The sequence below is a fragment of the Pseudomonas sp. yb_9 genome, from assembly GCF_043103635.1.
In the GTDB taxonomy this organism is placed as follows: domain Bacteria; phylum Pseudomonadota; class Gammaproteobacteria; order Pseudomonadales; family Pseudomonadaceae; genus Aquipseudomonas; species Aquipseudomonas monteilii.
Map to the genome: position 1 here is coordinate 1 of NZ_JBICKA010000084.1, position 55,777 is coordinate 55,777.

General features: G+C 61.5%; 53 protein-coding genes, 1 tRNA gene and 1 pseudogene (1 of these 55 cut by a window edge). 26 read left to right on the top strand and 29 right to left on the bottom strand.

What is annotated here, in order from left to right; genetic code table 11:
- Position 1: 1 nt before the first annotated feature.
- Together ACF8MI_RS21930 and ACF8MI_RS21935 are read right to left on the bottom strand one after the other, a co-directional pair.
- Complete coding sequence (locus tag ACF8MI_RS21930) at positions 2–637, bottom strand: Pr6Pr family membrane protein (RefSeq protein ID WP_200929134.1); 636 nt, start codon at positions 635–637, stop codon at positions 2–4.
- Position 638: 1 nt separating this feature from the next.
- On the bottom strand, positions 639–860 hold the full coding sequence (locus ACF8MI_RS21935; RefSeq protein ID WP_003252112.1) for a VF530 family DNA-binding protein: 222 nt from the start codon (positions 858–860) through the stop codon (positions 639–641).
- Between the two features lie 164 nt (positions 861–1,024).
- Here ACF8MI_RS21935 and ACF8MI_RS21940 point away from each other — a divergent pair, with 164 nt between their 5' ends.
- The 5 genes from ACF8MI_RS21940 (at position 1,025) to ACF8MI_RS21960 (ending at position 10,138) form a co-directional block, all read left to right on the top strand.
- On the top strand, positions 1,025–3,073 hold the full coding sequence (locus tag ACF8MI_RS21940; protein WP_060497911.1) for a TonB-dependent receptor: 2,049 nt from the start codon (positions 1,025–1,027) through the stop codon (positions 3,071–3,073).
- A gap of 219 nt (positions 3,074–3,292) precedes the next feature.
- Positions 3,293–4,627 (top strand): carbohydrate porin, encoded by a 1,335-nt coding sequence (locus ACF8MI_RS21945; RefSeq protein ID WP_060497912.1) that lies wholly within the window; start codon positions 3,293–3,295, stop codon positions 4,625–4,627.
- Positions 4,628–4,656: 29 nt separating this feature from the next.
- The gene (locus ACF8MI_RS21950) at positions 4,657–7,068 is read left to right on the top strand and encodes a glucose/quinate/shikimate family membrane-bound PQQ-dependent dehydrogenase (protein ID WP_060497913.1); all 2,412 of its coding nucleotides are present in this window, start codon (positions 4,657–4,659) and stop codon (positions 7,066–7,068) included.
- A 149-nt stretch (positions 7,069–7,217) separates the two neighbouring features.
- Positions 7,218–9,638 (top strand): endopeptidase La, encoded by a 2,421-nt coding sequence (gene lon, locus ACF8MI_RS21955; RefSeq protein WP_119368939.1) that lies wholly within the window; start codon positions 7,218–7,220, stop codon positions 9,636–9,638.
- Positions 9,639–9,745: 107 nt separating this feature from the next.
- The gene (locus ACF8MI_RS21960; protein ID WP_104833335.1) at positions 9,746–10,138 is read left to right on the top strand and encodes a protease inhibitor I42 family protein; all 393 of its coding nucleotides are present in this window, start codon (positions 9,746–9,748) and stop codon (positions 10,136–10,138) included.
- 6 nt (positions 10,139–10,144) lie between these two features.
- On the opposite strand, the gene ACF8MI_RS21965 is transcribed toward ACF8MI_RS21960, so the two are convergent.
- Both ACF8MI_RS21965 and ACF8MI_RS21970 read right to left on the bottom strand, forming a co-directional pair.
- Entirely contained in the window at positions 10,145–11,080 is a 936-nt protein-coding gene (locus tag ACF8MI_RS21965) for an alpha-xenorhabdolysin family binary toxin subunit B (RefSeq protein WP_200929133.1), read from the bottom strand.
- A gap of 1 nt (position 11,081) precedes the next feature.
- Positions 11,082–12,272, bottom strand: a complete 1,191-nt coding sequence (locus ACF8MI_RS21970; protein WP_060497917.1) for an alpha-xenorhabdolysin family binary toxin subunit A — start codon at positions 12,270–12,272, stop codon at positions 11,082–11,084.
- Positions 12,273–12,482: 210 nt separating this feature from the next.
- On the opposite strand from ACF8MI_RS21970, the gene cmoA reads away from it, so the two are divergent.
- Positions 12,483–13,226, top strand: coding sequence for a carboxy-S-adenosyl-L-methionine synthase CmoA (cmoA, locus tag ACF8MI_RS21975; RefSeq protein WP_016713706.1), 744 nt, complete (start codon positions 12,483–12,485; stop codon positions 13,224–13,226).
- Entirely contained in the window at positions 13,223–14,179 is a 957-nt protein-coding gene (cmoB, locus tag ACF8MI_RS21980) for a tRNA 5-methoxyuridine(34)/uridine 5-oxyacetic acid(34) synthase CmoB (protein ID WP_060497918.1), read from the top strand. Before cmoA ends, cmoB begins: the two co-directional genes overlap by 4 nt.
- Positions 14,180–14,247: 68 nt before the next feature.
- On the opposite strand, the gene ACF8MI_RS21985 is transcribed toward cmoB, so the two are convergent.
- A complete protein-coding gene (locus ACF8MI_RS21985) occupies positions 14,248–14,451 on the bottom strand; it encodes a hypothetical protein (protein ID WP_009684756.1) in 204 nt (67 codons plus the stop codon).
- A 239-nt stretch (positions 14,452–14,690) separates the two neighbouring features.
- On the opposite strand from ACF8MI_RS21985, the gene ACF8MI_RS21990 reads away from it, so the two are divergent.
- Both ACF8MI_RS21990 and ACF8MI_RS21995 read left to right on the top strand, forming a co-directional pair.
- Complete coding sequence (locus ACF8MI_RS21990) at positions 14,691–15,365, top strand: heavy metal response regulator transcription factor (RefSeq protein WP_003258489.1); 675 nt, start codon at positions 14,691–14,693, stop codon at positions 15,363–15,365.
- Entirely contained in the window at positions 15,362–16,744 is a 1,383-nt protein-coding gene (locus ACF8MI_RS21995) for a heavy metal sensor histidine kinase (protein WP_060497919.1), read from the top strand. The genes ACF8MI_RS21990 and ACF8MI_RS21995 overlap by 4 nt, the downstream gene beginning before the upstream one ends.
- A gap of 126 nt (positions 16,745–16,870) precedes the next feature.
- Here the strand turns inward: ACF8MI_RS21995 and pdxJ are convergent, their stop codons facing one another.
- From pdxJ to rpoE, 10 genes are all read right to left on the bottom strand, one after another.
- The gene (gene pdxJ / locus ACF8MI_RS22000; RefSeq protein ID WP_156867696.1) at positions 16,871–17,593 is read right to left on the bottom strand and encodes a pyridoxine 5'-phosphate synthase; all 723 of its coding nucleotides are present in this window, start codon (positions 17,591–17,593) and stop codon (positions 16,871–16,873) included.
- A 61-nt stretch (positions 17,594–17,654) separates the two neighbouring features.
- A complete protein-coding gene (gene recO, locus ACF8MI_RS22005; protein ID WP_060497921.1) occupies positions 17,655–18,338 on the bottom strand; it encodes a DNA repair protein RecO in 684 nt (227 codons plus the stop codon).
- A gap of 72 nt (positions 18,339–18,410) precedes the next feature.
- Positions 18,411–19,313, bottom strand: a complete 903-nt coding sequence (gene era / locus ACF8MI_RS22010) for a GTPase Era (protein ID WP_016498176.1) — start codon at positions 19,311–19,313, stop codon at positions 18,411–18,413.
- The gene (gene rnc / locus ACF8MI_RS22015) at positions 19,306–19,995 is read right to left on the bottom strand and encodes a ribonuclease III (RefSeq protein ID WP_016713699.1); all 690 of its coding nucleotides are present in this window, start codon (positions 19,993–19,995) and stop codon (positions 19,306–19,308) included. The genes era and rnc overlap by 8 nt, the downstream gene beginning before the upstream one ends.
- 163 nt (positions 19,996–20,158) lie before the next feature.
- Positions 20,159–21,013 (bottom strand): signal peptidase I, encoded by an 855-nt coding sequence (gene lepB / locus ACF8MI_RS22020; RefSeq protein WP_060497922.1) that lies wholly within the window; start codon positions 21,011–21,013, stop codon positions 20,159–20,161.
- Positions 21,014–21,018: 5 nt separating this feature from the next.
- Entirely contained in the window at positions 21,019–22,818 is a 1,800-nt protein-coding gene (gene lepA, locus ACF8MI_RS22025) for a translation elongation factor 4 (protein WP_025754588.1), read from the bottom strand.
- Positions 22,819–22,999: 181 nt separating this feature from the next.
- The gene (locus tag ACF8MI_RS22030) at positions 23,000–24,403 is read right to left on the bottom strand and encodes a DegQ family serine endoprotease (protein WP_374754785.1); all 1,404 of its coding nucleotides are present in this window, start codon (positions 24,401–24,403) and stop codon (positions 23,000–23,002) included.
- Between the two features lie 209 nt (positions 24,404–24,612).
- A complete protein-coding gene (locus tag ACF8MI_RS22035) occupies positions 24,613–25,578 on the bottom strand; it encodes a MucB/RseB C-terminal domain-containing protein (protein WP_060497924.1) in 966 nt (321 codons plus the stop codon).
- Between the two features lie 12 nt (positions 25,579–25,590).
- Positions 25,591–26,181 (bottom strand): sigma-E factor negative regulatory protein, encoded by a 591-nt coding sequence (locus tag ACF8MI_RS22040; protein ID WP_003252050.1) that lies wholly within the window; start codon positions 26,179–26,181, stop codon positions 25,591–25,593.
- 31 nt (positions 26,182–26,212) lie between these two features.
- Positions 26,213–26,794, bottom strand: coding sequence for an RNA polymerase sigma factor RpoE (rpoE, locus tag ACF8MI_RS22045; protein ID WP_003252049.1), 582 nt, complete (start codon positions 26,792–26,794; stop codon positions 26,213–26,215).
- A gap of 434 nt (positions 26,795–27,228) precedes the next feature.
- Here rpoE and nadB point away from each other — a divergent pair, with 434 nt between their 5' ends.
- Positions 27,229–28,836 (top strand): L-aspartate oxidase, encoded by a 1,608-nt coding sequence (gene nadB / locus ACF8MI_RS22050; RefSeq protein ID WP_392517814.1) that lies wholly within the window; start codon positions 27,229–27,231, stop codon positions 28,834–28,836.
- Between the two features lie 614 nt (positions 28,837–29,450).
- Here the strand turns inward: nadB and ACF8MI_RS22055 are convergent.
- From ACF8MI_RS22055 to ACF8MI_RS22080, 6 genes are all read right to left on the bottom strand, one after another.
- A complete protein-coding gene (locus ACF8MI_RS22055) occupies positions 29,451–30,506 on the bottom strand; it encodes a hypothetical protein (RefSeq protein ID WP_020301034.1) in 1,056 nt (351 codons plus the stop codon).
- Between the two features lie 105 nt (positions 30,507–30,611).
- A complete protein-coding gene (locus ACF8MI_RS22060) occupies positions 30,612–31,028 on the bottom strand; it encodes a hypothetical protein (RefSeq protein WP_020301033.1) in 417 nt (138 codons plus the stop codon).
- A gap of 187 nt (positions 31,029–31,215) precedes the next feature.
- Positions 31,216–31,515, bottom strand: a complete 300-nt coding sequence (locus tag ACF8MI_RS22065; protein ID WP_120247646.1) for a hypothetical protein — start codon at positions 31,513–31,515, stop codon at positions 31,216–31,218.
- Positions 31,512–32,261, bottom strand: a complete 750-nt coding sequence (locus ACF8MI_RS22070; RefSeq protein ID WP_120247645.1) for a hypothetical protein — start codon at positions 32,259–32,261, stop codon at positions 31,512–31,514. The genes ACF8MI_RS22065 and ACF8MI_RS22070 overlap by 4 nt, the downstream gene beginning before the upstream one ends.
- A 749-nt stretch (positions 32,262–33,010) precedes the next feature.
- Positions 33,011–33,625 (bottom strand): hypothetical protein, encoded by a 615-nt coding sequence (locus ACF8MI_RS22075; protein ID WP_046784947.1) that lies wholly within the window; start codon positions 33,623–33,625, stop codon positions 33,011–33,013.
- 79 nt (positions 33,626–33,704) lie between these two features.
- A complete protein-coding gene (locus ACF8MI_RS22080; RefSeq protein WP_392517818.1) occupies positions 33,705–35,147 on the bottom strand; it encodes a tyrosine-type recombinase/integrase in 1,443 nt (480 codons plus the stop codon).
- Between the two features lie 43 nt (positions 35,148–35,190).
- Between ACF8MI_RS22080 and ACF8MI_RS22085 the strand changes: the two are divergent.
- A pseudogene (locus ACF8MI_RS22085) lies at positions 35,191–35,370 on the top strand (L-aspartate oxidase); the annotation flags it as partial.
- 275 nt (positions 35,371–35,645) lie between these two features.
- Here ACF8MI_RS22085 and ACF8MI_RS22090 read toward each other — a convergent pair.
- Together ACF8MI_RS22090 and ACF8MI_RS22095 are read right to left on the bottom strand one after the other, a co-directional pair.
- Positions 35,646–36,110 (bottom strand): protein YgfX, encoded by a 465-nt coding sequence (locus tag ACF8MI_RS22090; RefSeq protein WP_060497926.1) that lies wholly within the window; start codon positions 36,108–36,110, stop codon positions 35,646–35,648.
- The gene (locus tag ACF8MI_RS22095; protein ID WP_003252043.1) at positions 36,094–36,348 is read right to left on the bottom strand and encodes a succinate dehydrogenase assembly factor 2; all 255 of its coding nucleotides are present in this window, start codon (positions 36,346–36,348) and stop codon (positions 36,094–36,096) included. The genes ACF8MI_RS22090 and ACF8MI_RS22095 overlap by 17 nt, the downstream gene beginning before the upstream one ends.
- Before the next feature lie 133 nt (positions 36,349–36,481).
- On the opposite strand from ACF8MI_RS22095, the gene ACF8MI_RS22100 reads away from it, so the two are divergent.
- Both ACF8MI_RS22100 and ACF8MI_RS22105 read left to right on the top strand, forming a co-directional pair.
- Positions 36,482–37,423, top strand: a complete 942-nt coding sequence (locus ACF8MI_RS22100; RefSeq protein ID WP_060497927.1) for a folate-binding protein YgfZ — start codon at positions 36,482–36,484, stop codon at positions 37,421–37,423.
- Between the two features lie 55 nt (positions 37,424–37,478).
- A complete protein-coding gene (locus tag ACF8MI_RS22105; protein ID WP_060497928.1) occupies positions 37,479–38,285 on the top strand; it encodes an HDOD domain-containing protein in 807 nt (268 codons plus the stop codon).
- A gap of 127 nt (positions 38,286–38,412) precedes the next feature.
- Here ACF8MI_RS22105 and ACF8MI_RS22110 read toward each other — a convergent pair whose 3' ends face one another.
- Together ACF8MI_RS22110 and ACF8MI_RS22115 are read right to left on the bottom strand one after the other, a co-directional pair.
- Entirely contained in the window at positions 38,413–39,792 is a 1,380-nt protein-coding gene (locus ACF8MI_RS22110) for a sensor histidine kinase (RefSeq protein WP_060497929.1), read from the bottom strand.
- Positions 39,785–40,456, bottom strand: coding sequence for a response regulator (locus ACF8MI_RS22115; protein WP_016713688.1), 672 nt, complete (start codon positions 40,454–40,456; stop codon positions 39,785–39,787). The genes ACF8MI_RS22110 and ACF8MI_RS22115 overlap by 8 nt, the downstream gene beginning before the upstream one ends.
- Positions 40,457–40,657: 201 nt before the next feature.
- Here ACF8MI_RS22115 and ACF8MI_RS22120 point away from each other — a divergent pair, with 201 nt between their 5' ends.
- From ACF8MI_RS22120 to ACF8MI_RS22140, 5 genes are all read left to right on the top strand, one after another.
- Positions 40,658–41,947 (top strand): OprD family porin, encoded by a 1,290-nt coding sequence (locus ACF8MI_RS22120; protein ID WP_060497931.1) that lies wholly within the window; start codon positions 40,658–40,660, stop codon positions 41,945–41,947.
- 32 nt (positions 41,948–41,979) lie between these two features.
- Positions 41,980–42,960, top strand: a complete 981-nt coding sequence (locus ACF8MI_RS22125; RefSeq protein WP_021785748.1) for a tripartite tricarboxylate transporter substrate binding protein — start codon at positions 41,980–41,982, stop codon at positions 42,958–42,960.
- A gap of 138 nt (positions 42,961–43,098) precedes the next feature.
- Positions 43,099–43,557: a tripartite tricarboxylate transporter TctB family protein gene (locus ACF8MI_RS22130; RefSeq protein WP_060497932.1), complete on the top strand. Its 459-nt coding sequence runs from the start codon at positions 43,099–43,101 to the stop codon at positions 43,555–43,557.
- Between the two features lie 3 nt (positions 43,558–43,560).
- On the top strand, positions 43,561–45,075 hold the full coding sequence (locus ACF8MI_RS22135; protein WP_060497933.1) for a tripartite tricarboxylate transporter permease: 1,515 nt from the start codon (positions 43,561–43,563) through the stop codon (positions 45,073–45,075).
- Positions 45,068–46,099: an AbrB family transcriptional regulator gene (locus ACF8MI_RS22140; RefSeq protein ID WP_060497934.1), complete on the top strand. Its 1,032-nt coding sequence runs from the start codon at positions 45,068–45,070 to the stop codon at positions 46,097–46,099. Before ACF8MI_RS22135 ends, ACF8MI_RS22140 begins: the two co-directional genes overlap by 8 nt.
- Positions 46,100–46,125: 26 nt before the next feature.
- Here ACF8MI_RS22140 and ung read toward each other — a convergent pair whose 3' ends face one another.
- A complete protein-coding gene (gene ung / locus ACF8MI_RS22145; protein WP_200929132.1) occupies positions 46,126–46,818 on the bottom strand; it encodes a uracil-DNA glycosylase in 693 nt (230 codons plus the stop codon).
- 126 nt (positions 46,819–46,944) lie between these two features.
- Here ung and ACF8MI_RS22150 point away from each other — a divergent pair, with 126 nt between their 5' ends.
- Positions 46,945–48,051 carry an enoyl-CoA hydratase/isomerase family protein gene (locus tag ACF8MI_RS22150; protein ID WP_200929131.1) on the top strand — a complete coding sequence of 369 codons (1,107 nt, stop codon included), beginning with the start codon at positions 46,945–46,947 and terminating at the stop codon, positions 48,049–48,051.
- Between the two features lie 44 nt (positions 48,052–48,095).
- Here the strand turns inward: ACF8MI_RS22150 and ACF8MI_RS22155 are convergent, their stop codons facing one another.
- Complete coding sequence (locus ACF8MI_RS22155) at positions 48,096–48,545, bottom strand: hypothetical protein (protein ID WP_104833344.1); 450 nt, start codon at positions 48,543–48,545, stop codon at positions 48,096–48,098.
- Between the two features lie 212 nt (positions 48,546–48,757).
- Here ACF8MI_RS22155 and ACF8MI_RS22160 point away from each other — a divergent pair, with 212 nt between their 5' ends.
- The 5 genes from ACF8MI_RS22160 (at position 48,758) to ACF8MI_RS22180 (ending at position 52,573) form a co-directional block, all read left to right on the top strand.
- A complete protein-coding gene (locus tag ACF8MI_RS22160) occupies positions 48,758–50,239 on the top strand; it encodes a sensor domain-containing diguanylate cyclase (RefSeq protein WP_104833345.1) in 1,482 nt (493 codons plus the stop codon).
- Positions 50,232–50,444 carry a cysteine-rich CWC family protein gene (locus tag ACF8MI_RS22165; protein ID WP_060497939.1) on the top strand — a complete coding sequence of 71 codons (213 nt, stop codon included), beginning with the start codon at positions 50,232–50,234 and terminating at the stop codon, positions 50,442–50,444. Before ACF8MI_RS22160 ends, ACF8MI_RS22165 begins: the two co-directional genes overlap by 8 nt.
- A 9-nt stretch (positions 50,445–50,453) precedes the next feature.
- Positions 50,454–51,146: a pseudouridine synthase gene (locus tag ACF8MI_RS22170; RefSeq protein ID WP_060497940.1), complete on the top strand. Its 693-nt coding sequence runs from the start codon at positions 50,454–50,456 to the stop codon at positions 51,144–51,146.
- A gap of 345 nt (positions 51,147–51,491) precedes the next feature.
- Complete coding sequence (locus ACF8MI_RS22175; RefSeq protein ID WP_060497941.1) at positions 51,492–52,388, top strand: alpha/beta fold hydrolase; 897 nt, start codon at positions 51,492–51,494, stop codon at positions 52,386–52,388.
- A gap of 111 nt (positions 52,389–52,499) precedes the next feature.
- Positions 52,500–52,573, top strand: a tRNA-Gly gene (locus ACF8MI_RS22180).
- On the opposite strand, the gene ACF8MI_RS22185 is transcribed toward ACF8MI_RS22180, so the two are convergent.
- Complete coding sequence (locus ACF8MI_RS22185; RefSeq protein ID WP_080587352.1) at positions 52,540–52,740, bottom strand: hypothetical protein; 201 nt, start codon at positions 52,738–52,740, stop codon at positions 52,540–52,542. The genes ACF8MI_RS22180 and ACF8MI_RS22185 overlap by 34 nt on opposite strands.
- Between ACF8MI_RS22185 and ACF8MI_RS22190 the strand changes: the two genes are divergently transcribed.
- Positions 52,739–54,445: a SulP family inorganic anion transporter gene (locus tag ACF8MI_RS22190; RefSeq protein WP_104833347.1), complete on the top strand. Its 1,707-nt coding sequence runs from the start codon at positions 52,739–52,741 to the stop codon at positions 54,443–54,445. The genes ACF8MI_RS22185 and ACF8MI_RS22190 overlap by 2 nt on opposite strands.
- Before the next feature lie 88 nt (positions 54,446–54,533).
- Positions 54,534–55,544: a DUF4917 family protein gene (locus tag ACF8MI_RS22195; protein ID WP_104833348.1), complete on the top strand. Its 1,011-nt coding sequence runs from the start codon at positions 54,534–54,536 to the stop codon at positions 55,542–55,544.
- Positions 55,545–55,564: 20 nt separating this feature from the next.
- On the opposite strand, the gene ACF8MI_RS22200 is transcribed toward ACF8MI_RS22195, so the two are convergent.
- Positions 55,565–55,777 carry the final stretch of an AlpA family transcriptional regulator gene (locus tag ACF8MI_RS22200; RefSeq protein WP_104835381.1) on the bottom strand. The gene runs 294 nt beyond the window's last position, so only the last 213 of its 507 coding nucleotides appear in the window; its start codon lies off the right edge, out of view; its stop codon occupies positions 55,565–55,567.

Consider the following 55,777-nt stretch of genomic DNA (forward strand, 5'->3'; position numbering starts at 1 on the left):
GCTAAGCAAACTTGTACCTCCCACGCCACAGATCCAGCCCCAGCAAAACGAGACTAATCCCCCAGAACCCCGCCAACACGCCCAAGGCATTGAGCATCACCTGCCCATACCCCAGGCTCGCCACATCGATGAACGGATAGGCATACACGCCAATCTCGCTCCCCCGCCACAGCGCATAGGCAAAGTACACCGCCGGGTATATCGCCCAGACCGCCAGGTGCCATAGCCGCAACGTGCCCTTGCGCACCTCGCACCACCAATACAAGGCATACAGCACCGGCATCACGTCGTGCAGCAGTTCATCCGCCAGCCACTGCCAGCCTTGCGGCTGCCACAAATGGCGCAACAACAGGCTATAGGCCAACGCAACCAGCAGGATGCTGGCAGCAATGGCTGAACTCACCGAAGGAGACAGGAAAAAACGCTTGGCACGCCCTTCCCGCCCAAACGCTGCATAACTGAGCACCGTCGCCACCAAGGTATTGCTCAGCACGGTGAAGTACCCGAACACGTTGATCAGGCCGCCAATCAGGCTGGCCTGCTCCTGCCAGCGCGCCACCAGCACCAGGTACACCTGCACAGTCAGACCGAACCAGCCCAGTACAGCCATACCGCTCAGCCATGGACGCTGTGCCATGTCAGGCCTGGCGCTGCAGCTTCACATACAACTGCTCGACCTTTTCCCGCGCCCACGGTGTTTTGCGCAAGAAGGTCAGGCTCGACTTGATGGTCGGGTTGCTCTTGAAGCAGCGCACATCGATGCGTTCGGCCAGGCCCTGCCATTGGTAGTGCGCCACCAGCTCGGTAAGGATCTGCTCAAGGGTCTTGCCGTGTAGCGCGTTATGTTGGGCCGTGCTCATGCTGTGCTCCGTAGGAAAGATGCGCACCTTACACGAGTGTAGTGGTGGGTGGGATCAGTCGACTCGACAGAAAAACCGCTGGCCATGGGCAAAACCTCTGTGCTGAAATGCATATGTTATGTTGTAACATTACAGAAGCCTCTGCCAAGGAACGCCCCATCCCCATGCTGTACTCACCGCTTCGCCTCTCCCCACTTGCCGTCGCGCTCTGGCTGGCTGCATCGCCCAGCCAGGCCGTGGAACTCGAACCCCAGGTCATCACCGCCAACCCGCTGGGCAATCGCCAGCTGGCCGCTCCCAGCACCGTGCTTGAAGGCGACAACCTGTTGCAGCAACAGCACGGCAGCCTCGGTGAAACCCTGAACAAACAGCCCGGTGTCGCCTCCACCTGGTTCGGGCCGGGCGCCAGCCGCCCGGTGATTCGTGGCCTGGACGGCGACCGCATTCGTATCCTGCGCAATGGCGTCGGCGCGCTGGATGCCTCGTCGCTGTCCTACGACCATGCCGTGCCGCTGGACCCGGTCACCGTCGACCGTGTCGAGATCGTCCGTGGCCCTGCCGCCCTGCTGTACGGCGGTAACGCCATCGGCGGTGTGGTCAACACCTTCGACAACCGCATCCCGGATACGCCCATCGAGGGCATTCACGGTGCCGGTGAGCTGCGCTACGGCGGCGCCGACACCACCCGCAGCAGCGCTGGCAAGCTGGAGGCCGGCAACGGTGCCTTTGCCCTGCACCTGGATGCCAACAGTCGCCAGTTCAACGACCTGCGCATCCCCGGCTATGCCCGCAGTTCCAAGGTACGTGACGCTGACGAGCCCGGCAGCAAGCACCGCCTGGAAAACAGCGACGGTCGCCAGGATGGCGGTGCGGTCGGTGGCGCGTACCATTGGGATCACGGCTACGCTGGCCTGTCCTACAGCGGCTATGACAGCAACTACGGCTCGGTGGCCGAATCCGGCGTGCGCCTGGACATGAAGCAGGACCACTACGCCTTCGCCTCCGAACTGCGCGACCTCGACGGCCCGTTCAGCTCGGTCAAGGTCGATGCCGGCTACACCGACTACGAACACAGGGAGATTGAAGAAGGCGAGGTGCACACCACCTTCAAGAACAAAGGCTACGAAGCACGCATCGAAGCCCGCCACCAACCGCTCGGGCCGGTGGAAGGGGTGATTGGCGCCCAGGTCAGCCGCAACGCGTTCTCTGCCCTGGGCGAAGAAGCCTTTGTCCCGCACACCGATACCGACAGCCTGGCGCTGTTCATGCTAGAACAGTGGCAGGCCACAGAGCGCCTGAACCTGAGCCTGGGTGCACGCATGGAGCACACCCGGGTAGACCCAGACGCCAAAGGCAACGAAAACTTCGTCGATGCCGACAGCGCCAGCAGCTTCAACGCCTTCAGCCTGTCGTCAGGTGCGGTGTACCAGCTTGACCCGATCTGGTCGCTGGCCGCCAACCTCGGCTACACCGAACGCGCCCCGACCTTCTACGAGCTGTATGCCAATGGCGCACACGTGGCCACTGGCGCCTTTGAAGTTGGCGATGCCAGCCTGAACAAGGAAAAGGCCATTTCCACCGACCTGGCACTACGCTTCGATAATGGCACGCACAAAGGCAGTGTCGGGGTGTTCTACAGCCACTTCCGCAACTACATCGGATTGATCGGCACTGGCAACACCCGCGAAGGTGGGCATGACCACGACCATGGCGAGGATGACCATGACCACGATCATGACCACGACGGCTTCCCGGAGTACCAGTACCAGGGCGTGCGTGCGCGCTTCTATGGCATCGAAGCCCAGGACCGCTGGCAACTGGCCGAGAACCGTTACGGCAGCTTCGCGCTGGAACTCTCCGGCGACTACACCCGGGCCAAGAACCTCGACAGTGGCGAGCCGCTGCCACGCATCGCCCCGCTGCGCCTGAACAGCGGGCTGGTCTGGGAACTGGACCGCTGGCAGGCACGGGTCGATGTGCACCATGCGGCATCGCAACACCGCAAGCCGGCCAACGAAACCAGCACCGATGGCTACACCACACTGGGGGCGAGCGTTGGCTACCGCTTCGAGGTTGGCCAGAGCCAGTGGCTGGCGTTTGTGCGCGGTGAAAACCTGACCGACCAGACCGTGCGTTATGCCAGCTCTATTCTGCGCGACATTGCCCCGGCGCCAGGACGCAGTGTGGAAGTCGGCCTGCGTACTACCTTCTGAAATCGCGGGGGCGCTTTGCGCCCCCTACAGATCATTGTTACCAGAAAAACAATAATGCCCTGCGACATTTTGTCTTTTTTTCTTACAACTTCCCCTATATCCTCCTCGCCGCAAGCTGAAACGCTTCATCGCAACCCTCTTGTCGCCATATCCATTGAAGGCCCCGCCCTTCGATGCGCTTGCCGTTTTTTTTCAATAATCAAAAGATAGCGCTATCTCATGTTTCAACTGCCCAAACCCTGTTACATCGGCCTTGCCCTCAGTGCCTTGGCGACACCCGCCAGTGCCAGCGAAATGTTCGCCAACGACTCCCCCTGGATGCTCGGCGACTGGGGCGGCAAACGCAGCGAATTGCTGGAAAAAGGCTACGACTTCACCCTCGGCTACACCGGCGAGATGGGCAGCAACCTGCACGGGGGCTACGACCACGACCGCACGGCGCGCTACAGCGACCAGTTCACCTTTGGCAGCCACCTCGACCTGGAAAAGATCCTGGGCTGGCATGACACCGAGTTCCAGCTGACCATCACCGAACGCCACGGCGACAACATCAGCAACGACCGCATCAACGACCCTCGCGTCGGCGGCTTCACCTCGGCCCAGGAAGTCTGGGGCCGTGGCGAAACCTGGCGGCTGACGCAGATGTGGATCAAGCAGAAGTACTTCGACGGCGCACTGGATGTGAAATTCGGCCGCTTCGGCGAAGGCGAGGACTTCAACAGCTTCCCCTGCGACTTCCAGAACCTGGCCTTCTGCGGCTCGCAGGTGGGCAACTGGGTGGGCGGTATCTGGTACAACTGGCCGGTCAGCCAGTGGGCCCTGCGCGTGCGCTACAACCTGAACCCGGAGCTGTACGCGCAGGTCGGCGTGTTCGAGCAGAACCCTTCCAACCTCGAATCCGGCAACGGCTTCAAGCTCAGCGGCAGCGGCACCCAGGGCGCGGTAATGCCAGTCGAACTGGTATGGACCCCACGTATCCAAGGCCTGAAAGGGGAATATCGCGCCGGCTACTACTACAGTAATGCCAAGGCACAGGATGTTCTGAAGGACAGTAACGGCCAGCCGGCAGCCCTGAGCGGCGCCGCCTACCGCAGCAGTTCCAGCAAACACGGCATGTGGCTCGGCGCCCAGCAGCAGGTGACTTCGCTGGCCTCCGACCAGTCGCGTGGCCTGAGCCTGTTCGCCAACGCCACGGTGCATGACAAGAAGACCAATGCCATCGACAACTATGTGCAGGCAGGACTGGTATACAAAGGGCCTTTCGACGCCCGCGCCAAGGACGACATCGGCTTCGCCCTGGCCCGCGTGCACGTCAACCCTGCCTACCGCAAGAACGCCCGCCTGGCCAACCAGGCCGCCGGCCTCGATGACTACGACAACCCCGGTTTCCTGCCCGTGCAGGACACCGAATACAGCGCCGAGCTGTACTACGGCATTCATTTGGCCGACTGGCTCACGGTTCGCCCCAACCTGCAGTACATCCGCCACCCGGGCGGGGTGTCGCAGGTCGATGGCGCCCTGGTCGGCGGCCTGAAGATCCAGAGCAGTTTCTAACCCCTTTTTGACCTGACGGAGAACCTACGATGAGCACTGAAAGTGCCAACAATGGAAGCCGCTGGCTACCGCGCCTGATGGGCGCGCTGCTGTTGCTGATGGGCCTGGCCCTGCTGGCCGGCGGCATCAAGCTGAGCCAGCTGGGTGGATCGCTGTACTACCTGATCGCCGGTATCGGCTTTGCCCTGTCGGGCATCCTGCTGCTGGCTCAGCGCCGTATCGCCCTGGGCCTGTATGGCGTGGTGCTGCTGGCCAGCACCGTCTGGGCCCTGCTCGAAGTGGGCCTGGACTGGTGGCAACTGGTGCCACGCCTGGCCATCTGGTTCGCCATCGGCGTGGTGCTGCTGCTGCCATGGGCACGTCGCCCGCTGATCGGCCCGGCCAGCAAAGCCAACACTGCGCTGCTGAGCGTTGCCGTGGTCGCATCCGGCGCTTGCGCGATCGCCAGCCAGTTCACCCACCCCGGTGAAGTGTTCGGCGAACTGGGCCGCGAAAGCAGCGAAATGGCCAGTGCCGCCCCGGCCATGCCCGACGGCGAATGGCAGGCCTACGGCCGTACCGAACATGGCGACCGCTACTCGCCACTGCGCCAGATCACCCCGCAGAACGCCTACCGCCTGGAAGAAGCCTGGCGTATTCGTACCGGTGACCTGCCGACCGAGAACGACCCGGTGGAGTTGACCAACCAGAACACCCCGCTGAAGGTCAACGGCATGCTCTATGCCTGCACCGCGCACAGCCGCCTGCTGGCCCTGGACCCGGACACCGGCGCCGAAATCTGGCGCTACGACCCTCAGGTCAAAAGCCCGGTCGGCACCTTCAAGGGCTTTGCCCACATGACCTGCCGTGGCGTTTCGTACTATGACGAAAACCGCTACGTCAGCCGCGACGGCAGCCCGGCACCGAAAATCACCGATGCAGGCCAGGCCGTGGCCCAGGCCTGCCCGCGCCGCCTCTACCTGCCTACCGCGGATGCCCGCCTGATCGCCATCAACGCCGACAACGGCAAGGTGTGCGAAGGCTTCGCCAACCAGGGCGTGATCGACCTCACCACCGGCATCGGCCCGTTCACCGCCGGCGGCTACTACTCCACCTCGCCTGCTGCAGTCACCCGTGACCTGGTGATCATCGGCGGCCACGTGACCGACAACGAGTCGACCAACGAGCCGTCCGGCGTGATCCGCGCCTACGACGTGCACGACGGCCACCTGGTATGGAACTGGGACAGCAACAACCCGGACGACACCAAGCCATTGGCCCCCGGCAAGCAGTACAGCCGCAACTCGGCCAACATGTGGTCGATCGCCAGCGTCGATGAAGACCTTGGCATGATCTACCTGCCGCTGGGCAACCAGACCCCGGACCAGTGGGGTGCCGACCGCACACCGGGCGCCGAGAAGTACAGCGCCGGCGTGGTCGCGCTTGACCTGGCCACCGGCAAAGCCCGCTGGAACTACCAGTTCACCCACCACGACCTGTGGGACATGGACGTTGGCAGCCAGCCGACCCTGGTGCACCTGAAGACCGACGATGGGGTGAAACCGGCAATCATCGTACCGACCAAGCAAGGCAGCCTGTATGTGCTCGACCGCCGAGACGGCACGCCGATCGTACCGATTCGCGAAATCCCTACCCCGCAAGGCGCGGTGAAGGGCGACCACACCTCGCCGACCCAGGCGCGCTCCGACCTCAACCTGCTTGGCCCTGAGCTGACCGAACAGGCCATGTGGGGCGCCACGCCGTTCGACCAGATGCTGTGCCGCATCCAGTTCCGCGAGCTGCGCTACGAAGGCCAGTACACCCCGCCGTCCGAGCAGGGCTCGCTGATCTACCCAGGCAACGTCGGCGTGTTCAACTGGGGCAGCGTGTCGGTTGACCCAGTGCGCCAGCTGCTGTTCACCTCGCCCAACTACATGGCCTTCGTGTCGAAGATGGTCCCGCGTGAGCAAGTTGCCGAAGGCAGCAAACGCGAAAGCGAGACCAGCGGTGTGCAGCCGAACACCGGCGCACCGTACGCCGTGACCATGCACCCGTTCATGTCGCCACTGGGCGTACCGTGCCAGGCCCCGGCCTGGGGCTACGTTGCCGCTATCGACCTGTTCACCAACAAGGTGGTGTGGAAGCACAAAAACGGTACCACCCGCGACAGCACCCCGGTCCCGATCGGCCTGCCGGTTGGCGTGCCGAGCATGGGCGGCTCGATCGTGACCGCGGGTGGCGTCGGCTTCCTCAGCGGCACCCTCGACCAGTACCTGCGCGCCTATGACGTGAACAACGGCAAGGAACTGTGGAGCGCGCGCCTGCCAGCAGGTGGCCAGGCCACGCCGATGACCTACACCGGCAAGGATGGCAAGCAGTACGTGCTGGTGACTGCCGGCGGCCATGGTTCGCTGGGCACCAAAATGGGCGATTACATCATCGCTTACAAATTGGCTGAATAAGCTGCAAGTCATAAGCTTCAAGCTGCAAGAAAAAAGCGGGGCCAATGCGGTCCCGCTTTTTTCTTGCAGCTTGAAGCTTGAAACTTGAAGCTTGAAACCCATCCCCCTCTGCCCCATCTAAGCACCATAGTCATTCACGCAGGTGCCCCATGAGCGACCAGCAGGATTTCCCGGAACACCCCGACGAACACAGCGAAGTCGAACACACCACCACGCAGGCCGAAACTGGCCATGCCCTCGCCCTGCCCGGCCAGCAGCTGCCGGACAAGGTCTATGTGATCCCGATCCACAACCGCCCGTTCTTCCCGGCCCAGGTACTGCCGGTCATCGTCAACGAAGAACCTTGGGCCGAAACCCTCGACCTGGTGGCCAAGTCGCCCGACCACTGCCTGGCACTGTTCTTCATGGACACCCCGCCAGAAGACCACCGCCACTTCGACACCGCCGCGCTGCCGCAGTACGGCACGCTGGTCAAGGTGCACCATGCCAGCCGTGAGAACGGCAAGCTGCAGTTCGTTGCCCAGGGCCTGACCCGGGTACGCATCCGCACCTGGCTCAAGCACCACCGCCCGCCCTACCTGGTTGAAGTCGAATACCCGCGCCAGCCCGCCGAGCCCACCGACGAGGTCAAGGCCTACGGCATGGCGTTGATCAACGCGATCAAAGAGCTGCTGCCGCTCAACCCGCTGTACAGCGAAGAGCTGAAGAACTACCTCAATCGCTTCAGCCCCAACGACCCGTCGCCGCTCACCGATTTCGCCGCCGCGCTCACCTCGGCTACCGGCAACCAGTTGCAGGAAGTGCTCGACTGCGTACCCATGCTCAAACGCATGGAAAAGGTGCTGCCGATGCTGCGCAAAGAGGTGGAAGTCGCGCGCCTACAGAACGAGATCTCGGCCGAGGTCAACCGGCAGATCGGCGAACACCAGCGCGAGTTCTTCCTCAAGGAACAGCTCAAGGTCATCCAGCAAGAGCTGGGTTTGACGAAGGACGACCGCAGTGCCGACCTCGAACAGTTCGAGCAGCGCCTGGAAGGCAAGACCTTGCCACCCCAGGCACGCAAGCGCATCGACGAAGAGATGGGCAAGCTGGCCATTCTTGAAACCGGCTCGCCCGAGTACGCTGTTACACGCAACTACCTCGAATGGGCCACCGCCCTGCCGTGGGGTGTTTACGGCAAGGACAAGCTCGACCTCAAGCATGCGCGCAAGGTCCTCGACCAGTACCATGCCGGCCTCGACGACATCAAGGAACGCATCCTCGAGTTCCTCGCCGTGGGGGCCTGGAAAGGCGAGATCAGCGGCTCGATCGTGCTGCTGGTCGGCCCGCCCGGGGTGGGCAAGACCAGCATCGGCAAGTCCATCGCCGAGTCGCTTGGCCGGCCGTTCTACCGTTTCAGCGTTGGCGGCATGCGTGACGAGGCCGAGATCAAGGGCCATCGCCGCACCTACATCGGCGCCCAGCCCGGCAAGCTGGTGCAAGCCCTGAAAGACGTCGAAGTGATGAACCCGGTGATCATGCTCGACGAAATCGACAAGATGGGCCAGAGCTACCAGGGCGACCCGGCTTCAGCGCTGCTGGAAACCCTCGACCCGGAGCAGAACGTCGATTTCCTCGACCACTACCTCGACCTGCGCCTGGACCTGTCCAAGGTGCTGTTCGTGTGCACTGCCAACACCCTCGACTCGATCCCCGGCCCACTGCTCGACCGCATGGAAGTGATCCGCCTGTCCGGCTATATCACCGAGGAAAAACTGGCCATTGCCAAACGCCACCTGTGGCCCAAGCAGCTGGAAAAGGCCGGCGTGGCCAAGACCAGCCTCAGCATCAGCGACAGCGCCCTGCGTATGGTGATCGAAGGCTACGCCCGCGAAGCCGGCGTGCGCCAGCTGGAGAAGCAACTGGGCAAGCTGGTGCGCAAGGCCGTGGTCAAATTGCTGGAAGACCCTGAAGCCAAACTGAAGATCGGCACCAAGGACCTGGAGGCCGCGCTCGGCACGCCGGTGTTCCGTAGCGAGCAGGTACTGGCTGGCAAAGGCGTGATCACGGGCCTGGCCTGGACCAGCATGGGCGGCGCCACGCTGCCAATCGAGGCGACCCGCATTCACACCCTCAACCGTGGCTTCAAGCTGACGGGCAAGCTGGGTGACGTGATGAAGGAGTCGGCCGAAATTGCCTACAGCTATGTCAGCTCCAACCTCAAGCAATTTGGCGGTGACCCAGGCTTCTTCAACGAAGCGTTCATCCACCTGCATGTACCTGAAGGGGCTACGCCCAAAGATGGCCCGAGCGCTGGCATCACCATGGCAAGTGCCCTGCTGTCGCTGGCCCGCGACCAGGCGCCGAAAAAAGGCGTGGCCATGACCGGCGAGCTGACCCTCACCGGCCAGGTGCTACCGATTGGTGGTGTGCGCGAGAAGGTGATTGCGGCGCGGCGGCAGAAAATCTTCGAGCTGATCTTGCCAGAGCCTAACCGAGGGGACTTCGAAGAACTGCCGGACTATTTGCGCGAAGGCCTGACGGTTCACTTCGCCAAGCGCTTTGCCGATGTGGCCAAGGTCCTGTTCTAACCTGCACTGGCCTCTTCGCGGCTTCAGCCGCGAAGAGGCCGGCACTGACAACACAAAACCCAGCAGCATCGGTTATCCTCGGGCCATCGCCAGCCCCCGGAGCCAACATGACCGCCCCTCGTCTGCTCGTTCCCCTGAGCTTCGCCCTGCTTTGTGCCTGCGCCCAGCACCCCGCACAGCCCGTCGAACTGGATGCCGAGAGTGAATGCCCAACCCGGCTGCGGGTAGGCCAGGCACTCACCCTGAGCTTACCCAGCAACCCGTCCACCGGCTATCGCTGGCGTGTCGAAAACCCAGCCTCAAGCATCCTGCGCAGCCTCGGCCCGGAGGTGTACAGCGCCCCCGAAGAAGAAGACGTGGTCGGCAGCGCCGGTGTTTCCACCTGGCGCTTCCAGGCCAGCAACACCGGAGACGCCCAACTGGTGCTGGTCTACCAGCAGCCGTGGGCCACAGACGTCGCCCCGGTGCAAACCTTCGACTGCAAGATTATCGTCCGCTGAGCACGATCAGCTGCGGTCATACGCCATCTGCACGACCTTCAGGTAGTCACAGAGGTCTTTCAGCGCGACCGTGGCAGCATCCAGCCCCATCGTCGCGCTGAGCTTCGCAGCCTGCGCCTGCCACTCCAGTTCGACCTTGCGCAGTTCGTGCAACCACTCGTTCTTGAGCGGCTCAAGGCCGGACAAGGCCTTGAGTGCCTCCTGCTCATCCTGAGCAGTTTGCAGCGCTCGCTGTAGGTGCCGCTGGTCGCCCAGCGCTTCCTCTATTTTTGCATCAAGCCGGGTGCGAACCTTGCTCAAGTCACTGAACGTCTTGGCCCCCTCCAGTGCATCAGCATGCTTGGCTAACTTGCCAGTCACAGCCTTCAACAGGCTGGCATCGACCTTCGGGTCCGCGATCAACCCGATGAGCTGGTCAATTTCATCATCGCTCGGGATCAAGCCCTCCAGTGCGCTGGCAACGGACGGTCTTTCGAACAATTCGATAGCCTGGCCAATATCTGCCCGCTGCTGGCGCAACTGGGCCAATCGTTGATCGAAGGCTGACGCCTGGCTCTGGAGGCTGACGATTCGTTTGTCCAGTTCCGATAACGGCTCTACCAAAGCAGACAGGGTGAAAAGTTCCAACCGCAGATTCTGCCTGGATAACAGTGAATGAAGCTGGCTCAAACGGCTTAGCACACTGGCAAGCCGGTAATGGGTATCGGCCCCCAGTTTGCTCGGGATGAAATCGCGGTCTTCCAGTAAAACGATAGCGCCTATCAGGCTCTCCTTGAAGGCGCGTTCGACACCCAGCAACAATGTACGCAGCTCACCCAGTTGCTCACGCGCCCCGGGTAACACGTTCATGTCCCAGCTTTGTATCAGGTGGAATACCTGATCTTGCACGGTTTGCATTTGCACGAAATCCGGCAGGGCCGCATTAACGTTGGTCACGTCCATGTCAAACGTCCTCATATTCTTCAATCAATTCATTAAATAACTCAGACAATGTGTGGCAAATATTGCCTATCTTTCTCCACGGCTTGATAACCTCAGAGAAATCGTGCACAAACGATTCAAGTTGAGTGAGGGTGCTCAACTCTTTGGCTTCGTTCACGGAGTTATTGGCGTACGAGGCCAGAAACAGCCATACATCTGCCAGGCGCCGGGTCGCTGCCGACAGGTCCTTGCACCTGAACTGCAGGTCCCTGACCAATGTCGAGATACGCTCGAAGTCGTTCAGCGCGGGGGCCATCCTGCCCAGTGCATCCGCCAATTCTTCGCGCTTTTGGATCAACACGTTTTTTCTGGCCCGGATTTTTTCTGCCTTGTCACCGAATACACCGCCGGTGATGATCAGGCCAATCGGCCCCAGTAAGATGCCTGTGAACGCGTAGCCCACGTTGGCATCGTACTCGGACTTCAACTGGTCAATCTGTTCGTCCCATTGATCCAGCTGCCGCCGTTTCATCAGGATGTCTTCATGGGAAACCTTCTCGTCGAAGTGTTTCAACAACCGTACCATTCGCGGCTTCAGCTCGCGTTTGATCTCACTGTTGAACCAATTGGCACGTGCGTCGACATCATCAATTCGCCGGCGAGTGCCTTCAATTTCCTTGACCAGTTCGTTGATGCCAAGTGTCAGCACACTGGCGATCTGCGCTTGATCTTCTTCACTCAGTTCCGACGTATAAACATCATCGCCCTGCTCGGCCTGTCGCTGCTTGATTGCCACAAAGACATCACTGTTCTCAAGATGCGCAAGCAGGCTGCCGCCACGCTGTACCAGGCTTTCAGCGAACAGTTCAATTTCAGGGCCCAGTTGCTTGATGCTACGCTCCAGTATGTCCCATTCGTACACATGCCTATGCAGTGCCTTATACAGGTCATGAACCATCGAGGCGTCAAGGCCGAGTGCCGCATAATCGACTTCGCGTTCGATTTCAGCTCGCGTGCGTGGCAACTGGTTTACAGTATTGGCGTATCGTTTGATGACCTTCAGATTATCAGCCGTCAATAAGCTGCCAACATGCTGGCCACCCTCAAGCCGGTTCTCGATGAACGTAAAATAACGTTCCGGCAACATCTTGACCTTGGACACCGGGTCCAGTTCATCTACGGTAACTTCTTCCCGCCGAGCATTGGCATTCATCACTTAACCCAATATCCTTTTTCAAATCCAGTAATCCTGCACTCGAAGTGTCCTTCTTCAACCGGCTTAATTCATTCATCTTGATAACTTAACGCTGTGGGAAAGTTCACTGCTCCCGGTCTGAACGCTCCGACCCTGAAGCATTGCCATGGCAAGATGCGCGGCCATTGGATAAAATGCGCCCCCGTTTCACCCTGTATCGAGCCTGCCGTGAGCAAACAACCCGACCGCCTCTTCTCCCAGCCCCTGGAGCAGGTGCCTGATTTCGTCTTCAACGAGGACGTGGTGCGTGTGTTCCCGGACATGATCAAGCGCTCGGTGCCCGGGTACCCGACCATCGTCGAGAACCTCGGCGTACTGGCCGCGCGCTTCGCCCAGCCAAATACCGCGCTGTACGACCTGGGCGCATCGCTGGGGGCAGTCACCCAGTCGCTGCGCCGCCATGTGCGCAGCGACGGCTGCCGGGTGATCGCAGTGGACAATTCCGCCGCCATGGTCGAGCGTTGCCGCCAGTACCTCACCGCCCAGGACTCGATGTTCCAAGAGCTGCTGCCGGTGCACGTGCTGGAGGCCGATATCCTTACCCTGCCTTTCGAGCCTGCCTCGGTAGTGGCGATGAACTTCACCCTGCAGTTCATCGCCCCCGACCAGCGTCTGGAACTGCTCGGCCGCATCCGCCAGGCACTGCTGCCCGGTGGCGCGCTGATCCTCTCGGAAAAGCTGCGGTTCGCCGATGAGCAAGAGCAGGACCTGCTCAATGAACTGCACCTGGACTTCAAGCGGGCCAATGGCTACAGCGAACTGGAAATCGCCCAGAAGCGCAGCGCCATTGAAAACGTGATGCGCCCCGATACCCTCGAAGCTCACCAGCAGCGCCTGCGCGCCGCCGGTTTCTCGAAAGTGGTGCCCTGGTTCCAATGCCTTAACTTCGCCTCGTTGATAGCCCTGCCATGATCGATCTGTCCCCCCTCGTCCGCCGCCTGGCGGGCACGCCCCTGGCTTCCTGGTCGCAAGGCCTGCAAGCGCAACTGGAAGCCAAGCTGGAGAAAGGCCACGGTGACCTCGATCGCTGGCGTGGTGCGCTCGATGCCCTGCCCGCCCTGCAACCCAGCGATATCGACCTGGTCAACGGGCTGCGTCTGGACTGCGACTGCGACGACGCCACCCGTGCGCAAATGCGCCAGGCACTGATGGGCCTGTCGCCTTGGCGCAAAGGTCCGTTCGACCTGTTTGGCGTGCATGTGGACACCGAGTGGCATTCGGACTGGAAATGGTCACGCGTTGCGCCGCACCTGGACCTCAAAGGCAAGCGCGTGCTCGACGTGGGCTGCGGCAACGGCTACTACCAGTGGCGCATGCTCGGTGCCGGGGCCGACATGGTGATTGGCGTCGACCCCAACTGGCTGTTCTTCTGCCAGTTCCAGGCCGTGCAGCAATACCTGCCGGAGCTGCCGGCGTGGCATTTGCCGTTCGCCCTGGAGGACCTTCCCGCTAACCTGGAAGGTTTCGACACGGTGTTTTCCATGGGCGTGTTCTACCACCGCCGCTCCCCCATCGAACACTTGCTGGCGCTGAAAGACTGCCTGGTCAAAGGTGGCGAGCTAGTGCTGGAAACCCTGGTGATCGAAGGCGACGAAAACCAGGTACTGGTACCTGAAGACCGTTACGCGCAGATGCGCAACGTCTGGTACTTGCCATCGGTTCCGGCCCTGGAGCGCTGGTTGCGCCGTGCCGGTTTCAGCGATGTGCGTTGCGTCGATGTAAGCGTGACCAGCGTCGAGGAACAGCGCAGTACCGAGTGGATGCGCTACCAGTCGCTGGGTGACTTCCTCGACCCGAACGACCACAGCAAGACCATCGAAGGGCTGCCGGCCCCACGCCGCGCCACCCTGCTGGCGCGCAAATAAAAAAGGCGCCCGGTTGGGCGCCTGAATACACCTGCGCCGAGGAGCTGTCGCGCGCAGGTGCTGTTACCTCAGTCCTTGGCCACCTCACGGGCCTTCTCTTGTGCCTTGCGCTCGCGTTCGGCAACGGCTTGTTGCTTGTCGCCGTGCAGGCGCTGCTGGTCTTCGCGGAACGCTTGCCAGAATTGCCTGGAACGCTCCGCACCGCCCTCGGCGTAAACACTGGCGCTGCCCAGGGCAAGGGTGGCCAACAGCAGGTATTTGGTCAGGTTCATCGTGGTTGCCTCGTGATAACCGATCAGACACGGCCATCCTAGTGAGAGGTAGCTAACAGCAAGGTGAGGCGGGGATTACAGTCCTGCAATCTGCGCAGAACAGACAGCCAGATAACCGCAGCATTACAAATCCGTTATCTGCGCCGCGATTGCTTTCTCATGTCGTAACATCCCGCCACTTGACCCTGATGCCACTACAGGGTCGAGAATCGCCCCCTTTCATCACACCGAGCCCCTTCATGCGCCTACTGATCATCGAGGACGAACTGCGTACCGCCGACTACCTGCAACAGGGCCTGCGCGAAAACGGCTATGTGGTCGACTGCGCCCACACGGGCACCGACGGCCTGCACCTGGCCCGCCAGCAGCCGTACGACCTGGTCATCCTCGACGTCAACCTGCCAGAACTCGATGGCTGGACCGTGCTGCAGCGGCTGCGTGCCGAGTCGGCCACGCGCATCATGATGCTCACCGCTCACGGCCGCCTCGCCGACCGGGTCAAAGGCCTGGACCTGGGCGCCGATGACTACCTGCTCAAGCCCTTCGAGTTCCCCGAGTTGCTGGCCCGCATCCGCAGCCTGCTGCGGCGCAACGACCAGCAACTGCAGCCCAGCACCCTGCGCGTCGCCGACCTGGAGCTGGACCCTGGCCGCCACCGCGCCTACCGCGCCGGGCAACGCATCGACCTGACCGCCAAGGAGTTCGCGCTGCTCCACCTGCTGATGCGTCAGACCGGCGAAGTGTTGTCGCGCACACAGATCATCTCATTGGTCTGGGACATGAATTTCGACTGCGACACCAACGTGGTCGAGGTCTCGATCCGGCGCCTGCGGGCGAAGATAGACGACCCGTTCGACAACAAGCTCATCCACACCCTACGTGGCGTAGGCTATGTACTTGAGGCGCGCTTTTGAAAAACCCCAGCCTGTCGATGCGCCTGGGCCTGGGCGTCACACTGATGGGCGCCGCACTCGTGCTGCTGCTTGCCTGCCTGGCGGTGTTCGCGCTGGATCACGAACTGGACAACCGCGCACGCAAAGACCTGGCGCGCAAGATGCTGCAGGTCGAGCACAACCTGCGCGTTGACCTGCGCAGCGAGGACCTGGGCAGCCGCGCCCACCCCCTGCTCGACCTGGTAATGGGGCATGACAACCTCAGCCTCAGCGTAATGGCCCTAGAGGGCCGCCACCCGCACCTGCTCAGCCTCGGCCCGGCTTTGGAGTCGCAGGTGGGCGAATTGCACACCGATGCCCGTCTGAGCTTTCACGCCTGGCGCGACAGCAGCGGCAATCAGATCCTCACCGTGACCCGGCTGATGCGCCTGCGCGACAACACGCCGGTGAAGGTGATGATGTCGCTCAACCGCGCCGACGACAACGCCCTGCTGCAGGCTTACCTGCATTCCACTTTGCTCGCTCTGCCACTGCTGCTGGTCTTGATTGGTGCGGGCGCCTGGTGGCTGATGCAGCGCGGCCTGAAACCCCTGCGGCACTTCCGGCGCATTGCCGGGCAGGTATCGGCCCAGGACCTGCAGCATCGTTTGCCCGCCACTGGGTTGCCACAGGAGCTGGCAGAACTGGCCAGCAGTATCAACGTCATGCTCGATCGCCTCGATCAGGGCGTGAGCCAGTTGTCGCAGTTCTCCGACGATCTGGCCCATGAACTGCGCACCCCATTGAGCAACCTGATGGGCAAGGCGCAGGTGACCCTGGCCCGTGAGCGGGACAACGCCAACTACCGGGAAGTGCTGGAAGACAGCATCGAGGAACTGACGCGGCTCAACCGCATCATCAACGACATGCTGTTTCTCGCCCAGGTCAGCCAGCCTCAAGTGCAGATCACGCTCAAGCCGATGGCAATGGCCGACGAGGCTGCAAGGGTGGTCGAGCTGTTTGCCTTCAGCGCCGAAGTGAAAGCCGTTGAGTTGCGGGTTCAGGGCTGGGGCACAGCGCTGGGTGACCGGTTGATGTTGCAGCGGGCGTTGTCGAACCTGCTGAGCAATGCGATACGGCATGGCCCTGAGGGTGAGCCCATCGAACTGCGTATCGAACGCTCTGGCAGCGAAGTACGGCTATCTGTGGAGAACCAGGGGCCTGGCATTGCTGCCGAGCACCACGCGCGGTTGTTCGAGCGGTTTTACCGGGTAGGATCGGGGCGCTCGCGGCTGGAGGGCGGGACCGGGTTGGGGTTGGCGATCGTAAAGTCGATCATGCAATTACATGGTGGGCGTGTTGAATTGATTAGCAGCCCCCCAGGGCCTACCCGCTTTACCCTGGTGTTTCCTGCCGAGTAATCAGCTGTCTGTACTGGCCTCTTCGCGGGCAAGCCCGCCCACAGGGACTCCACAGGCCTTGAGATTTGTGCAATACCTGTGGGAGCGGGCGTGCCCGCGAAGAGGCCGGTACAGGCGATCATCAAATCAGCGCGAAGCCGCCACGATCAGCGCCTTCATCTCGGCCACTGCGGCCTTGAAACCAACGAACAAGGCGTGCGCCACCAGCGCATGGCCAATGTTCAGCTCATTGATACCCTTGATCGCCGCCACCGCCTCAACGTTGTGGTAATGCAGCCCGTGACCGGCATTGACGATCAGTCCCTGCCCCACGCCAAAGGCCACGCCATCGACGATACGCTTGAGTTCCTCAGCCACTTCAGTCGGGGTTTCGGCATCGGCATAACGCCCGGTGTGCAGTTCGATGGCCGGTGCCCCCACGCGGCGTGAAGCCTCGATCTGCCGCTCGTCGGCATCGATGAACAGCGACACTTCGGCACCGGCGCGCGACAGGCGCTCCACGGCGGCCTTGATCCGCGCCTCTTGCCCGGCAACGTCCAGGCCCCCTTCGGTGGTCAGCTCCTGACGGGTTTCGGGGACCAGGCAAATGTGCGCCGGGCGGATCTTCTCGGCAAAGGCCATCATCTCTTCGGTGACGCCCATCTCGAAGTTCATGCGCGTCTGCAGCACATCCTTGAGCAGCACCACGTCACGCTCCTGGATGTGCCGGCGGTCTTCGCGCAGGTGCACGGTGATGCCATCGGCGCCCGCCTCTTCGGCGTCCAGGGCAGCCTTGACCGGATCAGGGTAACGCGTGCCCCGGGCCTGGCGCAGGGTCGCCACGTGGTCGATGTTTACGCCAAGAAGCATGCGGTTGCTGTGAGTCACGAAAGGCTCTCCTGAAAATTGAGCCCCACAGCATACGTCGTGATCAGCGCTTGCGAAACAGTTCCCGGCTGACCAGCGGTTTTGCGCCCAGGTGAACGGCCAATGCCTGGCGCATCAGGCGTTTGGCGGCGAGCAAGGCGCCTGGGGCGTTCCAGTCAGCTTCTGCCAGGGCCATGAGCTCGGTGCCGCGAAACAGGCCGGGTTGCACCAGCTCGACCCGCTCCAGACCGGCATCCACGCGCAAGCGGTAAAGGCCGTCAGCCACGATGGGGTGGTCGTTGACGTCATGGTTCAAGGAAAACGCATAACCAAGCTCGTCCAGCAGCCGCCATTCGAACGAACGCAGCAGCGGCTCCAGCGGGCGCCCGGCGGCCAAGGCTTGCAGGGTCAATGTGTAATGCTCGAACAGGGCCGGGAACGGCGCTTCAGCCGGCAGCAGGCGCATGAGCAGCTCGTTGAGGTACAAGCCGCTGAACAGGGCATCACCGTGTAGCCAGGCCGCAATCCCGGCGCTGTCCATGCGACCGACATTCTTCAGCTCGCCACGCCCGCGCAGCTCCACCTCAAGCGGCACGAACGGCCGCACCAGGCTGCCGCCCTTGCCGCGCGCACGGCGCAGTACAGCGCGCATGCGGCCCTGCGGGGTGAAGAAGTCTACCAGCGCGCTGGTTTCCTTGTAGGCACGGCTGTGCAGCACATAGGCTGGCTGGCCGACAGGTTGTTCCATGGGAGATCACTCGTTCCCTGTAGCCAGGAATAACCGCATAGTGGGGCTGCTGTGCAGCCCCAACAATATTGCTTACAGGTCGCCGTAACCCAGCGAACGCAGGGCGCGCTCGTCGTCGGACCAGCCGCCTTTCACCTTGACCCACAGGTTGAGCATGACCTTGGAGTCGAACAGCACTTCCATGTCCTTGCGCGCCTCAGAGCCGATGCGCTTGATGCGCTCGCCCTTGTCGCCAATGATGATCTTCTTCTGGCCATCACGTTCAACCAGGATCAGCGCGTGAATGTGCAGCACATGGCCCTGCTGCTTGAATTCTTCAATTTCCACGGTGATCTGGTACGGCAGCTCCGCACCCAGCTGGCGCATGATCTTCTCGCGCACCAGCTCGGCGGCCAGGAAACGGCTGCTGCGGTCAGTGATCTGGTCTTCCGGGAAGAAGTGATCGTTTTCAGGCAAGTGCTTGGCGATCTGTGCTTCCAGCGCCTCGAGGTTGTGCCCCTGCTGCGCAGAGATCGGCATCACCTCGGCGTTCGGCAGTTGCTCCTGCAGCCACTGCAGGTGCGGAATCAACTCGGCTTTCTCTTCCATGCGGTCGGTCTTGTTGACCGCGATGATCAGCGGGCCAGTCACGTACTGCACACGCTCCAGCACCAGTTGGTCCTCGTCGGTCCACTTGGTGCGGTCAACTACGAAAATCACCACGTCGACGTCCTTCAGGGCCGCCGAGGCGTTACGGTTCATGTAGCGGTTCAGGGCCTTGTCGTTGGCCTTGTGCATACCCGGGGTATCGACGTAGATCGCCTGCACGTCACCCTCGGTCTTGATGCCAAGCATGTTGTGGCGGGTGGTCTGCGGCTTGCGCGAGGTAATCGCCAGCTTCTGGCCGAGGATGTGGTTAAGCAGGGTCGACTTGCCGACGTTGGGGCGGCCGACAATGGCGACGTAGCCGCAGCGAGTCGGGTTGTTATCAGTCATTGCCATTCTCCACGCCCAGGGCGATCAGTGCAGACGCGGCAGCTACTTGCTCGGCAATACGCCGGCTAACGCCCTGACCACGGCTTTTGTTGTTCAGCAGCACCACTTCGCATTCGACGAAGAACGTGCGGCAGTGCGGTTCACCCTGGATATCCACCACTTCGTAGCGCGGCAGCTCACAGCTGCGCGATTGCAGAAACTCTTGCAGGCGGGTTTTCGGGTCCTTGTTGGTATCGACCAGGGTCAAGCCTTCGAACTCATCGGCAAGCCAGGCCAGGACGCGCTCCCGTGCGGTTTCCATATCGGCGTCCAGGTAGATGGCACCGATCAGTGCCTCCAGGGCGTCGGCCAGGATCGACTCGCGGCGAAAACCGCCGCTCTTGAGCTCACCCGAACCCAGGCGCAAGTATTCGCCCAGGTCGAAGCCACGGGCCAGCCGGGCCAGGGTTTCGCCCTTGACCAGCCGCGCACGCAGGCGCGACAGCTGGCCTTCACGGGCCTGCGGAAAACGCTCGAAAAGCGCTTCGCCGGCGACGAAGTTGAGAATGGCGTCACCGAGAAACTCCAGGCGCTCGTTGTTGCGCCCGGCATAGCTGCGATGGGTCAGCGCCAGGAGCATCTGGTCCTGGTTCTTGAAGGTATAACCGAGCTTTCGCTCCAGACGGGCAAGGGAAGCACTCATGCGGCCACCCGTTCGTTGTTCAACGCGTTGTTCAAATCAACATCCTGAAAGACTGTTTGGCTGTGGTTCGCCACGCGATGTGCGGCGAATCTCCCGATCCCTGAGAACACAGCCTATGTCAGAAATGCATTCGGCGCTGTCTGCTGGACAGCGCCGATGGGTATCAATGGATCAGGCCAACCCGCGACAGGTTGGGCAGGTGGCTGAGCTTGGGTTCTGGCCAGCTCATCCACACTGCAAAGGCCTTGCCGACGATGTTCTGGTCCGGAACCATGCCGTGCAGCTCCTTGGGAATGTTCGGGTCATCCCAGAAACGGCTGTCGTTGGAATTGTCGCGGTTGTCGCCCATCATGAAGTAATGGCCTGCCGGCACGGTCCATTGCTGATCCGGCGGCATGCGATAACGGCTCATTTCCTTGCGGATCAGGTGTTCGGCCTCACCGAGTTTTTCCTTGTACAGCTCGGCGCTGCCCAAGGTACCCGGCTCGGTGCCCACCAGTTGTTCGGCAATCGGCTGGCCGTTGACGAACAGCCGCTTGTCGTTGGTGTAGCGAACCACATCACCCGGCAAGCCAACCACACGCTTGATGTAGTTGACGTTCGGGTCGCTCGGGTAGCGGAACACCATTACATCACCGCGTTGCGGGTCACCGACCTCGATGACCTTCTTGTCGATCACCGGCAAACGAATGCCGTACGAGAACTTGTTCACCAGGATGAAATCGCCCACTTCCAGGGTCGGTTTCATCGACCCCGAAGGGATCTGGAACGGCTCGACCAGGAACGAGCGCAGCACCAGCACGATGAACAGCACCGGAAAGAACGACTTGCCGTACTCGACCAGCAGCGGTTCCTTGTTCAGGCGCTCGACCACCGCCATCTCGGGCTGGCTGACGCTGCCCTGGTAGTTGGCGATTGCTGCGCGCCGGCGCGGGGCCAGGAACAGCAGGTCGATCAAGCCCAGCAGACCGCAGACGAAGACGGCGATGACTAGCAACAGCGGGAAATTTAGCGACATAGGACCTAGCTATCCAACCTGAGCACGGCGAGGAAGGCTTCTTGTGGAATCTCCACGTTGCCCACCTGTTTCATGCGTTTCTTACCGGCCTTCTGCTTTTCCAGCAGTTTCTTCTTACGGCTGACGTCACCGCCATAGCACTTGGCCAGTACGTTCTTTCTGAGCGCCTTGACGGTTGTCCGCGCGATGATCTGGCCGCCGATAGCTGCCTGGATCGCCACGTCGAACATCTGCCGAGGGATCAGTTCCTTCATCTTTTCGGTCAACGCACGGCCTTTGTAGGCCGCGTTGTCGCGGTGCACGATCAATGCCAAAGCATCGACCTTGTCGCCGTTGATCAGTACATCCAGCTTGACCAGGTTGGCCGACTGGTAGCGGTCGAAATGATAGTCCAGCGAAGCATAGCCGCGGCTGGTGGACTTGAGACGGTCGAAGAAGTCCAGTACCACTTCGTTCATCGGCATGTCGTAACGCACCTGAACCTGGCTGCCGAGGAACTGCATGTCGCGCTGCACACCACGCTTCTCGATGCACAGGGTGATGACATTACCGAGGTGCTCTTGCGGGACCAGAATGGTCGCGGTGACGATCGGCTCACGGAAGTCGGCCACAGCCGATACGTCTGGCAGCTTCGACGGGTTGTCGACAACGATGGTTTCGCCGGTTTTCAGTTCCAGCTCGTAGATCACGCTAGGTGCTGTGGTGATCAGGTCCAGGTCGTATTCGCGCTCCAGGCGCTCCTGGATGATCTCCATGTGCAGCATGCCAAGGAAGCCGCAACGGAAGCCGAAGCCCAAAGCGTCAGAGCTTTCCGGCATGTACTGCAGCGACGAGTCGTTCAGGGTCAGCTTCTGCAGGGCATCGCGGAAGTCTTCGAAGTCGTCGGAACTGACCGGGAACAGGCCGGCGTATACCTGCGGCTGGATCTTCTTGAAGCCTGGCAGCACTTCGACCTCAGGGGTCGAGGACAGGGTCAGGGTGTCACCCACAGGGGCACCGTGAATGTCCTTGATGCTGGCGATGATGAAGCCTACTTCGCCAGCTTTCAGGTCTGCGGTCTGGGTGTGTTTCGGCGTGAATACACCGACGCTGTCGACCAGGTGCACCTTGCCGGTGGACTTGACCAGGATCTTGTCACCCTTCTTGACGCGGCCCTGGCGCACGCGCACCAGCGAGACCACGCCCAGGTAGTTGTCGAACCAGGAATCGATGATCAGCGCTTGCAGCGGCGCATCGATCTCGCCCTCGGGTGCAGGAATGGAGTGCACCAGGCGCTCGAGCACCTCGTCCACGCCCATGCCGCTTTTGGCACTGCAGGCCACAGCGTCGGTAGCGTCGATGCCGATGATCTTCTCGATCTCGTCCTTGACGCGGTCCGGGTCGGCCTGGGGCAAGTCCATCTTGTTCAGCACCGGCATGACCTCCAGGCCCTGCTCGATGGCGGTGTAGCAGTTGGCCACGGACTGGGCCTCTACGCCCTGGCCGGCGTCGACGACCAGCAGCGCACCTTCACAGGCCGCCAGCGAGCGCGAGACTTCATAGGTGAAGTCAACGTGGCCGGGGGTGTCGATGAAGTTCAGCTGATAGGTCTTGCCGTCCTGCGCCTTGTAGTGAAGCGTGACGCTGTGGGCCTTGATGGTAATACCGCGTTCACGCTCCAGGTCCATGGAATCAAGCACCTGGGCTTCCATTTCGCGTGCCGACAGGCCACCGCACATCTGGATGAAACGGTCGGCCAGCGTCGACTTGCCATGGTCGATGTGGGCGATGATGGAGAAATTGCGGATATGACTCAAATCACTCACGGGTCAACACTCGAAAAGGCTGCGAGCCGGACGCCCGCCGAAAAATAGCCGGGAATTGTACCTCAAGCTGCCGGGATATGGGAGATTCCTCTGTCCGACTGTACACAGCAATCCACCGTCCAATTGTGAATAATCATGAAAAAGGGCAGCCGTAGCTGCCCTTTCTCCCTTGCCAGGCCGCTTATTCAGCGAGCTTGAAGGTGATGAAGCTGGCACGGCCCTGACGCAGCACGCGCATCGACACCGAACGGTTCTTCGGCAGCTCCTTGGCGATTTCGGTGAACTCTTTGGCCGAACCGATGGCCTGGTTGTTCAGGTGGCTGATGACATCACCCGGACGCAGGCCGATCAGCGCTGCCGGGCCATCCTGCACTTCCTTGATGACCACACCGCCTTTGAGCTCCAGGGATTTCTTCTGCTCGGCGGTCAGGTCGGCGACCGACACACCCAGACGGTTACTGCTGCGCTCTGCACTGCCATCGGCACCGGTGCCGGTGCCGATGTCGGCATCATCGTCCGGCAGCGCGCCGACGCTGATGTCCAGGGTCTGGCGCTTGCCGTTGCGGATGATTTCCAGCTTGGCCTTCTCACCATCCTTGAGGCCGCCGACCAGGTGTGGCAGGTCGGCCGACATGACGATTGGCTGGCCGTTCATGCTCAGGATCACGTCGCCCACCTGCAGGCCGCCCTTGGCTGCCGGGCCGTTTTCCAGCACCTGGGCCACCAGGGCACCGGCCGGTTTGTCCAGGCCGAAGGATTCCGCCAGGTCCTTGTTGACCTCCTGGATGACCACGCCCAGCCAACCGCGGCTGACCTTGCCGTCTTTCTTCAGCTGGTTGGACACATCGATCGCCACATCGATCGGGATGGCGAACGACAGGCCCATGAAGCCACCGGAGCGGGTGAAGATCTGCGAGTTGATACCCACCACTTCGCCCTTCATGTTGAACAGCGGGCCGCCGGAGTTACCCGGGTTGATGGCCACGTCAGTCTGGATGAACGGTACATAGGTGTCGTTTGGCAAGGTACGGCCCTTGGCGCTGACGATACCTTTGGTCACCGAATGGTCGAAGCCGAACGGCGAACCGATGGCCAATACCCATTCGCCCACCTTGAGCTTCTCGGAGTCACCCAACTTGACCGTCGGCAGGTTCTTGCCTTCGACCTTGAGCAGGGCCACGTCGGTGCGCGGGTCGGTGCCGACCAGCTTGGCCTGCAGCTCGCTGCGGTCCGAAAGACGGACGATGATCTCGTCGGCATCGGCCACCACATGGTTGTTGGTCAGCACGTAGCCATCGCTGGAAATGATGAAGCCCGAGCCCAGCGACTGCGCCTCGCGCTGGCGGTCACCACGCGGCGAACGCGGCTGCTGCGGCATGTTGCGCTCGAAGAACTCGCGGAACATCGGCGGCAGGCCTTCCAGGTCCGGCATCTGCCCGGCGGCGACGCGGTTGGGCAGCTTCTGCTTGGTACTGATGTTGACCACGGCCGGCGAGGCCTGCTCGACCAGGGTGGTGAAGTCCGGCAGGGCTTCCTCGGCCTGGGCGGTGAGCACCTGGCCAAGCATCAGCACGGCGGCGAACATCGTTAGGTAGGATTTCAAGCGTGGTATTGACATACGGCTCCCGTCACAACGAGCGGTAGTTTAGAAAGACCCCTGCACAAAGCAGGAAAGGCCAGGCTCCTGAAAGCCTGACCTATAGAAAATTTGCCGATGGATTGCAAATGACAATGCTTTAATTTCATTTCAGCCGTATGTTCGCCTGCCTTCGCACGGCCCGCAAACGCGCGCCATCACTGGCGCGCCTGGGCATCCTGAGGGCGCATCGACAAAGCGACGCGTTCTGCCGTACCGAGCGGAATTTCGCCCACCACGGTCACCATCACCTTGCCCTTTGGCGTATTGAGGCGACGCGAAACAGCCGAAGTCGGGCCGAGCTGGGTGCGCATGTCGGTGCCGCCGTCATCGTTCACCGGTTCGAGGAACACGGAAAAACGTGCGAGGCCATCGTCATACATCAGGCTGCTGACCGAACTGTTGTGTTTGGAGTCGCGACGCACCGAGCTGTTGACCAGCTCGAACCCGGGCGGTAGCCAGTCCGAGCGCCAGCCAGCAACGCTGTCATTGCTGACGGGCGCGCCATGCTGCACAGGCTTGCAGGCAGCGCTGGGGCGCAAGTCATCGTCGCCAGGCGGCTCGTCGGTATCGAGGCGGGTCATCTGGAAGCGCTCCAGCAACTGCCCTTTGTCGTTGAGCATCAACGAGCGCAGTGGCAGGCCGGTATTACGGTCCAAGTGTAGTTCGAAGGCATAGCGGTGCTGGTCGCGGGGCGTGAGCGTCACGATCACGGCGTCGCGCCCGGCGACCCGTGACTTGCCCGCCACGCTCAAATCGTACCAGCCCATCAGTTTCAGCGGATCAAGCACACGCGGCGCGGTATCTGGCGGTGCCGCGACACTGCTGACCAAGGCCCCACTGACACACGCCACCCTCCCATCCACGCGCACGATTTCCTGGGCGGCACCATCGAGCTGCAGCAGCCGCTCGCTGACCTTGCCGTCCTCGACCCGGTGCCAGATATCGTGGGAAGAGAAGCTGCCGTTGCGTTCGTAGACGAAAGAGCCTTGATAGCTCTGCTTTTGCTCGGCCTGTGCCAGCTTGTTCAGCCACTCACTCGCCTGGGGCGAGGAGTTGGCCGCCAATGCTGGCACCATCATGAAGCTGCCAATCAGCAGCGACAGGAGAGGTAGCGCGCGCATGATCCTCCTTACTTAACGGTTTTCCAGGCTGGCGGCGCGGGCATAAGGCAATGCGGTTTCAGTGCCTTTGAGCGCAGATTCCTGGGCATGCTGACGCAGGTAGCCTGGCAAACGCTGATCCCAGCCGGCCTGGTTTTGCAGCACACCGTTGGCCATTGGCCCGGTCGGTTGCTCACTGCTCTCACTATAGCCTGCCAAAACGGCCGGGCCTTGTGCTTGTGGCACGCTCAGGCCTTGCTGGACAGGCTGCTGGGCTGCAAGCTCGGCACCGGTGATTTCGTCCTGGTTGTACATGCGTACACCGGCAAGCACCGCAACGGTGACCGAAGCCGCTACAGCCAGCCGACCAATGCTGCGCCACGGGCCTTTCTTGACCTTGGCCGGCACCGCTTCGTCAGCCAGCGCGGCAGACACCGCCGAGGCGATATCCAGGTTAGGCAGCAGCAGCTCCTTGTGCATGGCTGCACGGGCAACCTGGTAACGCGACCAGGTGGCACGGGTTTCGGCATCGTCGACGGCGTTCAACACCCGACGCAATTCCAGTTCGTCCGCTTCGTTATCCATCACCGCGGACAGCGATTCCTGCAAAGCTTCACGACTCATGGCGGTTCCTCTCTTGGCTGTCGCCGCTGTCTCAGGTTTCCTGCAACAACGGCTGCAGGGCTTTGTCTATGGCCTCCCGAGCGCGGAAGATTCGAGAGCGCACGGTACCCACCGGACATTGCATGACACTGGCAATGTCTTCGTAACTCAGTCCGTCGAACTCGCGCAGGGTCAGTGCCGTGCGCAGGTCTTCGGGCAGTTGCTGGATGGTGCGATGGACGGTGCCTTCGATTTCATCCCGCAACAACGAGCGCTCTGGGGACTCGAGATCCTTGAGGCCATGATCGCCGTCGTAAAACTCCGCATCCTCGGAGCTCACATCACTGTCTGGCGGCCGTCTTCCACGGGACACCAGATAATTCTTCGCCGTGTTGATGGCTATACGGTACAGCCAGGTATAAAACGCACTGTCACCGCGAAAATTGCCAAGCGCACGGTAGGCCTTGATAAAGGCTTCCTGCGCCACATCCTGGGCCTCGTGGGTATCGTGAACGAACCGCACGATCAACCCGAGAATCTTGTGCTGATACTTCAGCACCAACAGATCGAACGCTCGCCTGTCACCGCGCTGAACGCGCTCGACAAGCTGCTGATCCTCTTCCTGGGTTAGCATGAACACTCCTCGGTGAACTCGAAGGAGCGTTGCAACAGCCATCGTTCAGGCTTGCAACCATAGACTCGGGCTTTACGCAAAAGTTCTCCCCTCCAAGCAAGTTTCCTGCAGCCCTTGGTCGGCTTGCACGGAAGACGCGGCGCGGTCACGGCCGGCTACGTCGATAATCAGGTTTCGAATACGCAGAGACAGCCCGGACAGGCCTGCCACCCTGCGTCGCCGCGGCAAATTGTGGCGTGCGGGCAGCCTTCATAGGATTTCCGGCCATGTCGGAAAGTTCCCACAAAGGTTGCCGCAACCTGGCAAGTGGCATGGAAATTGGCCACCCCGGGCTGCTATAAAGGCATCCCGGCCAAGTTTAACGATAGTTTCACAATGCCATCTGCGCGTGACTATTGTGCCGCGCCCTTTCCAAAGATTACTAGTGTCCCGACATGAGCCAACAATTCAAACATGATGTCCTGGTGATCGGCAGCGGTGCCGCCGGTCTCAGCCTGGCACTTAACCTTCCCAGCCACGTGCGCATTGCCGTGCTCAGCAAGGGCGACCTGGCCAACGGCTCGACCTTCTGGGCCCAGGGCGGGGTCGCTGCGGTGCTCGACAACACCGATACCGTGCAGTCGCATGTCGAGGACACCCTCAATGCCGGCGGCGGCCTGTGCAACGAAGAGGCGGTGCGCTTTACCGTCGAGCACAGCCGGGAAGCCATTCAATGGCTGATCGAGCAAGGCGTGCCCTTTACCCGCGACGAGCACTACAGCGTTGATGACGGTGGTTTCGAGTTCCATCTCACCCGTGAGGGCGGCCATAGCCACCGGCGCATCATCCACGCCGCCGATGCGACCGGCGCGGCCATTTTCACGACGCTGCTGGAACAGGCTCGCCTGCGCCCGAACATCCAGCTGCTGGAGCAGCATGTAGCGGTCGACCTGATCACCGAACGCCGCCTGGGCCTGCCTGGCGAACGCTGCCTGGGCGCCTATGTGTTAAACCGCAATACCGGGGAGGTAGATACCTTCGGCGCACGCTTCACCGTGCTGGCCACCGGTGGCGCAGCCAAGGTCTATCTCTATACCAGCAACCCCGATGGCGCTTGCGGTGACGGTATCGCCATGGCCTGGCGGGCGGGTTGCCGGGTGGCCAACCTTGAGTTCAACCAGTTCCACCCGACCTGCCTGTACCACCCGCAGGCCAAGAGCTTCCTGGTCACCGAAGCCCTGCGCGGCGAAGGCGCGCTGCTGCGCCTGCCCAACGGCGAACGTTTCATGCCGCGCTTCGACCCACGCGAAGAACTGGCCCCGCGCGACATCGTGGCCCGCGCCATCGACCATGAGATGAAGCGCCTGGGCGTGGACTGCGTCTACCTGGACATCACCCACAAGCCGGCCGATTTCATCAAGAGCCACTTCCCCACCGTGTACGAGCGCTGCCTGGCGTTTGGCATCGACATCACCCGTCAGCCGATCCCGGTGGTGCCCGCAGCGCACTACACCTGCGGCGGGGTGATGGTCGACGACCGTGGCCACACCGACGTACCGGGCTTGTACGCGATTGGCGAAACCAGCTTCACCGGCCTGCACGGCGCCAACCGCATGGCCAGCAACTCTTTGCTGGAATGCTTCGTCTATGGCCGGGCCGCCGCTGCCGACATCCAGGCGAACCTTGAGGCAGTGGCCATGCCCAAGGCCCTGCCGGGCTGGGACGCCAGCCAGGTCACCGACTCGGACGAGGACGTGATCATCGCGCACAACTGGGACGAGCTGCGGCGTTTCATGTGGGACTATGTCGGCATCGTACGCACCAGCAAACGCCTGCAACGCGCGCAGCATCGCATTCGCCTGCTGCTGGATGAGATTGACGAGTTCTACAGCAACTATCGCGTAAGCAGAGACCTGATTGAATTGAGGAACCTTGCTCAAGTAGCGGAACTGATGATCAGGTCTGCCATGAAACGTAAGGAATCTCGGGGTCTGCACTACACGTTGGACTATCCAGAGCTGCTGCCAGAGGCGAAGGATACGATCCTTACACCCGACAAATGAGGCACGTTAGGAGCCATAGCGTAGCACCATGGGGCCCCAGTTTGTAACAGCTTTGGCGCACATTTGTCCCAACGCTGAGGTCCTTATCACCTGCCCGCAAGGGTCCTTATCGTGCGCCTGAGCGAGCATGCGAGGGCCTATGGGGGTAAGCGCGCAGGTTAGTAGTTACAGGTGGTCACTCAGATTTTTGTGCCAGATCCTCATGAGGTGCCCTTGAGGCACCCATACAGCCAGAAGGCCACATGAACACCAACGCAGGCCCGTAGGCCGCGCTAAACGTGTCCATGAAGTTGTCCTAAGAGTTAAGGGATCGGTGAACCGTCAGGTTTGTGAGACCGTATTGAGTGGCAATCTCAAGGATGCCCTCATAGGATTTAGGCCAGCCTCCACCACTTGAGTCGTTGGTGGCCCCTGACTGGAGCAGGGCAAAGCAAACGGCTGCATATGGGGTCAGGTGATCGACTTGTATCTTCGTAACCACCCGTTTGTCCTTGTAGGTATAACAGAGAGTAAAACTCATGGCTGGCCTTGCCGTAACATGGTCGATGCCCAAGCATAGCAACTAAACAGCTCGCCCATGAGGCCCATTACGGACCTCATGGATACAGCGGGTGTTACGGCTTGACGACCACACGGGTGATCAGCGGAAAGTCTACGGTCTCGACCTGAAGTTTCTCAGTAGGGTCCGCTGGGTTTGCCAGCTTCAGCTTGACCTTGGCCTGAGCCATTACGTCAGCGATACCGGTGATTTCGATGTCCCAGCCCTGTACCGAGGCGTTACGGCTGGCGAGGATTGACCACACATCACCGTCGTTACCTTCACGGAACGACAGGGAGGCGAAGCCTTTAGGGAGCATGAAGACGCCACGGTTGCCATCCGAATAGAACTGGGTACGGCAGCCCAACAGGTCCTCAATATCATCTACGCCTGCACGCTGGGCAGCACGCTCAAGGATTGCCTGTTCGGTCATGTGCATCAGCAGCACGAAGTCACTCAGGGAGTTGCCCACTGAGTGGTTGATGCTCAGTGTTAGTTGGTCAATCCAATCCTCAGCACGATCACGTGGTCCAGTGCCAGCAATGGTGACTTCCTTGACCTCGACACTTGGGGACTTCAGGAGAATGTCCACGATGGTAGAGCCGCACGCTTTCTCAAAGTCCTGCATGGCCTTATCCAGCATTTGGCCGATGGAGTTGCTGGTGAAACCTGCCACCACATGAGCATCTAACAGAGTCATACGGTGCGAGAAGAACGCGGCGGTATCAGTGGGCTCCGTAAAGATCACGTCACCGGCAACAGCTTCACCCTTTGTAATGGTCGAGGTGTCGTAGATCGACTTACGTGGGTCGAACTCGACGTTGCGGTCGACCATGTTGACCAGTTGCACAGGGGTCGGCTCAGTGCCCTTAGGTCGAAACTCACACGGGATAGCATCAACGGCGTTCTGGTGCCATTCGCCACCATTAAAGAAGTCGTCAAGGACCGCAACGATACCTTCAGCGGCGACGCTGCCGTCACTGCATGGGGCGCTTGTGGATGCCTGGGTGTTGAACTGAAGGTTACCACCATTGCCCCACACGGCCTGCTCATAGGCAGTCGGTGCGCTGTAACGGTCAGTGTTCTCGCGGTGGTCGGCGGATTTGAAAGCGTTCTGTTTACGAGTAGGCATGATTGAGTATCTCCTGAAAGTTTACTTGAAGGGGTTCAACGGGACGCCAACAAGAGCCAGCGCCACCGGAGGCAAGACGGTGTGAGTCAGTAGGTTGCCCGTGAGTCATTCCCACGAGGACCATGAGGACCGGCCATTAGCGGCACGGATAGCAGCACCACGTGCACGGTATTCAGCTTCGCGGGCCTCACGCTTGGCACGGCGACGGGCGACCTCAAGGGCCGTAGGGGTCGCATAGGAAGCAACGCGCTCAGCATGGGCACGAGACTCAGCTAACTGGCGCTCACGCTCGGCTGCTGAATGGGCCTCACGAGCACGAACTGCTCGGACCACAGCGGGGAACGCATCAGCGATCAGACCAGCGTCAAGGTATTGCTTAACGATGGCCTCACGGGCCGAATCATTCTTACCTGCACCAGCGATCAGCCCAGACAGCATCACGCCTTCAGCGAAGGTACGGGTCACGCTCTGGCCTTGGACTTCAACAGTTTCGGGCGTTACGTTTTGAATGTTCAATTGCATGGTAGGTGTCTCCTAAATTCGAGACATTGATTCATGGCCCTGCCGCATAGAGGCAACGTGACCAGATGGCAAGGAGTAGCCGCACGGACCTCTCAAGGACATGATCAATATCTTCTGGGTTTGGGTTGGTGCGATCACGGGTCTGTAACTTGGCGGGGTGTGATCTTGGTGCCGATAGCGGACGGCGTTACAATAGATGGATGATGCGTTGAGCTTTCCCTAAAGGGACCTTTAAGCGTGCACGGAGTACCCCGTCGATGTGGAGCGATGGTGACCCGATGATCGACTTAACGAAGGCGCTCAGACCGGGGTGATTGGCTTCGAGGTGGGCCAGTAGGGAATCCAAATGGACCCCGCATGATGACTCGCAATAGAAGCTGTTACGGGCACGTCGATCACGCCAGATGCCACGGAGGGTCAGCAACTTCACGCGGGACGCGGGGGTGACGCACAGGGCATTGAGCTGGTCGAGGAAGGAACTGCTCATAGCTGTGCCTCCTTGCATGCACGGCCCCAGCGATCCACACGGGATGCCTGAGTGGCCTTCTTAGCTTTGGCCTGAGCGGCCTTGGCTTCAGCTACGCCGACGTTGATGGTCTCAGTATTTGCACGCAACCAGTCAAGGCCACGGGGTTTGACCCTCCAGCCTTCACGGTTGCCGAAGTCCGATGAGATCGCCACAAAGGCGCCTGATGAGAAACCTTGCTGCTTCGGTCGGATCTGACCAGTACGGCTACCAAAATCGTCACAGACGTGAACGAACATCGGCCCCTTTGCGAGAAATTCAAGAGCAAGTCGAGGCTGTTGAATACCAGCCACACGGCAAGCCTCGGTCCATGTCAGACCCGCGCCGCGAGCCTTCATGTCGAGAGTCGTAGCCTTGGGCATGTTTGCGTCCAGAAGGGCATCTTTATGGCGCAGCTCACGGACGGCACTGTTACGCATGGCGATGAACGCACGAATGACCATCAGGTAAAAGTCGGTTGAAACCCACATGGCGTATGCAATTGCGCCCTCTTCTGTTGCAAGGGTCCCGTTACCGTGGGAGACATGCAAATTTGCATCTTTGATCAGGGCAGCTTGAACAGCATTACGCCACTGACCCGGTTCCCGAACATTCAGAGTCTTGGCGATCTCGTTGAGATTCCACATTCCATCTTCGTTCGGCTTGAAGGTCTGCCCCTCAATCACGATAGGCAGCAGATCAGTTTGGTTATTGGTGTTGGCCAGCATAGTAGTGGACTCCTTTTGAATGCCCCCTGAGTTCGCTCCCACAGGCCGACCGTCAAGGCCCCACTACGGGCATCGACTATGGCTCAAGAAGCATTCAGAAAGACTTGACGTTGATAAAAGCCCAGCGACGGGCGTAGAGGAATTCAGAGCGACCGATTAGCTTAGCGGTCTGTCCCTGTTCTTGTGAGGGTTTTTAATCTGGTCATACTGGAGCACCAACGAGCCGCTACGGTCACACTTCTACAACCACGACATCGAAGGTAGACCCAAGATCTTAATGATCGACCTTAAGGTAACTCTAAGAGCATTCTCTTTAAGTTTTTATTATTTATAGAACTAAACTAATAAAACTTAATCTTAGAGTCATCTTGTAGAGATCTTTAAGTTAAAAGGCCCCTTTATACTGTGCGATCAGAGATAGGAGGCCCAAACCTATCAAGGGTCTATTCACACGAAGTGCGCAGACAGAATCGCTACAGTGGACCTGATGCTGGCCCCGCAGATCCCGTTAGGGCTGCGCTTGGTGGTCGTGGTGTCTTGGACATTGGTCTACCTGAAAGAGGTAACGTTGATCACTGGACGTACACGCCTTGCCCGCAGAGGGCCACCTTTGAGGTGACCTTGCGGCATCTTGAAAGGAAAGCAACGCTGATTTAGCCTGTCCCTCTTTGGGTGAGGGTTTTTAAATCTTCGACGAACGTGTAGCTAACACGTCAGGACTCACAACCGCTCGCATGTCCTTATCGAACCTAACGGCTGGTCTTCCCTGAAGTGACATCAAGGTAGACCTTATTGTTGACTTTCATACCGCCGCAATAAGTGAAGTACACACCTTCGCCACGATTCGTTGAGGCCATCCAGCCACCAATTTCCTTGAAGTCATCCTCAGTACAAGTGCCGTCATCTATCAATGCCCGCGCTGCTTTAGCAAATGGGTCCTTATAAATCCTATAATCGTCTGAACCTTTTACGAGAGAGTAATCTCCACTTGCATCCTCTGAAGGGTCCTTAGGGCGATCTCGGCTAAAATCTTTGCTCTGAACCCATTCAGCAAACTTCCCGTCCTTGATGCCATTAACGGCCGTACAGGCTTTATTTCCAGACTTAATGTACTCGCTGACGCCGCCAGTACAGGATGCAGAATAGGTTTTAGTAATACGCACCCACTGACCTTTACGCTCTAAGATGTCAACGCCTTCCCTGAACATAAGTCGGCCTGCGACCCCACACTCTGTAGATGGGCAAGTGTGTCGATCAGTACGATCTGTGGTGACCCATAGTTTTTCCTGCCCCAGCGCATGAGCCGCAAAGACTTGAAGCACTGCACAAAGAGCGAGGCCACTGAAGAAACGTCCATTGTTCAATTGACAGCTCCGTTACTTAGTTAATGTTCCATGATGTCCGCATACTAAGCGCTCGTTGGCGACCAGCATAGATGCAGCCTTAGCTTACCAGCTTCAAAGCTTTCACCAGAGCGTCCGCCATACGGCCCACCTCAACGGCACTCCCAGCCCCGTACAGGTCATAACTGATAGACCCTGAAGCGTGACCCAAGATGGACTCAGCGGTTCCCACAGGCACCTCAGCGGCCTTCAAGGCACCGGCCAGTGAGTGACGCAATGAGTGGAAAGTCTGGGTCCGATCAGCGTTCAAGCTCAAGACATCCCGTAACGCACCATTAAGCAGGTTCGAGAACTGACCAGCGCCCAAGGTGAACAGCCGAGAGTCGGCCTTCCTGACAAACTCAAGGAACGCCTTAAGGTCGAAGCCATAGGCCCCGTCAGTCAGCGGTACGACACGTAGAGCATTCTTGGTCTTGGCTGTCTTGCCATCGTTCCTATTGATGTCGATGACCCACACAGTCCCGACCTGCTTAACGTCAGCCTTGGTCAACTGCCTGAGTTCCTCAATACGGGTCCCAGTGATCACTCCAAGGGACAACGCCCAGCGCTGCCAAGCGTCCACTGGAAGCGACTTAGCGTGAGCCATCAGGGCCTTTACCTGATCCTGAGAGAGCGCCTCACGGGAGCTGTCAGCTCCTTTAGTTGGCTTCAGGCCCTTATCGAAACTCTTATCGAGGTAGCCATTGTTCACAGCCCAATCCATGACCGTTGATAGCCGGGTCAGCAGCTTCTTAACTGTCGAAGGCTTACGGGCCTCAAGGAGCTTTTCCCTGAGGCCCTTCATGTCTTCCCGTGTGTGGCTCTTCATGTCCAAGTCACCAAGGACCGCACCGATGGCCTCACACGATGACTTCACGTCCCGCATGGTGCTGGCCTGAATGCTGTCCTTGCGTTCCTCCATGTAGAGCGCAGAGAGAGACTTAAAGGTCAGACCCGGAGAAGCATTTACAGATTGGGAGAGAAAGAGGGTTTCAGGCGTGCCACAAGGTTCATCGTTGAGGTCCTTAACGATCTCGACCAGCTTCCCTGAACGGCCCTGCATACGCTCCTGAGAGGCCTCAAGGATCTCAAGGGCCTTACTGACTGCCCGCTGCTGATTCACACTCAGAGGCAACGTTGCGGACGCCTTACGCAACGCCAAGTGATGCTCATCGTTGATCATCTCGTAAGCGACCAGTGAGCTGTCACCGTGTGCCATCGTCAAGTTGTACTCAGCGAAGTCAGTCAGGCGCGCGCGCAGTTCATCCCATGACGCCTCTGGGTTGTCCAAGTGGTAGGCCTTGAGGGTCGAAAGGATGTCGTCTGAGATGGTCATTGCGGTGGCCTTGTCGGTGGTCCTGAGTGACAGCGTGAAGAAGCCCTTAACGGTTCCTTGCGGGCGAAGGCGAAGGTAATAGCGACCAGACCGGCGATAGTGGTATGGCTTGGCGAGCGCAGTTTGTAACAGGTTTGTCCCACTTTGGGAGCGGTGGTTGACGGTCATCGGCTGAAACCCCTGTATCCATTGGGTTTAGCCTCACAGGGTCGAGTTCTACAGCAACTACAAGGTCAGCCGCGACCTGATCGAACTGCGCAACTTGGCGCAGGTGGCCGAGCTGATGATCCTGTCGGCCATGCAGCGCAAGGAAAGCCGTGGGCTGCACTACACCCTGGACTACCCGGGGATGCTGGACGAGGCCAAGGACACCATCCTCAGCCCGCTCTGAAATTTGCAGCATCTGTGAGACCGAGCGCCGCCCGGGCGGCGCATCGCGAGCTGCGCTCGCTCCTACGTCTGTTTCGGGCCAATTATTTCTGTCAGATTTGCGCGCGAACGCCTTGGCGCATGGCACAATATCGCGTCGTACAAACAAGGCGGTCGCGCGCGCCTGTCACAAGCATGACTGGCCCGAAACAAACGTAGGAGCGAGCGCAGCTCGCGATGCGCCGCGCGGGCGGCGCTCGATCTCACAGGCGCTGAACCTGCGACGGCGAACACCTATCAGCCCCGACTCGCCCCCACCTCAGCCCACCTGCGCCTGCTGAACTTCAACCTTACCCGCAAGCGCCGATGCTCATCCGCCCCCAACGCATCCCGCGCTATGCACTGGCTCTCCCCCAACCACCGCCCCACCCGCTCAAAGCGCAACACCACCAGCCCCGGCAGCGCCACGCTGTCCCGGCACAAGCGCACCGGCTGCCAGCCACGGGCACGGCTGAACACCTGCCAGCCGCGCACATCACGGCGCACGCCAACAACGGCATGCTCATGCGTCAACAGGATACGTCGGGGAATGGCCCAGCCAGCGTGGGCAATACAGGCAGCGACAACAGAGAGACTCAGCCACCCGGGCAGCGGGCTCGCCCACACGGCAAGCCACGCCAGTACCTGGCAACCCAGATAGGCCGCTAGCAGCAGGCGTGAGCCTTGCCAGCGGCACTCAAAGCACTCACTTGGGCTGGACACGGTCCAGAATGATGCGAACCATGCGCTGCAGCTCCGGGTCTTCAGACTCGGTGCGCTCCATGAACCAGCCGAACATGTCCTGATCCTCGCAGCTCAACAGACGCACGTACAGTTCGCGGTCGGTCTCGTTGAGGGTGGGGTAGACTTCCTGGGTGAAAGGCACCAGCAGCACGTCCAGTTCAAGCATGCCACGGCGGCTGTGCCAGAAAAGCCGGTTGAGTTCAGTTTGTTCGACCATGGGGCCCTCCTCGAATGGCCCGCCAGTATACAGCCAGGCACGCGAAGCGACACCGGGCGTTGGTCTAGTCACCTACCTATTTTGTTACCGGCGTTCTATGATGGCCGCCAGTCTTTAGCCACCGCGATGACCCATGGCCGATTCCGCTTTCTTCTGCCCCCTGTCCCACGAGGGCATCCTCGCCGTCCGCGGCTCCGATGCAGGCAAGTTCCTGCAAGGCCAGCTGACTTGCAACATCAACTACCTCAGCCAGGAACACGCCAGCCTCGGCGCCCGCTGCATGGTCAAGGGGCGCATGCAGTCCAGCTTCCGCATCCTGCCCGAAGGCAACGGCTACCTGCTGGCCATGGCCAGTGAACTGCTCGATGCGCAACTGGCCGACCTGAAGAAGTACGCCGTGTTCTCCAAGGCCACGCTGACCGACGAAAGCGCCGCCTGGGCACGCTTCGGCCTGCAAGGTGGTGACGCTGCGCTGCAGGCGCTGGGGCTCGACGTGCCCGCAGCTGCCGGCAGCACCGTGCGCCATGAGGGCCTGATTGCCATTGCCGTTTCTGCCGGCCGCGTAGAACTGTGGGTGCCGGCAGACAAGGCCGACACCGTGCACCAGGCGCTCGCCGGCGCCCTGCCCGAGGGCAACCTCAACGACTGGCTGCTTGGGCAGGTTCGCGCCGGTATCGGCCAGGTCATGGGGCCAACCCGTGAGCTGTTCATCCCGCAAATGATCAACCTGCAAGCCGTCGATGGTGTCAGCTTCAAGAAAGGCTGCTACACCGGCCAGGAAATCGTCGCCCGCATGCAGTACCTGGGCAAGCTCAAGCGTCGCCAGTACCGCCTGGCACTGGACCAGCAGGCCATTCCGGCCCCGGGTGCCGAGATATTCTCGCCCACCCATGGTTCGTCGGTCGGTGAAGTGGTCATTGCTGCTGGCAACGGTGCGGGCTGTGAACTGCTTGCGGTGCTCAGCGCCGAGGCAGTGGAAGACGACAACCTGCACCTGGGCAGCCTGGAAGGCCCGCGCCTACAAGTGCTGACCCTGCCTTACGAACTGGACCGCGACCGGGAAATCCAGCGCTGACCAGCCTGCCCCGCCCCTGTGGCGGGGCCGCACCACCACTGCGGTAGACACGCCCATGAACAAGCTGGCCGAGATGGTTCAAGCACAGTTGCTCAATGCCATCGAGAAGGATGACCTGGTCCTGCCGACCCTGCCCGAGGTTGCCTTGAGCATCCGCGAGGCAGCGGAAGACAGCGAGATCAGCGTAGCGGCCCTGAGCAAGGTGATCGGTCGCGATGCGGCCCTTTCTGCGCGCCTGATCAAGGTCGTCAACAGCCCGCTGCTGCGTGCAGCGGTCGAGGTCACCGACCTGCACACTGCCATCACGCGGCTGGGCATCAATTACAGCTGCAACCTGGCCATTGGTCTGGTGATCGAGCAGATTTTCCATGCCCGCGCGCCGGCCGTTGAACAAAAACTGCGCGATATCTGGGCCAACAGCCTGGAAGTTGCAGGTATCAGCTACGAAATCTGCAGGCGCTACACGCACCTCAAGCCCGACCAGGCGACCTTGGGTGGGCTGGTCAACCAGATTGGCGCACTGCCGGTGCTCATCTACGCCGAAGAGCACAACGAACTGCTGTCCGACCCGGTTTGCCTGCATTACGTGATCGAGCAGATCCAGCCGGTGCTGGGGGACAAGATCCTCAAGGCCTGGGAGTTTCCGGAGCAACTGGTCAACCTGCCCAGCCAGGTTCAGGACCTGGACCGGCAGACTGACAAGGTCGATTACATCGATATCGTGCAGATCGCCCGCTGCATCAGCCAGCGCGGGCGGCATCGGCCACTGGCTGCGCTGCCGGCGTACCGCCACCTGGGGCTGCCGTTTGGCACTGAACTGGAAGTGGATGAACTGCTCGAAGCGCGGAGCATGTTCCGCTGACTTGCTTCTGCCTGTGCCGGCCTCTTCGCGGGTAAAACCGCTCCTACAGGGACTGCGTCGCACCTGAGGCCTGCGCAGTACCTATGAGAGCGGTTTTACCCGCGAAGAGGCCGGTACAGACCACACATCAATCTGCGATAAAACTCACCCGCACCCGCAGCCCGCCGTTCTCGCCATCATGCAGGCTCACCTGCGCCAGGTGCGCCCGGCAGATTTCACCGACAATCGCCAGCCCAAGCCCGCTCCCTTGCGCACTGCGCCGGTAGAACCGCTCGAACACCCGCTCACGCTCAGCCTCGGGAATGCCCGGCCCGTCGTCTTCCACCTCCAGCACCGCTGGTGCCACCACCCGCAAGATCACATTGCCACCTTCTGGCGTGTGCGCCAGGGCATTGTCCACCAGGTTGCTCAACAGCTCGTTGAGCAGCGTCGGCTCGCCCTTCAGCCACACAGGCGCCTCGGCCTCCAGGGCCAGCGCAACGCCGCGCTTGTGTGCCAACGGGGCCATGGCCATGCCCAGCTCACGGGCCAGCTGGCTCAGGTCCAGGCGCTGCGCGCCGCCCTCGGCAATTGCCCGCGCTCCGTTCTCCACCCGTGCCAGCGATAGCAGCTGATTGGCCAAGTGGGTCAGCCTGTCGGTACCTTGGGCCGCAGATTCCAACGTTTGTCGCCACTCCTGTGGCTCTGACGAGCGCAACCCCAATTCGACCCGAGCCTTCAGCGCCGCCAGCGGCGTACGCAATTCATGGGCGGCATCGGCAATGAACTGCGCCTGGCGTTCGAACTGACCGCGCAGCCGCTCGGTAAAGTGGTTCAAGGCCCGCACCAGCGGGCCGAGCTCACGCTGCACCTGCACCACCGGCAAGGCCCGCAAGTCATCTGGCTGGCGCTCTTCCACCGCCGTGCGCAAGCGCTCCAGGGGCCGCAACGCCGCACTCACGGCAAACCACACCATCACCAACGCACCCAGCGCCAGCATACCCAGACGCAGCAGAGTGTCGGCCATCAGCCCACGGGCCATGCGCACCCGCGCCTCTTCCGTCTCGGCCACGCGGATTTCCGCCATGCCGTTCATGTTCGGCTCGGTCACTGCCTTCAGCAGGCTGACCACCCGCACGTCCTGGCCCAGGTAGGTGGCGTTGTAGAACCGAGCAAGCGCCGGGTAATCGTCAGTGCGCGGCGTACCGGGCGGCGGCGGCGGCAGGTTCTCGTAGCCGGAAATCAGCCGCTGCTTGATGTCCAGCACCTGGTAGTAGATGCGCCCGGCGCTGTCGTAGGCGAACGTGTCCAACGCCACGTAAGGCACATCCGCGCTCAGTGACCCGTCACGCTGCGACAGGCCAGCGGCAATGGTGCGCGCCGAGGCCAGCAGGGTGCGGTCGTAGGCGGTATCGGCGGCCTCACGGCCATTCCAGTAGGCGCTCAGGCCGCTGGCCAGCATCAGCACCACCAACAGCAGGGCCAGGTTGCCCAGCAGGCGCCCGCGCAAGCTGCCGTTGTCACGCATCGCGGTGCTCTAGCAGGTAACCCAGCCCACGGAAGGTGACAATGGCCACTGGGTGGCCGTCGAGCTTTTTGCGCAGCCGGTGGATATAGATTTCGATGGCATCCGGGCTGGCTTCTTCATCCAGGCCGAACACCTGGGCAGCCAGTTGCTCTTTGCTCATCACCCGACCAGGGCGTGCGATCAGCGCTTCCAGCACGCTTTGCTCGCGCGACGTCAGGGTCAGGTTGTCGTCGCCAAGGGCAAAGCGCCGGGTATCCAGGTCGTAGACCAGCGGCCCGCAACGTTGCTGGCGCTCGCCACCGAGCACACTGCGGCGCAGCAACGCCTTCACCCGCGCTTCCAGCTCGGTCAGCTCGAACGGTTTGGCCAGGTAGTCGTCTGCTCCCAGGTTCAGGCCATGAACCCGGTCCTTGACGTCGCTGCGCGCGGTCAGCATCAGCACCGGGACAGTCTTGCCACGGCCGCGCAGGCGCGCCAGCACCTCAAAACCATCCATGCGCGGCAAGCCGACATCCAGCACCGCCACGGCGTATTCCTCGCTGGCCAGGGCCAGGTCGGCAGCCACGCCGTCATGCAGCACATCCACGGTCAGGCCGTGGCTTTTCAAGGCCTGGGCCACGCTTTCGGCCAGTTGCAGATGGTCTTCGACCAGCAGCACACGCATCGGATTCTCCCTGCTCGGGTGGGGCGGTTGGCGCGGAGTGTACCGCTGTCGCCAAGCCTGTGAAGCCCCTCTTAACAAACCTTTCACGCTGAAAGGTTAGCGAAAGGTTCGTTACCTAGCATCGCACCACGGTCGCCCTTCGCGCCGAAAAAAGCACCAGCAAGGTGCAACGAATAAGAACAATAAACGGAGTCATCGACGATGCTGTCATCGCAGCCGCAGGCGTTCGCGCCTACCCGTTCCTTTGCCGCACGCCCCTCCGCCATCGCCAGCGCCCTTGCGCTTGCCGGTGTCGCCCCGATGAGCCAGGCCGCCTTCTTCGAAGACAGCACGGCCACCTTCGAAACTCGCAACATGTACTTCAACCGCGACTTCCGCGACGGCACCAGCGCGCAGCAATCCAAGCGCGACGAGTGGGCCCAGGGCTTCATCCTCAACTTCGAGTCCGGCTACACCGATGGCACCGTAGGCTTTGGCCTGGATGCACTGGGCATGATCGGCATCAAGCTCGATTCCAGCCCCGACCGCACCGACACCGGCCTGTTGCCGACCCACGATGATGGCAAGGCCGCCGATGAATATTCCAAACTCGGCCTGACCGGCAAGGTGAAGATTTCCCAGACCGAACTGAAAGTCGGCACCCTGATCCCCGAGCTGCCAACCCTGCAGCCCAACGACGGGCGCATCCTGCCGCAAACGTTCGAAGGCGGCCTGCTCACCTCGAAGGAAATCAAGGGCCTGACCTTCACTGGCGGTCGCCTGGACAAGGCCAAGGACCGCAACGACACCAACTGGGAAGACCTGGCACTGAACAACAAGAACGGCCGCTTTGGTGGCACGTTCAGCGCCGACAACCTGGCCCTGGGCGGGCTGGACTACCAGTTCACCGACCGCATCACCGGCAGCTATCACTTCGCCCAGCTCGACGACATCTACCGCCAACACTTCATCGGCATGGTCGCCACCCAGCCGTGGGGCCCGGGCACCTTCGGCGCCGACCTGCGCCTGGCCGTGAGCGACGACGCCGGTGCGGCCAGGGCGGGCAACATCGACAACACCACCGTCAACGGCATGCTCAGCTACGCCCTGGGCGGGCACAAGGTCAGCGCCGCCTGGCAGCAGCTGTCTGGGGACAGCGCCTTCCCGTATGTCGATGGTGCCGACCCGTACCTGGTCAACTTCGTCCAGATCAACGACTTCGCCGGCGCCGACGAGCGCTCCTGGCAAGCGCGCTACGACTACAACTTCGCCGCCCTCGGCGTGCCAGGCCTGACCTTCATGACCCGCTACATCAGCGGCGACAACGTCAGCCGCGCCGCCGGCGGCGAGGGCAAGGAGTGGGAACGCAACACCGAGCTCAAGTACGTGGTACAAAGCGGCCCGTTGAAGAACGTCGCCGTCCGCCTGCGCAACGCCACCTTCCGCTCCAACTTCGCCCGCGACGCGGACGAAGTGCGGCTGCTGGTGAGCTACAGCGTCGCCCTGTGGTAACCCAATAACAACAACGCTCACGGAGATAGACGATGACCTTTTCACTGCGCCGCCTCGTCCTCGCTACCGGCTGCCTGCTGTTGGCCGGCAATGCCCTCGCCGCCGAACCGAAACGTCCCGAATGCATCGCCCCCGCCTCGCCCGGCGGTGGCTTCGACCTGACCTGCAAACTGGTGCAAAGCGCCCTGGTGCAGGAAAAGATCCTCAGCAAGCCGATGCGCGTCACCTACATGCCCGGCGGTGTCGGCGCGGTGGCCTACAACGCCGTGGTCGCCCAGCGCCCTGCCGATGCCGGCACTCTGGTGGCCTGGTCCAGTGGTTCGCTGCTGAACCTGGCACAAGGCAAGTTCGGCCGCTTTGACGAGAACGCGGTGAAGTGGCTGGCCGCTGTCGGTACCAGCTATGGCGCCATCGCGGTGAAAAGCGACTCCCCTTACAAAACCCTCGACGACCTGGTCGCTGCGCTGAAGAAAGACCCGAGCAAAGTGGTGATCGGCTCCGGCGGCACCGTGGGCAGCCAGGACTGGATGCAGACCGCCCTGATCGCCAAGGCTGCCGGCATCAACCCGCGTGACCTGCGCTACGTGGCCCTGGAAGGCGGTGGCGAAATTGCCACGGCGTTGCTGGGTGGCCATATCCAGGTTGGCTCGACCGACATCTCCGACTCCATGCCGCATATCCAGAGCGGCAACATGCGCCTCCTTGCAGTGTTCTCGGAAAACCGCCTGGACGAACCCGAGATGAAAGACATCCCCACGGCCAAGGAACAGGGCTACGACATCGTCTGGCCAGTGGTACGCGGTTTCTACCTGGGGCCAAAGGTGAGCGACGAGGACTACGCCTGGTGGAAGGCTTCGTTCGACAAGATGCTGGCCTCGGAAGACTTCGCCAAGCTGCGTGACCAGCGCGAGCTGTTCCCGTTCGCCATGACCGGCGAAGAGCTGGACGGCTATGTGAAGAAGCAAGTGGCTGACTACAAGGCATTGGCCAAGGAATTTGGGCTGATTCAGTAAGTCATCCGCAACCTTTCTCAGATACCTGTGGGAGCGGGCTTGCCCGCGAAGCAAGCACCGCGGTGTATGGCACCGGCTTTGCCGGTGTTCGCGGGCAAGCCCGCTCCCACAGGGTCCGCGTTCAATGAGGACTCTGCAATGATCCTGCAACGCATCTTCGCCCTGGCCCTGCTGGCGGTGTGCGCCGCTCTGGCCGTGATGGCCTTGCCCTACCAGGCGGCGTTTTCCTATGAGCCGGTCGGCCCACGCGCCTACCCGCTGCTGATGCTCGGCCTGATGAGCCTTGGCCTGCTGTACCTGGTGTTTCGCCCTACGCCCATCGTGCGCAAGGACGATGAACCGGAACTGGACCGCGAAACCCTGACCAAGATTGCCGCCTGCGTCGGCCTGCTGGTTGTTTTCGCCGCTACCTTCGAACCTTTGGGCTTCATTCTCAGCGCCATGCTGGTCGGTGTGCCCATGGCCCGGCTGTACGGCGGTCGCTGGCTGCACAGTGCCATCGTGGTGGTCGGCATGAGCGTCTTTCTCTACTGGCTGTTCGACCGCGTAATGGACGTGCCCCTGCCCCTTGGCCTGCTGAGCGTACTGGAGAACTGACACATGGATACCTTGAGCTACCTCGGCCAGGGCTTCGGCGTCGCCCTGTCCCCCTACAACCTGGTCACCGCCCTCTCCGGCACCCTGATCGGCACTGTGGTCGGCCTGCTGCCAGGCTTGGGCCCGATCAACGGCGTGGCCCTGCTGATTCCCATCGCCTTCGCCCTGGGCCTGCCACCGGAGTCGGCGCTGATCCTGCTGGCAGCGGTGTACCTGGGCTGCGAGTACGGTGGGCGAATCAGCTCGATCCTGCTGAACATCCCGGGCGAGGCCTCGACCGTGATGACCACCCTTGACGGTTACCCGATGGCCCGCCGGGGCCTGGCCGGCGTGGCCCTGTCGCTGTCGGCCTGGAGTTCGTTCATCGGTGCCTTCATCGCCACTTGCGGCATGGTGCTGTTCGCGCCGTTGCTGGCGAAATGGGCCATTGCTTTCGGCCCGGCGGAGTACTTCGTGCTGATGGTGTTCGCCATCGTCGCCCTGGGCGGCATGGCCGGTGACAAGCCCCTGAAAACCTTCATTGCTGCCCTGATCGGCCTGTTCCTGTCGGCGGTCGGCATCGACGCCAACAGCGGCGTCTACCGCTTCACCGGTGACAGCGTGCACCTGGCCGACGGCATCCAGTTCGTGGTGCTGGTGCTGGGCCTGTTCTCCATCAGCGAAATCCTCCTGCTGCTGGAAAAGACCCACCATGGCCATCAGGCGGTAACAGCCACAGGGCGCATGCTGTTCAACTTCAAGGAAGCGGCTTCGGTGTTCGTGGTGAACATCCGTTGCGGCCTGCTCGGTTTCATCATGGGCGTCCTGCCCGGTGCCGGTGCAACGCTGGCCAGTGCCGTGGCCTACATGACCGAGAAACGCCTGGCGGGTGAAAGCGGCAAGTTCGGCAAGGGCGATGCACGTGGCCTGGCCGCGCCGGAAACCGCCATCGGTGCTTCGTGCTGTGGCGCCCTGGTGCCGATGCTGACCCTGGGTGTACCGGGCTCTGGCACCACCGCCGTGATGATCGGTGCCCTGACCCTGTACAACATCACCCCCGGCCCACTGCTGTTCGAACAGCAGCCAGACATCGTTTGGGGCCTGATCGCCTCGCTGTTCATCGCCAACATCATGCTGGTGATCCTCAACATTCCGATGATCCGCATTTTCACCCGCATCCTCGCCGTGCCGAACTGGGCGCTGGTGCCGGTGATCGCGATCATCACCGCCATCGGCGTGTATGCCGTGCATGCCACCACCTTCGACCTGTTCCTGATGGTCGGCATCGGCATCATGGGTTACATCCTGCGCAAGCTGGACTTCCCGCTGTCGCCGATCCTGCTCGGTTTCATTCTCGGCGGGCTGATGGAGCAGAACCTGCGCCGCGCACTGTCGATTTCCAACGGTGAGCTGGGCATCCTCTGGTCGAGCCCGATCAGCATGGGCGTGTGGGCGCTGGTGGTGCTGATGCTTGCCTTGCCGCTGCTGCGCATCTGGCGCAAACGCAGCCAGCAGCGCCGGGCCCTGGCCGATGCCTGATCGCGCGTTGCCGTTGTTTGTCGCAACCGGGCTGGTCGGCCTTGCTGGCGGTTACATCGCCAGCAAGGTCGGCTGGCCTTTGCCGTGGATGGTCGGCTCGCTGCTGGCCATCATCCTGGTGCGCTGCCTGACGCCCTGGCAACTGTCAGAGATACCCAACGGCCGCAAGTGCGGGCAGTGCATCATCGGGATCGGCATTGGCCTGCATTTTACCCCGGCAGTGATCGAGCAGGTGGGCAGCCATTTTGTGCTGATTTTCTTCGGCGCCCTGTTCACGACCCTGTCCAGCGTGATCAGCGTGTGGCTGTTGCGAAAGACCGGTGAAGACCGCGCCACGGCGTTTTTCGCCAGCATGCCAGGAGGCTCGGGAGAGATGGTCAACCTCGGCGCACGTAACGGCGCGGTACTCAGCCAGGTGGCTGCGGCGCAGAGCCTGCGGGTGCTGGCGGTGGTGCTGTGCGTACCGGCGCTGTTCAAGTTCTTGCTGGGTGACGGGGTACCGCTGAACCACGCCGGCAGCGTCAGCTGGGGCTGGCTGGCCTTGATCGCCCCGCTGGGCGTTGCCGTTGCGCTGCTTTGGCAACGCTTGCGCCAGCCCAATCCGTGGCTGTTCGGGCCATTGCTGGTAGCGGCCACGGTCAGCCTGGCTGGCAACCTGCAAATCGCACTGCCCAATGGTGCCAGCCAGATCGGGCAATGGTTGATAGGCAGCGGCCTGGCTTGTCACTTCAACCGGGCGTTCTTCAGCCGCGCACCGTCGTTCCTGGCGCGCACGCTGTTAGCCACGGTGCTGTGCATGGCGATTGCCGGCAGTGCCGCGTGGGTGCTTAGCGTGATGACCGCGCTGGATTTGCGTTCGCTGACGCTGGGGATGATGCCGGGCGGGATTGCCGAAATGAGCCTGACGGCAGAAACCCTGCAACTGTCGGTACCGTTGGTGACGGCGTTGCAGGTGATGCGCCTGCTGTTCGTGCTGTTTTTGGCAGAGCCGTTGTTCAGGTATTGGGTAAGGGATCAGCATTAGGGGCCGCTACACGGCCCCGCTAATCCTCAAAGTGGTGGCAACGCCCAGTTGATCGGCGCCATGCCACGCTGCTCAAGGAAGCTGTTGGTCCGGCTGAAATGCCCGCAGCCCAGGAACCCACGGTAAGCCGACAGTGGCGACGGATGCACCGACTTCAGCACCAGGTGCCTGGTCCCATCGATCAGCTTCTGTTTGCTCTGCGCATGCGAACCCCACAGCAGGAACACCACGTTCGGGCACTGCTCACTGACCACCTGGATAACCCGGTCGGTAAAGAACTCCCACCCCTTCTTGGCGTGCGACGCCGCATTGGCTCGCTCCACGGTCATGGTCGTGTTGAGCAGCAATACACCCTGCTCGGCCCAGCTTTGCAGGTAGCCATGGCTGGCAATCGGGATATTCAGGTCGCGCTGCAGTTCCTTGTAGATGTTGACCAGCGACGGCGGCGTGGTCACGCCCGGTTGCACCGAGAAGCACAGACCATGCGCCTGGCCCGGCCCGTGGTAAGGGTCCTGGCCAAGGATGACCACCTTCACCTGGTCCAGCGGTGTCGAGTTGAGTGCATTGAAGATCAGCGGCCCTGGCGGGTAGATCTCCTTGCCGGCGGCATATTCGCTGCGCAGGAACGCTCGCAGCTGATGCATGTAGGGCTGGTCGAATTCGGTGCGCAGCGCGGCCTTCCAGCCGGGTTCGAGTTTGATGCGATCGTCGTCAGTCATGGGGCCATCCGTAAACAATGGCGCGACACTAGGTAACCCCTCCCCGCTTGTCAAACGATCCGACCGACAACCGGCATGTTCAGCCAGGCAGGCCATACTTGTGCGATGACTTGAGCGAGGTAGTCCATGGCCATTCATTGCGGGGTACTCACCGGCGCCGATGGCGCCCGCATCGGCATTGCCACCCTGGATGCACCCAAGGCACTCAATGCCCTGAACCTGCCCATGATCGAAGTATTGGGCGAACAACTGCATGCCTGGGCCCGCGATCCGGGCGTAGTCTGCGTACTGCTGCGCGGCAACGGCGCAAAAGCCTTCTGCGCCGGTGGCGATGTACGCGCACTGGTACAAGCCTGCCGCGACCACCCTGGCAGCGTGCCGCCCCTGGCTGCCACCTTCTTCGCCGCCGAGTACCGCCTGGATTTTGCCCTGCACACCTACCCCAAGCCGCTGCTGTGCTGGGGGCATGGGCATGTGCTAGGTGGCGGCATGGGGCTGTTGCAGGGGGCCAACGTGCGTATCGTCACGCCCAGCAGCCGGCTGGCCATGCCGGAAATCAGCATTGGCCTGTACCCGGATGTGGGCGCGAGCTGGTTTCTGGCGCGGCTGCCGGGCAAGCTGGGGTTGTTCCTGGGGCTGACGGGGGTACCGATCAACGCCCGCGATGCCCTGGACCTGGGCCTGGCCGACCGTTTTCTGGGCGAGCACCAGCAAGAGGCGCTGATCGAAGAACTGCTGCAGTTGAACTGGCAAGAGCAGACCGCCCTGCAGCTGAACAGCCTGCTCAAGGCCGAACAGCACCGCGCCTGCGCCGAGTTGCCCGAAGCCCAGTGGTTGCCAAGGCGGCAGGTGATCGATGCGTTGCTCGACGTGGCCGATGCGGCGGCGGCCTGGCGTGCGCTGGAAGGGCTCAAGCACCATGATGACCCGCTGCTGGCCGATGCCGGCCAACGCTTGCATCAGGGTTGCCCACTGACGGCGCACCTGGTCTGGGAGCAAATCCGCAGGGCACGGCATCTGTCGCTGGCACAGGTGTTCCAGATGGAATACAGCATGAGCCTGAACTGTTGCCGTCACCCCGAGTTCAGCGAAGGCGTACGCGCCCGCCTGCTGGACAAGGACGACCAGCCGCGCTGGCACTGGCCCGATGTGGCGCAGGTGCCAGCGGCGGTGGTCGAGGCGCATTTTGCCAAGGTGTGGGAGGGGCGGCACCCATTGGCAGATCTGGGTTAGGCTTGCCGGCGATGGGGCGCAAAGCGCCCCCGCTTCACTTCACCTTACCGCTGCCAGTTACCTCCTTGCCTCTGCCCCCGCTGGCCATCCCAACGCCCGCCACCATTCCCCTGCCTGTTGGAATGCGAATCGCCACGCGGGTAGCGCTGGCTGCCATCACGATAGTCATGGCGATCCCGGTCTTGCCTGTAGTCTTGCCGTTGGCGATTGCCATAGTCGTAGCGCGGGTTGCCATGCCACCGGTTCATCCCCGGCTGCGGATACGGCCGGTATTGCGGCGCGGGGGCTGGCCGGTAGTAATAGCGGGGCGCCGGCTGGTAGTAATAGCGCGGTTGCGGCGTGACGTAGTAACGGTCATAGCGGTAATAACCCGGCGAGACGTAACGGTCGGTGGAGTAGTAGTCCGAACGGTAATAGCCCCCGCTCTCGTAGTACGGGGCGCAGGCAGAAGTCATCAGCCCCAGCAGGGCGATCAACAGGATTCGATAGGACATGGCGGCCTCCTGGACCGCTGGAGTGCCCGAACAGCGGCGCTGGCGAGCATCGATGCGTGATGCGTTCATCGACACTGAATAAGACAGCGACGCCTGGGTGCAGTGCCATTTCCGCAACAATTTGATACAGGTGCGGTAGCCCCGAAAAACTTGCAGTCATTTATCGGTCATCTCACTAGAATGGGCGGCTCGGCACACATCATGGGAAGATCATGCCCTCACGTTCCGCTCTGTTCTCGCAGCGTTCGCTGATCGTTACCCTGCTGGTGCTGCTGGCCTGCGGCTTCCTTGCTACCTCGCTGCTCAGCTACTTCTCCTCGCGCAGCGCCATCCGCGACGGCATTATCAATACCGAATTGCCGCTGACCTCCGACACGGTCTACTCGGAAATCCAGAAAGACCTGATTCGCCCGGTGCTGATCGCCTCGATGATGGCCCAGGATACGTTTTTGCGTGACTGGGTACTGTCGGGCGAAAAGGACACCCAGCGCATGACACGCTACCTGGGCGAGGTCATGGGCAAGCAGGACACCTTCACCTCGTTCTTCGTCTCCGACCGCACCCTCACTTACTACCAAGCCAAGGGCGTGCTCAAGCAGGTGCAAGCCGACACATGGCGCGATGCCTGGTATTTCCGCCTGCGCGACCTCAAGGCACCCTACGAGATCAACGTCGACCTGGACATGGCCAACCAGGACAGCCTGACCGTATTCATCAACTACCAGGTGCACGACTACCAGCACCGCTTTATCGGTGCTGCCGGGGTGGGACTGAGTGTGTCCTCGGTGGTCAAGCTGATCGACCAGTACCAGCGCCGCTACCAGCGGTCGGTCTTGTTTGTCGATGCCAAAGGCAAAGTGTTGCTGACCGGCTCCGAAGGTGGCCCGCACGGTTTGCGGGTCGGCCAGCCACTGAGCGACAACGCCGAACTGAGCGATGTGCTGGCCGAACAGCGGGTGCCCGGCGAAGGCAGCCACGAGTACCACGACAGCGACAACCACAGCCACTTCCTCAACGTGCGCCACTTGCCCGAGCTGGACTGGTACCTGTTGGTGGACAAGCGCGAAACCGGCGCCCTCGACCACATTCGCCACTCCCTGTACCTGAACCTTGCCATCTGCGCGATGATCACCTTGGTGGTGCTGGCGCTGGTGCATGCCATGGTGCGCCGCCATCAGGCCAGCATCGAGGCACTGGCCACGCTCGACAGCCTTACCGGCCTGCCCAACCGGCGCAGCTTCGACTTGCTCGCTGCCCAGGCGTTGCACGAAGCCCAGCGCGACAGTGGGCCACTGGTGGCGCTGCTGATCGACCTGGACCACTTCAAGGCGCTGAATGACACCCACGGCCACCTGGCAGGCGACGAAGTGCTGCGCCAGTTCGCCAATGTGCTGCAGGGCAGCCTGCGCCAATCGGATATACTTTGCCGCTGGGGCGGCGAGGAGTTCATCGTGCTACTGCGTGAAGCCGAAGGTCGGCAGGCCATCGAGGTAGCGGAAAAGATCCGCCGCCGCACCGAACAGCTCACGTTCAGCTACGACGAACAACCTCTGCGCCTGACCACCAGCATCGGCCTGAGCAGCCTGCAACCGGAAGATACCCTGCACGCCCTGCTGACCCGCGCCGACCGAGCGCTCTATCGTGCCAAGCAGGCCGGCCGTAACCGCGTCTGCAGTGAAACCCAAGATGAATGACAGCCAACACTGCCCCGCTTGCGGTGCCCTCAACCAGTGCAGCCTGGCCGACCCACGCCGCGCCACCCAGGCCTGCTGGTGCTACAGCGTGAGTATCGACCCGGCCGTGCTCCAGGCCCTGCCCGCCGAATTACGCGACAAAGCCTGCCTGTGCCCACGCTGCGCGGCCGTTGAAGAACAACTTCGATCAACCACTTCTCACTGACCTGTTGCAATGCGCCTCGACCGCTTCCTTGCCAACCTGCCCAGCCTCAACCGCCAACAAACCCGCCTGATGCTGGTACAACGTCGTGTGCGGGTAGATGGCCAGGTGGTCAGCGACCCGCTGACCGAGGTACGCGAATTCAGCCGCGTGGAACTGGACGACCAGGTGCTGCAGGCTGGCCGGCCGGCGCGCTACCTGATGCTGCACAAACCCACGGGCTGCGTCAGCGCCACCCAGGACCCGCAGCACCCTACCGTGCTCGACCTGCTGCCCGAAGCATTGCGAGGCGACCTGCACATAGCCGGGCGCCTGGACTTCAACACCACCGGGCTGATGATTCTGACCAACGATGGCCAATGGTCACGGCGCCTGACCCAACCTGCCACCAAGCTGCCCAAGCACTACCTGGTGGACACCGAGGACGAGATTGGCGAGCACTATGAGGCCAAGTTTCGTGAGGGTTTCTACTTCGCCTTTGAAGGCCTCACCACCCTGCCCGCCCAGCTGGACATCCTCGGCCCGCGCCAGGCGCGGCTGGCGATCGTCGAAGGGCGCTATCACCAGGTCAAGCGCATGTTCGGGTTCTTCGACAACAAGGTGGTGGGGTTGCACCGGGAAAGCATGGGCGCGATCTACCTGGACCCGGGTTTGGCGCCCGGGGAGTTTCGTGAACTGACGGCTGATGAAATCGCCACTGTCTAGGCTGCCCGTTCTGGCCCAAGGTGGTCATACGACCGCTCAGCGACAAAAGTCACAAAATCTCCCGAACGGCACTTGCAGGATCCCCGACCCACTGCTTGAATCCAAATCGTCAGTCTGCATGTGACCAATAAGTCACGCCCGCAGTCGAAGACGCCTTTTGCCGGCCACCCAGGGCCTTGATGCCTTGGGGCACGGCAAATTGCCCGCCAAAAACAATACCGTCGACGCATGTGCCAAGGATCGACACAGGGCCCCCCGGTTACTCTTCAGGCGAATGCCTACCTGTCATAAAGAACGTGCACCCTAGGTGACGCGAATACCCTTTTTGCGCCAGGAGTCGATGACATGAGGCCAGAAATCGCTGTACTTGATATCCAAGGTCAGTATCGGGTTTACACGGAGTTCTATCGCGCGGAAGCGGCCGAGAATACGATCATCCTGATCAATGGCTCGCTGGCCACCACGGCCTCGTTCGCCCAAACGGTACGTAACCTGCACCCGCAGTTCAACGTAGTGCTGTTCGACCAGCCGTATGCCGGCAAGTCCAAGCCACACAACCGCCAGGAACGGCTGATCAGCAAGGAGACCGAGGCGCACATCCTCCTTGAGCTGATCGAGCATTTCCAGGCCGACCATGTGATGTCGTTCTCGTGGGGTGGCGCAAGTACGCTGCTGGCGCTGGCGCACCAGCCGCGGTGCGTGAAGAAGGCCGTAGTGAGTTCCTTCTCGCCGGTGATCAACGAGCCGATGCGCGACTACCTGGACCGTGGCTGCCAGTACCTGGCCGCCTGCGATCGCTACCAGGTCGGCAACCTGGTCAACGACACCATCGGCAAGCACCTGCCATCACTGTTCAAGCGCTTCAACTACCGCCACGTCAGCAGCCTGGACAGCCACGAGTACGCGCAGATGCACTTCCACATCAACGAGGTGCTGCAACACGACCTGGAGCGGGCGCTGGAGGGTGCGCGCAATATCGACATCCCGGTGCTGTTCGTGAACGGCGCCCGCGACGAGTACACCACGGTCGAAGATGCCCGGCAGTTCGGCAAGCACGTGGGCAAGAGCCATTTCAGCGTGATTCGTGACGCTGGCCACTTCCTGGACATGGAGAACAAGTCTGCCTGCGAAGACACCCGCAGCGTCCTGCTCGGTTTCCTCAAGCCGACCGTGCGTGAAACGCGTCATCGCTACCAGCCTGTTCAACAAGGGCAGCAGGGGCAGCATGCATTGGCCATCTGAGCGCATCGGCGCCCTGTGACTGATACCCGCAGGCTAGAGGGTGCCGACAAGCTTTTTTATAACTTGGGCTTCTAATTCGTGGAGGGTTCTGGTAAAAAGTGCTGCGCAGACGCGGGTATAGTTTAGTGGTAAAACGAAAGCTTCCCAAGCTTTAGTTGAGGGTTCGATTCCCTCTACCCGCTCCACATTGCATCACCGCATGGCGTTCCAGCAACGTCATCGCTGTCAAAAGGGGCCTCGGCTCCTTTTTTCGTTTCTGCCCTCCCGGTTTGATCTGGCCCATGGCCAATTGCCTGCCGATCCGCTTCAATGCGTAGATGGTTACGTGAAGCATTTCGAAAGGACGACGCATGTTTCTCTCCCGCTGGCTACCGGGCCTTGCCAACCTGCTGCATTACCGCCGCGAATGGTTCCATACCGATTTGCAGGCAGGCCTCTCGGTCGCGGCGATTCAGATACCCATCGCCATCGCTTACGCACAAATCGTCGGTTTGCCGCCGCAGTACGGCCTGTACGCCTGCGTGCTGCCAATGATGGTCTACGCCCTGATCGGCAGCTCGCGCCAGCTGATGGTAGGCCCTGACGCCGCCACCTGCGCGATGATCGCCGGTGCCGTGGCGCCGCTGGCCATGGGTGACCCGCAACGCATCGCCGAACTGTCGGTGATCGTCACCGTGCTGGTCGGGGTGATGCTGATCGCTGCCGGCCTGGCACGGGCCGGGTTCATTGCCAGCTTCTTCTCGCGACCGATCCTGATCGGCTACCTCAACGGCATCGGCCTGAGCCTGATCGCCGGGCAGCTGTCCAAGGTGGTGGGGTTCAAGATCGAGGGCGACGGTTTTATCCTCAGCCTGATCAACTTTCTCCAGCGCCTGGGTGAGATCCACTGGGTCACGTTGTTCATCGGCCTGGCCGCTCTGGGCCTGCTGATCTGGCTACCACGGCGTTTCCCGCGCCTGCCCGCCGCGCTGACCGTGGTGGCACTGTTCATGTTGCTGGTCGGCCTGTTTGGCCTCGACCGCTTCGGCGTCGCCATCCTCGGCCCGGTGCCGGCCGGCATCCCGCAGCTGGCCTGGCCGCACAGCAACCTGGCGGAAATGAAGAGCCTGCTGCGCGACGCCCTGGGTATCGCCACCGTCAGCTTCTGCAGCGCCATGCTCACCGCACGCAGCTTTGCCGCCCGCCACGGCTACGCGATCAACGCCAACCACGAATTCGTCGCCCTGGGCGTGAGCAACCTGGCGGCCGGGGTATCCCAGGGCTTTGCCATCAGCGGCGCCGACTCGCGTACCGCCGTCAACGACATGGTGGGTGGCAAGAGCCAACTGGTGGGCATCGTCGCCGCGCTGGTCATTGCCCTGATCCTGTTGTTCTTCACCGCGCCGATGGCGTGGATCCCGCAGGCAGCATTGGGGGCCGTGCTACTGATGGCCGGCTGGGGGCTGATCGACATCAAGTCACTGGGGCTCATCCGCCGCCTGAGCCGCTTCGAGTTCTGGCTCTGCCTGCTGACCACGGCGGGCGTGCTGGGCCTGGGCGTACTGCCCGGCATCGTGTTTGCCGTGACACTGGCGATCCTGCGCCTGCTCTACAGCATCTACCAACCCACCGACGCCGTGCTCGGCTGGCTGCCGGGCACCGAAGGCCAGGTCGACATCCGCAAGCACAAGGACGCCCGCACCGTGCCGGGCCTGGTGGTGTACCGCTTCGACGACGCGATCCTGTTCTTCAACGCCGACTACTTCAAGATGCGCCTGCTTGAAGCGGTGCAGAGCCAGGACCAGCCCAAGGCCGTGCTGTTCGATGCAGAAGCCGTCACCAGCATCGACGTCAGCGGTATCGCCGCCTTGCGTGAAGTGCGCGACACCCTGGCCGCGCAAGGCATCTTCTTTGCCATCGCCCGCGCCCGGGGCACCTTCCTGCGCATGCTGGTGCGCTCGGGGATGGCGCGGGAGATGGAAGACAAACTGCTGTTCGGCTCGGTGCGAGCGGGGATTCGGGCGTATCGGGTGTGGCGTAACCGCAACCGTAGTGTGCAAGTGGCCGAACGGGGTTGAAGGGGGGGTTGTTGCGAGTGGCCCTCGCACACCCTGCACGACATGCTAAAGTCGCCCCCGCTCCCCGCTCCACCCAACGGACTCTAGCATGCCTGCACTTGACGCCACCCTCACCCCTTGGCCAGAACTCGCCGCCCGCCACCCCTGCGATGCCCTGCTGCTGGGCAACGGCGCCAGCCGCGCAGTGTGGAAGCCGTTCGGCTATTTCTCGCTGTTCGAGGAAGCACAACGCGCAGGCCGCAAGAAAGGCCTGGCGGTCAGTGACCAGGCCCTGTTCAAGTCGTTGGGCACGGAACTATTCGAGCCGGTGCTCAGCGCCCTCAACACCACCGTGCGCGCCAACGCCGCACTGGCCATCAACTCCACCGCACCGCTGAACCGCTATTACTCGATCAAGGAAGCGTTGATTCACGCCGTGCGCACGGTACACCTGCCGTGGCCGCTGATGCCGCCAGCCACCCTCGCGGCCCTCAACCAGGCCCTGCGTGGCTACCGCAGCGTCTACACCAGCAACTACGACCTGCTGCTACCGTGGGCTGTACAGAGCGCCCCATACGGCTTCGCCGAACTGTTCGACGAACAAGGCTTCTTCGACGTGCGTCGCACCCGCGGCGAAGGCACGCGGGTGATGCACCTGCACGGCGGCCTGCACCTGCTGAAGCTGCCCGACGGCACCACCCGCCAACGCAGCGCCGACAGCGCCGAACTGCTTGATGGCTTTGCCGTGAACATCCCAGGTGAGGTGCCACTGTTCGTCAACGAAGACCGCAGCGACGAAAAGCTGCGCGCCATCCGCCATTCGGACTACCTCAGCTGGTGTCTGGGGCAGCTGGCCCAGGAAAGCCAGGGGTTATGCCTATTCGGTCAGCACCTGGACAGCAGTGACCAGCACCTGCTCGAAGCCATCCGCCAGGCCCGGCCGAAGCAGCTCTCGATTGCTATCCGGCCGGTGAGCGAAGCGTCGGTGATCAACCAGAAGCAGCATTTTGTTGATCGGTTTGGAGATTTGGCCGGGACGCAGGTGCATTTCTATGACGCCAGTACGCATCCACTGGGGCTGACGACGTTAGCTATCGAAGTGCCGCTCCCTCGTAAATGAACGGGTCATGAAATACAGCTTCAATGAGCCAATGCAGCACTGCCAAAGACTCGTTCATATGCACGCGTTACATTGACAGCCATCGCAGTGCGGGCAAGCTCCAAGATACCCGGGCCTATCGAGTAACTACCTCGCTCCTGCAACCAGGCCAGAACGTCGGCAAGATGCCATAGAGAGGTAGTGCCATCGTGAGCAGGTGCAGGAAAACTGTTTGAATGTGCCAGCATGAGTTT

What these genes read in the sequence shown, in the direction of transcription:
- ACF8MI_RS22060 (WP_020301033.1), bottom strand. Translation starts at nt 31,028, where the DNA reads ATGCAATTGAACATTCAAAACGTAACGCCCGAAACTGTTGAAGTCCAA.
- ACF8MI_RS22030 (WP_374754785.1), bottom strand. Translation starts at nt 24,403, where the DNA reads ATGTTCGCCGCCGTGCTGATGCTTGGCCAGGTGCTCACCGCCCAGGCC.
- pdxJ (WP_156867696.1), bottom strand. Translation starts at nt 17,593, where the DNA reads ATGCTTCTTGGCGTAAACATCGACCACGTGGCGACCCTGCGCCAGGCC.
- ACF8MI_RS22105 (WP_060497928.1), top strand. Translation starts at nt 37,479, where the DNA reads ATGAACAAGCTGGCCGAGATGGTTCAAGCACAGTTGCTCAATGCCATC.
- ACF8MI_RS22035 (WP_060497924.1), bottom strand. Translation starts at nt 25,578, where the DNA reads ATGCGCGCGCTACCTCTCCTGTCGCTGCTGATTGGCAGCTTCATGATG.
- lon (WP_119368939.1), top strand. Translation starts at nt 7,218, where the DNA reads ATGAGCGACCAGCAGGATTTCCCGGAACACCCCGACGAACACAGCGAA.
- ACF8MI_RS22095 (WP_003252043.1), bottom strand. Translation starts at nt 36,348, where the DNA reads ATGGTCGAACAAACTGAACTCAACCGGCTTTTCTGGCACAGCCGCCGT.
- ACF8MI_RS22190 (WP_104833347.1), top strand. Translation starts at nt 52,739, where the DNA reads ATGTTTCTCTCCCGCTGGCTACCGGGCCTTGCCAACCTGCTGCATTAC.
- ACF8MI_RS22040 (WP_003252050.1), bottom strand. Translation starts at nt 26,181, where the DNA reads ATGAGTCGTGAAGCTTTGCAGGAATCGCTGTCCGCGGTGATGGATAAC.
- ACF8MI_RS22155 (WP_104833344.1), bottom strand. Translation starts at nt 48,545, where the DNA reads ATGTCCTATCGAATCCTGTTGATCGCCCTGCTGGGGCTGATGACTTCT.
- ACF8MI_RS22070 (WP_120247645.1), bottom strand. Translation starts at nt 32,261, where the DNA reads ATGCTGGCCAACACCAATAACCAAACTGATCTGCTGCCTATCGTGATT.
- ACF8MI_RS22080 (WP_392517818.1), bottom strand. Translation starts at nt 35,147, where the DNA reads ATGACCGTCAACCACCGCTCCCAAAGTGGGACAAACCTGTTACAAACT.
- ACF8MI_RS22130 (WP_060497932.1), top strand. Translation starts at nt 43,099, where the DNA reads ATGATCCTGCAACGCATCTTCGCCCTGGCCCTGCTGGCGGTGTGCGCC.
- lepB (WP_060497922.1), bottom strand. Translation starts at nt 21,013, where the DNA reads ATGTCGCTAAATTTCCCGCTGTTGCTAGTCATCGCCGTCTTCGTCTGC.
- ACF8MI_RS21990 (WP_003258489.1), top strand. Translation starts at nt 14,691, where the DNA reads ATGCGCCTACTGATCATCGAGGACGAACTGCGTACCGCCGACTACCTG.
- ACF8MI_RS21930 (WP_200929134.1), bottom strand. Translation starts at nt 637, where the DNA reads ATGGCACAGCGTCCATGGCTGAGCGGTATGGCTGTACTGGGCTGGTTC.
- ACF8MI_RS21945 (WP_060497912.1), top strand. Translation starts at nt 3,293, where the DNA reads ATGTTTCAACTGCCCAAACCCTGTTACATCGGCCTTGCCCTCAGTGCC.
- ACF8MI_RS21965 (WP_200929133.1), bottom strand. Translation starts at nt 11,080, where the DNA reads ATGGACGTGACCAACGTTAATGCGGCCCTGCCGGATTTCGTGCAAATG.
- ACF8MI_RS21985 (WP_009684756.1), bottom strand. Translation starts at nt 14,451, where the DNA reads ATGAACCTGACCAAATACCTGCTGTTGGCCACCCTTGCCCTGGGCAGC.
- ACF8MI_RS22165 (WP_060497939.1), top strand. Translation starts at nt 50,232, where the DNA reads ATGAATGACAGCCAACACTGCCCCGCTTGCGGTGCCCTCAACCAGTGC.
- ACF8MI_RS22125 (WP_021785748.1), top strand. Translation starts at nt 41,980, where the DNA reads ATGACCTTTTCACTGCGCCGCCTCGTCCTCGCTACCGGCTGCCTGCTG.
- ACF8MI_RS22115 (WP_016713688.1), bottom strand. Translation starts at nt 40,456, where the DNA reads ATGCGTGTGCTGCTGGTCGAAGACCATCTGCAACTGGCCGAAAGCGTG.
- ACF8MI_RS21960 (WP_104833335.1), top strand. Translation starts at nt 9,746, where the DNA reads ATGACCGCCCCTCGTCTGCTCGTTCCCCTGAGCTTCGCCCTGCTTTGT.
- era (WP_016498176.1), bottom strand. Translation starts at nt 19,313, where the DNA reads ATGACTGATAACAACCCGACTCGCTGCGGCTACGTCGCCATTGTCGGC.
- cmoB (WP_060497918.1), top strand. Translation starts at nt 13,223, where the DNA reads ATGATCGATCTGTCCCCCCTCGTCCGCCGCCTGGCGGGCACGCCCCTG.
- ung (WP_200929132.1), bottom strand. Translation starts at nt 46,818, where the DNA reads ATGACTGACGACGATCGCATCAAACTCGAACCCGGCTGGAAGGCCGCG.
- ACF8MI_RS22065 (WP_120247646.1), bottom strand. Translation starts at nt 31,515, where the DNA reads ATGAGCAGTTCCTTCCTCGACCAGCTCAATGCCCTGTGCGTCACCCCC.
- rpoE (WP_003252049.1), bottom strand. Translation starts at nt 26,794, where the DNA reads ATGCTAACCCAGGAAGAGGATCAGCAGCTTGTCGAGCGCGTTCAGCGC.
- ACF8MI_RS22175 (WP_060497941.1), top strand. Translation starts at nt 51,492, where the DNA reads ATGAGGCCAGAAATCGCTGTACTTGATATCCAAGGTCAGTATCGGGTT.
- ACF8MI_RS21940 (WP_060497911.1), top strand. Translation starts at nt 1,025, where the DNA reads ATGCTGTACTCACCGCTTCGCCTCTCCCCACTTGCCGTCGCGCTCTGG.
- ACF8MI_RS22140 (WP_060497934.1), top strand. Translation starts at nt 45,068, where the DNA reads ATGCCTGATCGCGCGTTGCCGTTGTTTGTCGCAACCGGGCTGGTCGGC.
- recO (WP_060497921.1), bottom strand. Translation starts at nt 18,338, where the DNA reads ATGGAACAACCTGTCGGCCAGCCAGCCTATGTGCTGCACAGCCGTGCC.
- ACF8MI_RS22110 (WP_060497929.1), bottom strand. Translation starts at nt 39,792, where the DNA reads ATGCGTGACAACGGCAGCTTGCGCGGGCGCCTGCTGGGCAACCTGGCC.
- ACF8MI_RS21950 (WP_060497913.1), top strand. Translation starts at nt 4,657, where the DNA reads ATGAGCACTGAAAGTGCCAACAATGGAAGCCGCTGGCTACCGCGCCTG.
- ACF8MI_RS22170 (WP_060497940.1), top strand. Translation starts at nt 50,454, where the DNA reads ATGCGCCTCGACCGCTTCCTTGCCAACCTGCCCAGCCTCAACCGCCAA.
- nadB (WP_392517814.1), top strand. Translation starts at nt 27,229, where the DNA reads ATGAGCCAACAATTCAAACATGATGTCCTGGTGATCGGCAGCGGTGCC.
- ACF8MI_RS21970 (WP_060497917.1), bottom strand. Translation starts at nt 12,272, where the DNA reads ATGAATGCCAATGCTCGGCGGGAAGAAGTTACCGTAGATGAACTGGAC.
- ACF8MI_RS22120 (WP_060497931.1), top strand. Translation starts at nt 40,658, where the DNA reads ATGCTGTCATCGCAGCCGCAGGCGTTCGCGCCTACCCGTTCCTTTGCC.
- ACF8MI_RS22135 (WP_060497933.1), top strand. Translation starts at nt 43,561, where the DNA reads ATGGATACCTTGAGCTACCTCGGCCAGGGCTTCGGCGTCGCCCTGTCC.
- ACF8MI_RS22100 (WP_060497927.1), top strand. Translation starts at nt 36,482, where the DNA reads ATGGCCGATTCCGCTTTCTTCTGCCCCCTGTCCCACGAGGGCATCCTC.
- ACF8MI_RS22055 (WP_020301034.1), bottom strand. Translation starts at nt 30,506, where the DNA reads ATGCCTACTCGTAAACAGAACGCTTTCAAATCCGCCGACCACCGCGAG.
- ACF8MI_RS22150 (WP_200929131.1), top strand. Translation starts at nt 46,945, where the DNA reads ATGGCCATTCATTGCGGGGTACTCACCGGCGCCGATGGCGCCCGCATC.
- ACF8MI_RS22195 (WP_104833348.1), top strand. Translation starts at nt 54,534, where the DNA reads ATGCCTGCACTTGACGCCACCCTCACCCCTTGGCCAGAACTCGCCGCC.
- ACF8MI_RS21935 (WP_003252112.1), bottom strand. Translation starts at nt 860, where the DNA reads ATGAGCACGGCCCAACATAACGCGCTACACGGCAAGACCCTTGAGCAG.
- ACF8MI_RS22185 (WP_080587352.1), bottom strand. Translation starts at nt 52,740, where the DNA reads ATGCGTCGTCCTTTCGAAATGCTTCACGTAACCATCTACGCATTGAAG.
- ACF8MI_RS22160 (WP_104833345.1), top strand. Translation starts at nt 48,758, where the DNA reads ATGCCCTCACGTTCCGCTCTGTTCTCGCAGCGTTCGCTGATCGTTACC.
- rnc (WP_016713699.1), bottom strand. Translation starts at nt 19,995, where the DNA reads ATGAGTGCTTCCCTTGCCCGTCTGGAGCGAAAGCTCGGTTATACCTTC.